The sequence below is a fragment of the Neisseria sp. HMSC075C10 genome, from assembly GCF_001815615.1.
Classification (GTDB): Bacteria; Pseudomonadota; Gammaproteobacteria; order Burkholderiales; family Neisseriaceae; genus Neisseria; species Neisseria subflava_A.
The window spans coordinates 1-41,157 of record NZ_KV821261.1 but is presented as its reverse complement, the minus strand read 5'-3'; the positions used below and the strand labels follow the sequence as shown (position 1 = coordinate 41,157).

Sequence of the window (41,157 nt, the reverse complement as noted above, 5' to 3'; positions counted from 1 at the left end):
GTTTTAACAGGGTTTTTATTTTATAAAAAAACTCCAACAACCTTTCTACACTATCCATACATACAAAAAATACAAAACAAAGGCCGTCTGAAATGCTCTTTCAGACGGCCTTTTGAGGTTTCTATATCTATATTCTTAGTCGGCGAACTGTTTTTTCATTCGTTCGCGTCGCTCTTGCGCTTCTACGGACAATGTCGCGGTCGGACGTGCCAGCAGGCGTTTGAGGCCGATGGGTTCGCCGGTATCGGCACAGAAACCGTAATCACCTTCGTCAATGCTGCGGATAGTCGCTTGCACTTTATTGAGAAGTTTACGCTCACGATCGCGGGTGCGCAGTTCTAAAGCGTATTCTTCTTCTTGAGTAGCTCGATCAGCAGGATCGGGAGCGGATTCGTGCTCTTGAAGATGGCCGGTAGTGGTGTTTGCATTTTCAATCAGCTCTTCTTGCATTTTAACCAGTAGTTCGCGGAAGAAGGCCAATTGGTCGCTGTTCATGTAGTCCTCTTCAGGACCATCCCAGTTTAAAATATCTTGTTCTGTCAGCTTTGCCATGGTGTCTGCTTTCGGTTTGTTGTTAATGATTTGGATGCTACGGGTTTGCTTTTATTGGGTTTTCTTGAATTTCCGTTTTGGAAATTGGGCGAATCATATCATGTTTTACCTATTCATTTGTTCTTTATATTTCGATTTGCACTTTTTTGCACTACCTTACACCTAAATGTATTAAAGCGCTTTTTAGGACGTTGTATTTTTGGTCGTTAATACCTGCTGCGCTTTCAGACGGCCTATTGAAGCAACCATAGGTTGGTTTGCTGGATAAGTTGGGGAAACCATCGGGCCAGCCACAACCATAATAAGAGTGCCAACAAACTGCCTGAAAAATCGTATCGCCCTACGCGCAAGAAGGAAAACGGTTTGAGCAATGGTTGTAGAATTCGTTCGATGGCATAAGTCAACGGCGAATAGCGGCCCTGTATGCTGGACACCATTCTAATAATCAGACCGATAAATAATGTATAGGCCGCGGCTTTCAGCATATGGAGTACGGCAAACCAAAAGTTTGCCAAAATCAGCTTATTGCTGATGGACAGCGCCGGCGAGATGAAAATAATGGCGGTACAGGCAAGGTAGTACACCAGAAAACCTGAAGGCAAACAGTACCAATCGGTTTTCTTACCGGATGGAAATGCTTTTTGCCAAGGTTTGGTCAGCCAGCCTGTTGCCTGTATGCTGAATTTGAGCAGGGGGTGTTCTGCTGCCAATCCTGCGTATCGGAGCAAAAAGCGCGTGATACACAGGATGGCAACAGCGTCTGCCAATAATAAGAGCAAGTCGCCGCGCATGTTCAGACGGCCTTATATTGTTGCGCCATTTCTTGCGAACGTTTGACGCAGGCTTCTACGCCCTGTTCGATGGCTTCGGCAACGTGACGGGCTTTGAAGGTTTCGATGGCTTCGTGTGTCGTGCCACCTTTGGAAGTTACGTTTTGCTGTAATTGTGCGAATGCTTCGCCGGTTTGTTCGGCCAAAGCCACTGCGCCTTTAAATGTAGCGAGGCTCAGTTCGCGTGCGTCTTGTTCATTAAAACCTTGTGCCAAAGCCGCATTTTGGAGCGCGCCCAACAAATAGAAAACATAGGCGGGGCCGCTGCCGCTGATGCCGGTAATATTGTGGAGTTGCTCTTCCTCGTTCAGCCAAACGGTTGTGCCGACAGAGCGCATGATGCCGTCTGCAGCTGTACGGTCTGCTTCTGAAACGCCTGCATCGGCAAACATACCGGATACGCCCAAGCCGATTTTGGCCGGCGTATTGGGCATGATGCGCACGATACGGCGTGTACCGCCCAGATAATGGCTGAGGGTATCGATGGACAAACCAGCTGCTACGGACAACACCAGCGCACCATTCAAACGGATGTTTTGACAGGCTGCCTGCATGTCTTGCGGTTTGACGGCGAGGATGAGGACGTCGTCCGCACTCAATTCGGGCAGGTTTTCAGAAGTGGCTACGCCCAATTCTTGCACCAGTTGCTCCCGTCTTTCGGCGCCGCGTTCGACAATGTGGACACGATAGCCGTCTTGTTTGACCAAACCGCCTGCAATGGCAGTCGCCATATTGCCGCCGCCTAAAAAGTAGATGTTCATAAATTTCCTTAATTTTTTAAATCAGATACATTTGCTGAGGTCGTCTGAAATACCGTTTCCATCATACCGACAAAATTTCAGACGACCTTTTTACCAACGGACGCTTTCAGGCAGTGATGTTCGGTATAAACCCTGTTTTTCCAAACAATCCAATCCTTCTTTTTTAAAAGTTTCCGCTAAAGGGCGTTTATCGCGGGTTTGCCAAGCTAGCCCGCAAGCTTCAAACTTTTTGATTTTCCTACTGAAATAATCATTAGCTGCGGTACGATAAGCATTATCGTCAATAGAATAATTCCCGTCCGCCAAACGCTTCCCGCGGAAACCCTCGATAGAAGGCGGCGGTTCGCCTTTAATTTCCCAAAAATCTATTGCTGCCGGCTTTTTGGGTTTGCACCAGCCCGATAAGGACTCACATTGATACCAGCCCATCAACCGACAACCCGTTAAGGTCAAACCAAGCAAAACGACCGAGATAATCTGTTTCATTGGCTGCCTTCTCCTTTTTGTTTTTGTTCCCGTCTGCCGAAAATCGCGCTGCCGATGCGGACATGGGTTGCGCCGCATTCTACCGCGATTGGCATATCTCCGGACATACCCATAGACAAAACATCTGCTTCGACGCCTGCCGCATTCAACTCAGCCAACAACCGCTGCATGGTGTGAAACTGACTGCGCAACTCATCGTCGCTGCTGTCGGCCTTGGCCACACACATCAATCCGCGTACTTTAATATTCGGCAACTTGGCCACTTCAAGGGCCAGCGCAACCGCTTCAGCGGGCGCCACGCCGTGTTTCGCCTCTTCCGCGGCAATGTTCACTTCAATACACACTTGCAACGGCGGCATTTCAGACGGCCTTTGTTCGCTCAAGCGCCGCGCCGTTTTCAGACGGCCTATCGTATGCACCCAATGTGCGCGTTCGGCCACAAATTTGGTTTTATTAGACTGCACATCGCCGATAACGTGCCAAACAATATCCGGCAAATCGACCAGCGTTTCCGTTTTTTCAAACCATTCCTGAATATAGTTCTCGCCAAAATCGCGCTGACCGGCCGCATACACTTCGCGGATATCGTCTGCCGGAAACGTCTTGCTGACCGCTACCAGCTTCACCGCATCCGCAGGCCGTCCTGCAGCCTTAGCCACCTGTTCAACCGCCCGGCATACGTCCTGATAGTTTTGTTGCAATACCGACATGGTTTTCTCCTTTAACCCGTTCATCACTCGGCATTTTGAAAATTTTACTTGGTCGAACGGATTTATCTATTTAAAATAAAGCGATTTTATTATTCTAAACCAAAACAAGGCCACATTATGCAGATTACCGACTTACTCGCGTTCGGCGTGAAAAACAAAGCCTCCGACCTCCATTTGAGTTCTGGCATTTCCCCCATGATACGCGTACACGGCGACATCCGCCGCATCAACCTGCCCGAGATGAGCTCGGAAGAAGTCGGTACCATGATTACCTCGGTCATGAACGACCACCAGCGCAAGCTCTATCAACAGGATTTTGAAGTCGATTTCTCATTTGAGCTGCCTAATGTTGCCCGTTTCCGCGTCAACGCCTTTATGACCGAACGCGGCCCGGCTGCCGTATTCCGTACCATTCCGAGCACCGTCCTGACGCTGGAAGAATTGCGTGCGCCGCGCATTTTCCAAAAAATTGCCGAAAATCCGCGCGGTTTGGTCTTGGTAACCGGCCCGACCGGTTCGGGTAAATCCACCACACTGGCGGCGATGGTCAACTACATCAACGAAACCCAACCGGCCCACATTCTGACCATCGAAGACCCGATTGAATTCGTCCACCAAAGCAAAAAGGCGCTCATCAACCAACGTGAGCTGCATCAGCACACCCACAGCTTCACCAACGCCCTGCGTTCCGCACTGCGCGAAGACCCAGACGTCATTTTGATCGGTGAGATGCGCGACCCTGAAACCATCTCCCTCGCCCTGACCGCCGCCGAAACCGGCCACTTGGTTTTCGGCACGCTGCACACGACCGGCGCCGCCAAAACCATCGACCGTATTGTCGACGTATTCCCAGCAGGCGAAAAAGAAATCGTGCGCTCCATGTTGTCCGAATCCTTGCGCGCCATCATTTCCCAAACCCTGCTGAAAACCCGCGACGGCAACGGCCGCGTCGCTGCACACGAAATCCTGATTTCCACACCGGCCGTGCGCAACCTCATCCGCGAAAACAAAATCGCCCAAATCAACGCCGCCCTCCAAACCGGTCAGGCCCACGGTATGCAAACCCTCGATCAAGCCCTGCAAACCCTTGTCCGCCAAGGCACCATCAGCCCAGAGCTGGCACGCAGCAAGGCGCAAAACATCGAAAACCTCTCTGTTTTCTAAATCATACTCAGGCCGTCTGAACCCCATCATCCCGTTTTCAGACGGCCTTTCAGCCTGACCGAATACCCGTTTTAAAGAGAATCATCATGAGCGATCTCGCCCCTCTGCACGACCTGTTAAGCGAAATGGTGCAAGCCTACTCACAAAAAAACCAAGCACCGCACATCCCCACCCCGGCCGAAATCGGCACGCATCTTCACCCCCTGCTCGACCGTATGTGTGAAGAGGCCGAAAAACGCAACGCATCCGACATCTTCATCAGCGCAGGCTTTCCCCCAGCCATCAAAGTCGGCGGCACCCTCACGCCCATGCCCCACAAAGCGCTGACCGGCGCGGACACCGCCGCCATCGCCGAATCCACCATGAACCCCGACCAGCTCGAAGCCTTCAACCGCGACTGGGAAATCAACTATTCCGTCCAATCGCGCAGCAACACGCGCTACCGCGTCAACGCCTACCACGAGCAAGGCCGCGTCGGCATGGTATTGCGCCGCGTCAGCCAAGACATTCCCGAAATGAAGACCCTCGGCTTACCCGAAAAGCTCCAAGAGCTTGCACTCGCACCACGCGGCCTGCTAATCCTCGCCGGCCCGACCGGTTCGGGTAAATCCACCACCATGGCCTCCATGCTCAACTACCGCAACCAAAAGCTGCCCGGCCATATCGTTACCATCGAAGACCCCATCGAGTTTATCTACAAACCTTGCCGCAGCATCTTCACCCAGCGCGAAATCGGCATCGATACCGACAACTGGAAAATCGCCGTTCAAAGCGCCATGCGTCAAGCGCCCGATGTCGTCTGTATCGGCGAAGTCCGCAGCGAAGAAAGCATGGAATACGCCCTCCAACTGGCTCAAACCGGCCATCTGTGCGTTTTCACCATCCATGCCAGCACGGCCTCCCAAACCATCGAGCGCATCATCAACTTCTATCCGGAAGACCGCCGCCAACAAGTTTTGATGGATTTGGCGTTAAACCTCGTCGGCATCATCGGCCAACGCCTCACCGTCAAGAAAAACCGCCAACGCACGGCCGTTACCGACCTCCTGCTCAACACGCCGGCCATGCAGGACTTGATTTTCAAAGGCGAATTGCTGGAAATCCGCGACCTGATGGCACGCTCCGGCAGCAACGGCATGCAGACGTTCGACCAAAACCTCTTCAACCTCTACGCACAGGGCCAAATCGAACTCAGCGAAGCCCTGCGCCAAGCGGTATCCGCCAACGATTTGCGCCTGCGCATTCAAATGCACGACGAGGGCAACAATACCGAACGCCTCTACGACCGCATCAGCGACCTCAACCTGATGACCTGATGACGCAGGCCAAACAAGGCCGTCTGAACAGATGTGGAAACGAAATCAAGTATTTTCCCGTATCCGTTCAGACGGCCTTATCCTATCTCAAGCATTCTGAAACCGACTGAAAATCCTGTTAAAATCCAATCATTCATCTCATAACAAATAAAACAACCCAATCATGAAAACTCCGCCGCTCAAACCTCTGATCATTGCCTCCCTACCCGTCTTCGCCAGCGTGTTCATCGCCGCCACCCTCGTTTGGCACTTCGACACGCCCAAGCTCGTCATGCCCTTCGTACTCGGCATTATTGCCGGCGGTTTAGTCGATTTGGACAACCGCCTCACAGGCCGTCTGAAAAACATCGTCATCACCGTTGCCCTGTTCACCCTCTCCTCGCTGCTTGCCCAAAGCACCATCGGCACAGGCGTTCCCTTCATCTTGGCCATGACCCTGATGACTTTCGGCTTCACCATCCTCGGCACCGTCGGCCTCAAATACCGCACCTTCGCTTTCGGTGCGCTCGCCGTCGCCACTTACACCACGCTGACCTACACACCCGAGACCTACTGGCTGACCAACCCCGTCATGATTCTGTTGGGCACTGTCCTATACAGCGTCAACACCCTGATCTTCCAAATTATCCTGCCCCACCGCCCCGTCCAAGAAACCGTCGCCAACGCCTACGACGCACTCAGCAACTACTTCGATGCCAAAGCCGACTTTTTCGATCCCGACGAAGCCGCATGGTTGGGCAACCGCCAAATCGACTTGGCCATGAGCAACACCGGCGTGATTACTGCCTTCAACCAATGCCGCGGCGCACTTTTCTACCGATTGCGCGGCCAACACCGCCATCCGCGTACCGCCAAAATGCTGCGCTACTATCTCTGCGCGCAAGACATGCACGAACGCATCAGCTCCGCCCACGTCGATTACAGTGAAATGGCCGAGCAGCTCAAAAATACCGACCTCATCTTCCGCATCCGCCGCCTACTCGAAATGCAAGGCCAGGCGTGCCGCAACGTTGCCTCCTCCCTGCGCAACAACAAACCCTACGCATACAGCAAACGCCTCGGCCGCGCCATGGAAGGCTGCCGCCAATCCCTCGGCCATTTTGCCGAGACCCATGCCGATAATGCCAACCTTCACAATATCCGCCGTCTGCTCGACAACCTCAGCAGCGTCGATTACCAACTGCGGCAATTGCAAAACGATGCGTCCCTTGCCGAAAACGACAACGCCGACACCCGCATCGCCGCCCTTGAAAACACCAAGTTCCGCAATATCGGCGAAACCGTCCTCAGCCAGCTCAATTTCGAATCCGGCGTCTTCCGCCATGCCACCCGCCTCTCCATCGTCGTGGCCGCGGCCTGCATCATTGTCGAAATCCTTCATCTCAACCTCGGCTACTGGATTCTGCTGACCGCCCTTTTCGTCTGCCAGCCCAACTACACCGCCACCAAAAGCCGCGTGTACCAACGTATCGCAGGCACGATTCTCGGCGTGATTGTCGGTTCGCTCGTTCCCTACTTCACCCCGTCTGTTGAAACCAAGCTTTGGATTGTCATCGCCAGCACCACCCTGTTTTTCATGACCCGAAGCTACAAATACAGCTTCTCCACCTTCTTCATCACCATCCAAGCCCTGACCAGCCTTTCACTTGCCGGTTTGGACGTGTACCACGCCATGCCCATCCGCATCATCGACACCATCGTCGGTTCCGTTATCGCATGGGCCGCCGCCACCTACCTCTGGCCCGATTGGCGTTACCTCACCCTCAGCCACACCGCCGCCCAGACCATCACTGCCAACGGCCGCTATCTTGACGCCATCCTCGACCAGCTGCAAAACGGCAGCCGCGACGATTTCGACTACCGCCTTACCCGCCGCCAAGCCCACGAAAGCACCGCCGCCCTCAGCAGCACCTTATCCGACATGAGCAGCAACCCGAAAAAATACCAAGACCGCCTGCAAGACGGTTTTACCCTGCTCAAAACCAGCTATGCACTGACCGGCCACATTTCCGCGCTCGGCGCATACCGCGACCAAGTCCGAATCGACGGCAACGACGGCTTTGCCCCCTATGCCAAGCTGACCCACCACATCGCCGAGTTGCTGACCCAAATGCCCCAAACCGACCCCGAGGCTTTTGAAACGGCCATGACCCAAATCCGTCAGGAATTTGCCGAGCTTGAACAAAACACACAAGCGCAGCAAGACCACATCCTCAAACACCAGCTCGACCTGATCATCCGCCAGCTTACCCCGTGCTATCAGGCATTGCACCGACAAGCCGACGTAGAGGCCGTCTGAAAAGAGCCGGACGCTTTCCAGCCTGTTTAGCAACAAGTCTGCCAATCATCAGCGTTGAATCCAGCTGAACCCTTTCTCCAATAAACACCTAAAAACAAAAGGCCGTCTGAAACCTGATTTCCAGATTTCAGACGGCCTTTATTTTTAACAATCGATATTAAAACCGATTACGCGCTGCGTTTTTCCAAGGCAGCAACGGCAGGCAACTCTTTGCCTTCCAAGAACTCAAGGAACGCGCCGCCGCCGGTAGAAATGTAGCTGATTTGATCGGTTACGCCGAATTTGGCAATCGCCGCCAAAGTGTCGCCGCCGCCGGCAATCGAGAACGCATCGCTTTGGGCAATCGCTTCGGCCAATACTTTGGTACCGCCGGCAAATTGGTCAAACTCAAATACGCCGACCGGGCCGTTCCATACGACCGTACCGGCAGCTTTGAGCAAATCGGCCAAAGCAGCGGCGGATTTCGGGCCGATGTCCAAAATCATGTCGTCTTCGGCAACATCGGCAATGTCTTTCACCACAGCTTCCACATCAGCGGCAAAGGCTTTAGCGACAACCACATCGGTCGGCAGCGGAACAGAGCCGCCTTTGGCCGCCATTTTCGCCATAATTTTTTTGGATTCTTCCACCAAATCGTGTTCGGCCAAAGATTTGCCGATGGCTTTGCCTTCTGCCAACAGGAAGGTATTGGCAATGCCGCCGCCGACGATGAGTTGGTCGACTTTATCGGCCAAAGATTCGAGGATGGTCAGTTTGGTAGACACTTTGCTGCCGGCAACGATGGCAACCATCGGATGAGCCGGTTGTTTCAGGGCTTTGCCCAAAGCGTCGAGTTCGCCCGCCATCAACACGCCGGCGCAGGCAACCGGTGCGGCTTGGGCGACGGCTTCAGTCGAAGCCTGGGCGCGGTGGGCGGTACCGAATGCGTCGTTGACGAACACGTCGCACAAAGAAGCGTAGGCTTTGCCCAGCTCCAAGTCGTTTTTCTTCTCGCCTTTGTTGATGCGCACGTTTTGCAGCATCACGACATCACCGGCGTTCAAAGTCGGTTTGTTTTCACGCCAGTCGTTCAATACTTTCACGTCTTTGCCCAACAGTTTGCCCAAATGCGCGGCAACAGGCGCTACATCGTCTTCAGGATGGAATTCGCCTTCGGTCGGACGGCCGAGGTGGGTCATCACGATCACAGACGCGCCGTTGTCCAAGCAGTATTTAATGGATGCGAGCGAAGCGCGAATACGGGTGTCGTCGCTGATGTTGCCGTCTTTGAACGGTACGTTCATATCGGCGCGGATCAGAACGGTTTTACCTTGAACATTTTGTTCGGTCAGTTTCAAAAATGCCATGATGATTCCTTTGTGATGGTTGGAAACGGGAATGTTTGGGATTATCCGCGAATGAGGCGCGACGGTAAAGATTGGCAATGGCCGCGCTTGATGTGAATCAGCAGATAAAGCTACAGGCCGTCTGAAACATTCGGCCAATCTTTCAGATTTTCCGCTATACTTTGGCGATTGATTTTCATTTTACGGATTAAACCATGTTACGCCGAATTGCTTTAATGCTTGCCTTCGTGCTGCCTGCCTCCTCATGGGCGCAGACGCTTTCTGAAACCCTGCCCAACGGTCTGAAAATCATCGTCAAAGAAGACCACCGCGCGCCTGTGGCCGTTTCGCAGATTTGGTACAAAATCGGCAGCGTGGATGAAAAACCGGGCAAAAGCGGCCTGAGCCACGCTTTGGAACACATGATGTTTAAAGGCACGAAAGACGTTCCCTCCGGCGAATTCAACCGCCGCGTATCCGAGCTGGGCGGACAAAACAATGCCTACACCAACCGAAATGAAACGGTGTATTACGAAAACGTCGCCGCCGCCAACCTGCCCGAGATTCTGAAGCTCGAAGCCGACCGCATGCACAACCTCAACTTCAGCGACAAAGAATTCCTCAACGAGATGAACGTCATCCGTGAAGAACGCCGCCAGCGCACGGAAGACACGGCCGACGGCAAAATGTGGGAACAAGCCTATCTTGCCGCCTTTACCCAACCGTCGATGCGCGCCTCCGTCATCGGCTACATGAAAGATTTGCACACCCTAAAAGCCGACGACCTGCGCGCGTGGTACAAACAATATTACGCGCCCAACAATGCCGTATTGGTCATTGTCGGCGATGTCGATGCCAAACAAACGCTTCAGACGGCCGCCAAACTCTTTGGCGATATTCCGGCCAAAGCCCAGCCGCCGCGCAACAAACTCCATACCGAACCCTATTTGCGCAAGCCTGTTACGGTCAAAGCCACTTCTCCGGTTACACACCAGCCGCTGATTGCCATCAACTTCCGTGTACCGAAACTCCAAAAACTCGATGACACGATGCCTTTCGCCCTCGACATCCTCTCCGATATTTTGGCAGGCAACGCATCCAGCCGTTTTGATAAAAACCTCGTGCGCGGCAAGCAAACCGCATTGAACGCAGGAACGCATTACGACATCATCAGCCGTGAAATGCCGCTGTTCAGCGTAATGGCCATGCCTGCCGAAGGCGTGAAAACCGATACTTTGATTGCCCAGCTGCGCCAAGAAATCAAAGACATTGCCGACCACGGCGTTTCCGAAGAAGAATTGCAGCGCGTCAAAACCCAGGCAGCAGTCAACGAAATCTACGCCAAAGACTCCATGTCTTCCCAAGCCTCCATGATGGGCCGCCTCGAAGCGCGCGGTTTCCAATATACCGACGAACAAGAAATCCACCGCCGCTTACAGGCAGTCAGCGCACAAGAAGTACAGGCTGCCGCCCGGATGTTGACCGACGAGCGCATGAGTACCGTCATCATCGAGCCGCAAAAAGCTGCCGCCGCGCCAAGCAAAAAAGCTGCCAAACGCCGATAAACATCAGGCCGTCTGAAAGCCCATACCCTTTCAGACGGCCTTAACAGAAAGCCACAACATGAAACCCACCCTGCTCGCCCTTGCCCTACTCCTGCCCTTAAGCGTCCAAGCCGCCACCGACATCCAACGCTGGCGCAACCGCGACGGCACCCAAATCCTCCTTGTCGAACGCCACGAAAACCCTATCATCGACCTTGAAGTCAGCTTCAAGGGCGCAGGCAGCGTCGCCAATCCGGACGGCAAAAGCCAAGTTGCCGAATTTACCGCCGCCCTCCTAACCGACGGCACCCAAGAGCTGGACGAAGAAGCCTTCAATGCCGAAGCCGACAACATCGGCGCACAAATCAGCAGCAACAGCAATGCCGAAAGCGCATCAGCAGGCTTCCGCAGCCTCAGCAAAGCCGACATCCGCGACAAAGCCGCCAACTTGCTCAACCACTCGCTGACCCGTCCGCGCTTTGACGAAGCCGTTTTCCGCCGCCGTCAAATCCAATCCATTACCGGCTTGCAACAACAAGAAACCACCCCCGATTACACCGCCACGCGCGAACTGACCAAGCTTATCTACCCGAACCACCCCTACGGCAGCGGCGCAAACGTAACCGTTGACAGCCTCAAACGCGTTAGTCTGGACGATATCCGCGCTTTCCACCGCACCCACTACGGCAAAGACAACGCCATCGTCGCCATCGTCGGCGACCTCAACCGCAAACAGGCAGAGCAACTGGTCGAGCGCGTCCTCAAAGACCTGCCGGCCAAAGCCACCGCAACCCACGCCATCCCGCCCGTTCCCAAACAAACCGCCCAACGCCGCGACATCCCCTTTGCCGGCACACAGGCACAAATCCTGCTCGGCACTTCCCTCTTCAAACGCCATGACCCCGACTATTACGCCCTCATTGCCGGCAACTACATCCTCGGCGGCGGCGGTTTCGACAGCCGCCTCATGAAAGTTTTGCGCGACCAACACGGTTACACCTACGGCGTATACAGCAGCCTCGCCCCGGCGACAGAAGAAGGCACGTTTACCGTTTCCTACTCCACCCAAAAGAAAAACACCAAAGCCTCACTGGCCGACACCCAAGCCGTCATCGAGCAGTTTATCGCCGAAGGCCCGACCGAAGCCGAGCTGAAACAGGCCAAAGCCAACATCGTCGGCGGCTTTCCCCTGCGCTACGACTCCAACGACAAACTGCTCAACTACCTGAGCCTGATCGGCCTCTACAACCTGCCCAACGACTACTTGGAAGTCTATCCCAAAGCCATCAACAGCCTAACCGTCGAACAAGTCCGCGACGCATGGAAACGCCGCGTCAAATTCAAAGACCTCAACACCGTCGTTGTCGGTGCAGAATAAAACGCTTTAAAACAACAGGCCGTCTGAAAGGTTTTTCAGACGGCCTGTTTTCATTCTGTCGGTTTGCTTACTTGTCATCAGAGGCCACTCTAATCAATAAAATATCGGTCACAATCAGCTGTTGTTGTACATTTATAATGAAAGCGAAGACATCATAAATAGCATTTCTATTACTGAAACCAACAAATAAAAAAGGCCGTCTGAAACCTTGAAACAGGTTTCAGACGGCCTTTTGTAACCGGTCAATTACTTATTCAACCGTTACCGATTTAGCCAAGTTGCGCGGTTTGTCCACGTCTGTACCGCGTGCGAGGGCGGCGTGGTAAGACAGGAGTTGCACGGGGATGGTGTGCACAATCGGCGAGAGTACGCCGACGTGGCGTGGGGCGCGGATAACGTGCACGCCTTCGGTAGCGTTGAAGTTGCTGTCGAGGTCGGCGAAGACAAACAGTTCGCCGCCGCGTGCGCCGACTTCCTGCATATTAGCTTTTACTTTGTCCAACAGGCTGTCGTTCGGGGCAATCACGACAACAGGCATGTTCTCATCCACCAAGGCCAACGGGCCGTGTTTCAACTCACCCGCAGGATACGCTTCGGCGTGGATATAGGTAATCTCTTTCAGCTTCAATGCGCCTTCAAGGGCGATTGGGAAGTGGATACCGCGGCCGAGGAAGAGTGCGCTGGTTTTCTTGGCAAATTTTTGCGCCCAAGCGGCGATTTGCGGCTCCAGATTGAGAGCGTGCTGAATGCTGCCCGGCAGTTGGCGCAGTTCTTCAACGTATTCACGCGCTTGTTCGTCAGAAACCAGGCCGCGCTGTTTGCCCAAGGTAACGGCCAGGCCGAACAGGACAACCAGTTGGGTCGTGAACGCTTTGGTAGAGGCAACGCCGATTTCTGCGCCGGCGCGTGTGTACAGTACCAACTCGCTTTCACGCGGCAGGGCGGATTCCATCACGTTACAAATAGACAGGCTGTGTTTGTGTCCCAAGGATTGCGCGTATTTCAGGGCTTCCATGGTATCCAAAGTTTCGCCGGATTGGGAAATGGTGATGACCAATTGTTTCGGATCGGCAATCACGTCGCGGTAGCGGTATTCGCTGGCAATTTCGACGTCGGTTGGCACTTTGGCAATGGATTCGAGCCAGTATTTGGCGGTCAGCGCGGCATAGTAGGACGTACCGCAGGCAAGGATTTTGATGCTGTGGATATCGTCGAACACGTCGCGGGCGTTGGCACCGAAATTTTCAGGTTCAAAACCGCCGTCCAAGAAGACTTCGGCAGTATCGGCGATGGCGCGGGGTTGTTCGTGGATTTCTTTTTGCATGAAGTGGCTGTATGGGCCCAACTCCAAAGAAGCCAAAGATAATTCGGACACTTTAATCGCGCGTTCGGTTTGCGCACCGGTTTTGTCGAGCAGTTTTTCGATACCGTTTGCGTTCAGCAGGGCGATGTCGCCGTCTTCCAAGTAAGCGATGCGGCGGGTAAAGGCGATCACGGCGGATACGTCGGAAGCGATGAAGGTTTCTTGGTCGCCCAAGGCCACCAACAGCGGGCAGCCCATGCGCGCAACAACCATTTGTTCGGGGTTGTCTTGTGCGATAACGGCAATGGCGTATGCGCCGTGGAAACGGGCAGTCGCAGCTTGGACGGCTTCAAACAGTTTGCCGCCGTTTTGTGTGTATTCGTGGTTGACGCTGTGGGCGATGACTTCGGTATCGGTTTGCGATTCGAAGGTGTAACCCAACGCTTGCAGGCGTTCGCGTTCGGCTTCAAAGTTTTCGATGATGCCGTTGTGGACAACCGCGATCATGCCGCCGGAAATATGGGGGTGGGCGTTAGGCTCGGTTACACCGCCGTGGGTTGCCCAACGGGTATGGCCGATGCCGATATGGCCGAACACGCCTTTTTCGCGCGCGGCGTCCTCCATCAGCTGCACACGGCCGACGCGGCGGACGCGTTTGATTTTGCCGTCCATGTTGACGGCGATACCCGACGAATCGTAGCCTCGGTATTCAAGGCGTTTGAGACCGTCGGTCAGAAAATCGACTACATTGTGATTGGCGCGAATAGCACCTACGATACCGCACATATAAGTTCCTTAGTATCAAAAGTTTGAGAAAATGACTGCTGCTCCGGCTCCCGAAAGCGGCAGTCGGAAAACGCCGTTTTATATTCATTGAAACGGCAAATCTGGGTTTCAGACGGCCTGTTGTTTCTCAAGGCCGTCTGAAAACAAATAAAAGACCGGCCTTACTTCTTATCGCCTTTTTCCGGACGCACCCAGCCTTCGATGACGGTTTGGCGAGAACGGGCGAGAACAAGTTTGCCGTCTTCGCAATTGCGGGTAATCGCGCTGCCCGCGCCTGTCGTCACTTTGTTGCCGAGGGTAACGGGGGCAACCAGTACGCAGTTTGAACCGATGCGCACTTCGTCGCCGATGACGGTTTTGTGTTTGTTCACGCCGTCGTAGTTGGCAATAATCGTGCCGGCGCCGAAGTTGGTTTTGCTGCCGATCTCGGCATCACCGATGTAGGTGAGGTGGTTGGCTTTGGTGCCGTTGCCGATGGTGGCGTTTTTGACTTCGACGAAGTTGCCGATGTGTACGTCGTCGGCCAGTTTGGCTTGCGGACGCAGGCGGGCGTATGGGCCGATTTGGTTGTTTTCACCGACTTCGCAACCTTCAAAATGGGAGAATGGGGCGATTTTGGTGTTGGCACCGATTTTGGCGTTTTTGATCACGCAGTTGGCACCGATTTCGACGTTGTCGCCGAGTTCGACTTCGCCTTCGATGACGACGTTGACGTCAATCACGACATCTTGTCCGTGTTTCAGACGGCCTCGTAAATCGAAACGTGCCGGATCGCGCAGGGTTACGCCTGCTTTGAGCAATTCTTGCGCCTGTTCGGTTTGGAAAATACGCTCGAGTTCGGCCAGTTGGAGTTTGTTGTTCACGCCGGCGGCCAGATGGGAGGCGCGGACTTGGACGGGATGAACTTTGATGCCGTCGGCAACGGCTTTGGCGATGAGGTCGGTCAGATAGTATTCGCCTTGGGCATTGTTGCTGGAAAGGCTGTTCAACCAAGCTTCGAGTTTGGCGTTGGGCAGAACCAAAATGCCGGTATTGATTTCTTTCACGGCCTTTTGGACGGCATCGGCGTCTTTTTCTTCGACAATGGCGGTTACGCTGCCGTTGCTGTCGCGGATGATGCGGCCCAAACCTGTCGGGTCGTTAGGCACGTCGGTCAACAAGCCGACTTCGTCGCCTGCGGCTTCGAGCAGGGTTTCGAGGGTGGCTGCGTCAATCAGGGGGACGTCGCCGTACAACACCAGCGTGCGGCCTTCGGCAGACAGGTGCGGCAGGGCGGTTTTGACGGCGTGGCCGGTACCGAGCTGTTCGGTTTGTTCAACCCAAACGACATCGCGTTTGACGGTGTCCAAGACTTGCTCTTTGCCGTGGCCGATGACGACGCAGATGTTTTGGGGATTCAGGGAGGCGGCGGTGTCGATAACGCGCTCAACCATGGGAAGGCCGCCGATGCGGTGCAGCACTTTGGGCATTTTGGAGTACATGCGCGTGCCTTTGCCGGCGGCGAGGATAACGATATTTAAAGCTGTCTGAGCCATGATACGGTTTCCGTTGTGGTTGTTTGAGGCCGTCTGAAAAGTGTGGCAACAAGTGTTGGTTGTTTTTCACTCCGTTTCAGACGGCCTTGGGGATATTGTTATTCGGTTGCTGGCTGTTGGTTGGCAAATTGCGGTTTTTGCCAGTGCTGGCCGGGTTCGCCGTGTTCAGCATGATCCGCTTGATTGGATTGGACGGCGCGGCGCTCAGGGCGGAACTGGTTGTAATTCATGTTTTTAGAATAAGTACCGTCCTGATAAACGATAGGTGTGCCGGTAGCATATTTTTGTCGTACGGCGGTACGGCCGGATTCGTTGGTGTAGGTTTCCCAAGAGCAACCGGCCAAAACGGCAGCGGCGGTCAGAATTAAAGCGAGTTTACGCATGATGTTGTCCTTGTTTTAAGTGTTGGAAATACTGTGTATTGTACTGGTTTTTTAAAAATTTCATGGCAGGTTTTGTGCAAAATCAAGCAAGCCCTGCATATCTTTTGCTATGCCGTCGGCAAATGGCAACGGATGGGCTTTTTCGCCGTACCAAACGGTCTTCATGCCCAAGGCTTTGGCTTGGTGCAGATTGTCGGCGCTGTCGTCCACCATGATGCACTGTTCGGGTTTGACGCCCAACAGGCGGCAGACGTTGAGATAGGCTTGCGGATTGGGTTTGTAGAACAGGCCGAAGTCGTCCGTGCCGAACAAGCCGTCAAAATGTGCTTCCAAGCCCAACGCTTCAACCAATGCGCGGACATAAAACGAAGGCCCGTTGGAAAATACGGCTTTTCGCCCTTTCAGACGGCCTAAAACGTCATCAGTTCCATCCATACCCTCCACCTTTGCCAAAATTTGCTTAAGTGGATGACTTTCACGCAAAAATTCATCGATATCGACTTCGGGGTGATGGATTTGCAAACCGGCAAGCGTCGCGCCGTATCGGTGCCAATAATCTTGGCGCAGGTGGGAGGCAGCTTCTTCGGAAAGTTTCAGACGGCCTGCCATGTATTCGGTCATGGCGCGGTTGATGATGTAGAAAATGCCGGCTTCGGCATTGTGCAAAGTATTGTCGAGGTCAAACAGCCAAACGGGGGAATGATTCATATCGTGCCTTGATATGCAGATTTTGTTATGATATTTCGTATTTTACCCGTACAAAGGAAAGAGAATGAAACTGAAATTGTCCACCCTCGCCCTGTTGCTGGCTTCGGCAAATCTGTACGCCCAAACCGAAGTGCGTCTGGCCGTGCACAAATCCTTCAGCCTGCCCCAATCCGTCATCGCGCAATTTGAAAAAGCCAACGATGCCAAAGTGTCCGTCATCAAGGCAGGCAGCGGCAACGAAATGCTCAACAAGCTGATTTTGAGCAAAGCCAACCCGATTGCCGATGCGGTTTACGGTTTGGATAACGCCAACATCGGCAAAGCCAAAGCCGCCGGCATCCTCGCCGCCAACCAACCCAAATCCGCACCCGTAACCGCCTCCCTGCCCGATGCGCTGGCTGTCGATTACGCCTATGTCGCCATCAACTACGACAAAAAATGGTTTGAACAGAAAAAACTGCCCCTGCCACAAACCCTGCAAGACCTGACCAAACCGGAATATAAAAACCTTCTGGTAACCCCGTCTCCCGCCACATCCTCGCCCGGCCTCTCCTTCCTCTTGGCCAACATCGGCGGCATGGGTGAAGAAGGCGCGTTCAAATGGTGGGCGCAAATGCGCCAAAACGGCGTGAAAGTTGCCAAAGGCTGGAGCGAAGCCTACTACACCGACTTCACCCAAAACGGCGGCGCCTATCCCCTCGTGGTCAGCTATGCCACCAGCCCTGCGGCCGAAGTCCACTACTCCAAAGGCAAATACAGCACCCCGCCCACCGGCAACCTCTTCCTCAAAGGCGGCACATTCCGCCAAGTTGAAGGCGCGGCCGTTTTGAAAGGCGCAAAACAACCCGAGCTGGCGGCCAAACTGGTGAGCTGGCTGCAAAGCGGCGAAGTGCAAAAAGCCCTGCCTGCCGAAATGTGGGTCTATCCGGCAGTCAAAAACACACCGCTGCCCAAAGTATTCGAGTTTGCCCAAACCCCGAAACACAGCGATTCCCCAAACCGTGCCGACATCAACACCAAACAAAAACAATGGGTGAGCCGTTGGAGCAAAACTGTTTTACGTTAAACCGAAAAACTTAAAAACACATCAAGGCCGTCTGAAAAAACAAATCATTAGTTTTTCAGACGGCCTTGTTTTACAATAACCTTTTAAACAACTTCACACGCACACACAATTATGAATTTCGATCTTCAAGTCCTCTCTTCGTTCTCCGGCTGGGAGCAACTCGCCCAAACCGGCATGTCTTTCGGTACCAACCTGCTGGCCGCCTTAGCCATCTTCTTTATCGGCCGCTGGATCGCTACACGCTTGGTAACACTGATGAAAGCTGCGCTGACACGCGCCAAAGTCGATAAAACACTGGTCAGCTTCCTCGGCAACGTCGCCAACATCGGCCTGCTGATCCTCATCATTATCGCCGCACTGGGCAAACTCGGTATCCCGACCACTTCCGTGACCGCCTTGATCGGTGGCGCAGGCTTGGCCGTGGCTTTGTCTTTGAAAGACCAACTGTCCAACTTCGCCGCCGGCGCGCTGATTATCCTGTTCCGCCCATTTAAAGTCGGCGACTTTATCCGTGTCAACGGTTTTGAAGGTATCGTCCGCGAAATCAAAATGGTGCAGACCTCTTTGAGTACGCCGGACAACGAAGAAGTCGTCCTGCCCAACAGCGTGGTCATGACCAACAGCATCACCAACCGCTCCTCCCTGCCCCTGTGCCGCGCCCAAGTCGTTGTCGGCGTCGACTACGCCTGCGACTTGAAAGCCGCCAAAGCCGCCGTATTGAGAGCGGCAACCGAGCATCCATTGTGTGTTCAAACCGAAGAACGACCTGCCGTCGTATACATTACCAACCTTGGCGACAGCGCCATCGAAATTACCCTTTGGGCGTGGACGCAAGAAGAAAATCTCGGCCCGTTCCGATTCGCCCTGAACGAGCAAGTGGTTGAAAACCTGCGTGCCGCCAACATCAACATCCCGTTCCCACAATGTGATGTCCACCTCATTCAGCCGAAAGCCTGATTTCAGCTTTCAGGCCGTCTGAAACCCGGCGGGTCAAACGCCCGCCCCATTCCACCCTTTTCCATAAGGAGCCGCCATGTCCCATCTGCAAACCATCGCCGAACACCTGACCAGCCGCCGCCAAACCGTTACCTGCGCCGAGTCCTGCACCGGCGGCCTGCTTGCAGGTGCGCTGACTTCCATTCCCGGCAGCTCGCAGTGGTTTCACCAAAGCTTCGTCACATACAGCAACCAAGCCAAACAAGACCGCCTCGGCGTCATGCCCGACACCTTGCTGAAACACGGCGCGGTCAGCCGCGAGACCGTCTATGAAATGGCTCGCGGCGCAAAAGCCGTCGCGCAGGCAGATTACGCCTTGAGTATTTCAGGCATCGCCGGCCCTGGCGGCGGCAGCGCGGCCAAACCGGTCGGCACAGTCTGGTTCGGCCTGGCCACGCCCGAAGACTCGTTTGAGCAAACCGCGCTATTCACAGGCGACCGCGAAGCAGTAAGGGCGCAAGCCGTCGAATACGCATTGGCTTTCTTGGCGAAACATTTAGTTTGATAGAAAAACTCAGGCCGTCTGAAATCTGGAAATCAGTTTTCAGACGGCCTTTTATTATCTATTCAAACCATCGGCGGATTTATACGCCCAAAAGCTCTTTGCCGAGGAAGCTGCCTTTTTCGACACCCGGCAGGACGAAGAAATAGCCGCCGCCAAACGGGCTGATGTATTCCTCCAGCGGCTCGCCGTTGAGCAGGTTTTGCACGAAGATGAAGCCGTCGGCAAGGTTGGCCTGATAGCAGATAAAAATCAGGCCGACATCGAGCTGGCCGTTGGCGGCGAGGCCGCGCGAGTAGTTGAAGGCGCGGCGGTAGAGCAGGTGTTTTTTCATAAACTCCGGATCGCGCGGATTGGCAAGGCGCATATGGCTGTCTTTGGGCGTGATTTTGCCGTCTGGGTCTTTGGCGAAATCGGCGGTGTCGCCCTCTTTTTTACCGTCCATGGGCGCGCCGCTGTATTTGCGCCGGCCGAAAATATCGGTTTGTTCCTGCATCGGGGTACGGTCCCAAAACTCGACAAAGTGGCGGATGAGGCGGACGGCCTGATAGCTGCCGTTTTTCGCCCATGCCGGTTCGTCCAAGCTGTTGGCGGCAACGCCCGTCCACAGGACTTGATCGGCGACTTTGGGATCTTCGACTTTGGGATTGCCTGAGCCGTCGCGGAAACCTAAAAGGTTGCGTGCGGCAATGGCGCCGGGTTCGGCTTTAGGGAGCCAACCGTCTATGCTCCAACGGATCACGGCAAACTGGGCGGTGTTTTTGATGATGTCGCGCAGGGCGGCTTGGCAGGTTTCGGGGGAGAATGCGCAAATTTGCAGGCTGAGGTCGCCGTCGCACCAAGATTTTTGGAGTTTGTCGTTAGGAAAGTCGCGCATTTCCTGCAGGTGTTTCGGCTTTTTGTCTTTGAGGCCGAAGCGGTCGTCAAAGAGGCTGCTGCCGACGCCGACGGTAACCGTCAGCCCATCGGGGCGGAATTGTTTGCCGAGGATACCGCTGCCCGCAGGCGGGAGCTTGTCATCGCCGTCTTGGTATTCGCCGCCTTGGGTGAGGAATTCGATGCGGGCGGTCAGGGCACGGAACAGGTTTTCAAGTTGTTTGGCATCTTTGGCGGTAACGTCAAAGGCACACATGATGCCGAAGAGCTGGTGTGGCGTGACGATGCCTGCCTGATGCTCGCCATAACACGGATAGGCCAGCTCGGAATGTTGGTTGTTTTGGGTTTCAGCGGCGGCTTCGCCTTGTTTTTTACCGGCAAAATAACCGGCAACGCCGATGGCGCCGGCGGCAAGGGCAGTTTTGAAAAGGGTTCGTTTTTCGGGTTGTGCCGGTTGTTTGTTTTGGCTCATGGTCTGCTCCTTGGCAGGGAACGGAAAGATTGCAATCGTGTGAAGTAAGGTTGGTTTTCAAGCATATTTGTGTGGGCGACAATAAGATTCAGACGGCCTTTCAATATCCAAAGGCCGTCTGAAAACGCGTCATCTTATTTCAAACCCAAAATGCCGCGCAGTTTGGCCAAGTCTTCTGCCAAGGCATTAATCGGCGCCTGCAGGGCTTTGCGGTCTTCTTCGCTCAGTTTGTCGTACAGCTCGAAGCCGTCTTGTTTTTTGTATTTCGCCAAAATGTCTTCAACCTGTTTGAAGTTGGCATCGGTTTTTTCCAACAGCGCTTTGTCTTTGGCTTCAATCAGCGGACGGAACAAATCAACGATTTTTTTGGAGCCTTCCACATTGGCTTGGAAGTCGCTCAAGTCGGTATGGCTGTAACGGTCTTCTTCGCCGCTGATTTTGCTGCCGGCCACTTCTTCAATCAGTTCGGACGCGCCGCCGACCACCTTACCCGGAGGAAACGCCAATGCGTCGATTTCTTTTTGCAGTGCTTCGACATCGGTCATCAGTTTGGCTGCAATTTCCTTCACGCCGGATACGTCTTTTTCTACCCAAAGGGCGTGTTCGATACGGTGGAAGCCGGTAAATCCGGCATCTTTCGCACCGTCTTTGAAGTCGTCTTCACGCGCATCGATGACGGGGTCGAGTTCGCTGAAAAGCTCGGCAATCGGTTCGATACGTTCGTAATGGACGCGGGTGGCGGCAAACAGGGATTTGGCCTTTTCAATGTCGCCGGCTTTAACGGCTTCGGTAAAGGTTTTGGTTTTCGCCACCAGCTCTTTAACCTCGCCTTGAACGTAAGCTTTATAGTCGGCGAGCGGTTGGGACAGTTTTTCCAAATCCGCTTCGTTGGCAGTATCTTTGAAGCCGCTGTCGGTAACAATCAGCTTACCGCGCGGATTGGTCAACAGGCCGCAAGTCATTTCATATTCGCCCGGCAGCAGGGTAACGGTCATTTTGTCGGATAAACCCGGGGCGATGTTTTCACGCTCGTCCACCACCATCACGCCTTTCAGGATTTCCCATTCCAGCTTGCGGCCGCTGTCGTTTTTAATATTGAACACGACTTGGCCGCTGGGGACGGTCAATTCCATTGGTTCACAAGCAGTATCGTTCACGCCGATATTGACCGAACCGTCGGCATTGGCGGCAGCGGATGCGCCTGAAGCGGCAGGCGCGGCTTTTTCGGCTTCAGGCGGCTGACACGCGGTCAAACCCAGAGCCAACATTACGGACAAAGCAGTCAGATTGAATTTTTTCATTTTCATTCCTTTTTATTTAGTTAACGTTTTTGCTGGCGCACTGCCGCGCAAAAACCAAATCATGACGGGAACCAGATACAGCAGCCAAATCAGGACTTCGCCTTCGGTTGGGTGGTCGGTATAGCCGAAGAAACCGCCGAGCAGCACGCCTAAAGGGCTGTCTTCATGCAAATATTTCGATGTGTCGAAAGCAATATCCTGCATCACATTCCATACGCCGGCCTCATGCAGCGCGCGAAACGAACCAGCCAGCAGACCGGCCGCCACTACAATCAAAAACGCGCCCGTCCAACGGAAAAACTTCGCCAAGTTCAGGCGCATACCGCCCTGATAAATCAGCGTACCGATGACAACCGCCACCAACAGCCCCAACACCGCGCCTATCGGCATAGACCATGTCGGGCTTTGCTGGAACACGGCCAGCAGGAAAAACACGCTCTCCAACCCTTCACGCGCCACAGCCAAAAACGCCATGCCGACCAAGGCCCAACCCTGGCCGCTGCCGCGGTTCAAGGCCGACTGAACAGAATCCTGAAGATGCTGTTTCATCGAACGTGCGGCCTTTTTCATCCACAAAATCATGTACGTCAGCATGGCCACGGCCACCAGGCCGATGACGCCGACCACCAATTCCTGTTCTTTTTGCGGAATCTCGCCAGTAGCGGAATGAATGCCGTAACCAATACCCAAACACATGGCCGCAGCCAAAAACACGCCCAGCCAAACCTTCGGCATCAGCTCGCTGTGTCCCGACTGTTTTAAAAAACTGGCAACAATGCCGACGATCAGGGCGGCTTCAATGCCCTCGCGCAGCATAATCAAAAAAGCAATCAGCATAAAAAACTCTAAAGTGAAACGTTCATTTGTTAACGCATTTATAACGCTTTACGCTTAATAACGCAAATTATTTTTATTTTTTAATAACCCCATATTTATTAAGATTTTTTAAAATAAAATAACGGACGTAATCAATAAAAACTAAAAGGCCGTCTGAATAAGGCCGTCTGAATTTTATTTTTTCAGACGGCCTTAATTTATCTAAGCAATTGTAAATAAATAATAAAAAAGTTCCATAGTATAAATTTCCCTATCAGTGATATTTTCAGAATTTATCAAATTTAAAAGGTTGATTTACAACAAAAATTAAAACCGCCTTATCTTTTATAGTTGGCATATTGCTGGTGCAATCAGCAATCCATGACATAACAAATGCATAACAAAGGAACCTCCTATGCCACGTTTGAAACTCTACCAAATCGTTCTGGCTTTGGCCGTTTCTGCCGCGTTGACCGCCTGCGGTGAGAAAACTGCACAAACTACTGAAACTCCTCAAGCTGCTTCTGCCGCGAGCGCTGCCGATGCCTCCGCAAGCACCGCCGCCGTTTCAGCCCCTCAAAATTCTGCCGATGTTTCTGACGAAGACAAAGCCCTGTTGGAACGCGCGCAAGCTACGTTCAAACCTTTGCCTGACGCAGCAGAAATGCAAAAAGTCCGTCCGTTTACCGAAGAACAGGTCAAACTCGGCCAACAACTTTGGTACGAAAACCGCCTGTCCAAAGGCAACACCGTCAGCTGTAACTCTTGCCACAACTTGGCAACTGCCGGCGTAGACAACATGCCGACCAGCGCGGGTCATAAAAGCCAATTCGGCGGCCGTAACTCCCCAACCGCTCTGAATGCCGCCTTGTTGGGCAGCTAATTCTGGGACGGCCGTGCAGCCGATGTGGAAGAACAAGCCGGCGGTCCATTGCTCAACCCTGTTGAAATGGCCAATGCGACCGAAGCCGATGCCGCCGCAAAAATCGCCGGTATTCCTGAATACCAAGAAAAATTCAAAGCCGCATTCCCTGAAGACGGCGCGGTTTCCTTCAAAAACATCACCACCGCATTGGGCGCGTTTGAACGTACCCTGCTGACCCCGACCCGTTGGGACGACTACCTGAAAGGCAACGTATCTGCCCTGAGCGAACAAGAACGCAAAGGCGTACGCGCATTTATGGACAACGGCTGTATCGCTTGTCACAGCGGCGTCAACTTGGGCGGTACCATGTTCCAAAAATTCGGTTTGGTAGATGGTCCTTACTGGAAACACATCGACGATCCTAAACACGACAAAGGCCGTGCGGACGTAACCAAAAAAGCCGAAGATGAATTCTTCTTCCGTGTTCCCGGCTTGAGAAACGTTGAACGCACCTACCCATACTTCCACAACGGCAGCGTTTGGGAATTGGATAAAGCCGTCAACATCATGGCAAAAGCTCAATTGGGTAAAACTCTGGCTCCGGAAGAAACTGAAAACATCGTTGCCTTCTTGAAAGCCCTCTCCGGCAATGTTCCTGAATCTGCCCGAACCATGCCTGAGCTGCCTGTATCCACCGATGTCAAATCCCGACCTGACAACAAATAAGGTTTAGCGCAAAACAAAGGCCGTCTGAAAATCCGTTTCAGACGGCCTTTTTGTTGCCAGCCATATGGGCGCCTTTGTTTCACGATTCCACACAATATGGTAATCTTGAGCCGATTTTCACCATACATCCGAAAGGAACATCATGAGCCTGATTATTGAAGACTTGCAAGAAGGCCACGGCAAAGAAGCCGTCAAAGGCAAAGAAATCACCGTACATTACACCGGCTGGTTGGAAGACGGTACCAAATTCGACTCCAGCCTCGACCGCCGTCAACCGCTGACCATCACTCTGGGCGTCGGCCAAGTAATTAAAGGTTGGGACGAAGGCTTCGGCGGCATGAAAGAAGGCGGCAAACGCAAGCTGACCATTCCTTCCGAAATGGGCTACGGCGCACACGGTGCCGGCGGCGTGATTCCTCCGCACGCGACTTTGATTTTTGAAGTCGAGCTGCTGAAAGTGTACGAATAAGCATTTGACGCTTCCAAAGGCCGAGGCCGTCTGAAACCCGAAGTTTGGTTTTTCAGACGGCCTGTTTTTATCAAGATTCGGTATAATGCCCTCTTTTACAAGTAAACCATTTCCCAAGGAACCCCCATGCTTTTACCCGAACAAGTCAAAACCCTGATTGAAGGCGTTACCCCTTGCGAACACGTCGAAGTCGAAGGCGACGGCCATCACTTCTTCGCCGTAATCGTTTCCTCCTCATTTGAAGGCAAAGCCCGCCTCGCCCGCCACCGCCTGATTAAAGACGGCCTCAAGCCGCAACTCGAAAGCAACGAATTGCACGCGCTGTCTATTTCCGTTGCCGCCACTCCGGCCGAATGGGCGGCCAAACAGGCTTAATTTGAAATCAAACAAAAGGCCGTCTGAAAACTTTTCAGACGGCCTTTTTCATACATGTCAAACAGCGCAGGCAATCAATACAAACGCCAAACCGCATTCGACAACACGCAATCGCGGTGTCAACCCTACCGGCACAACCGCCAAACTAGCCCTGCCGTTTCGGGAAAAACTGCACCACATTCTCCCCTTGCGGCAACACCAATTTCTTCACGGCATGGCCGTACACGGTTTCAAGCGTGATGTTCAGACGGCCTTCGTTGGCAAAAATCTTATCCACACATTCCTTGGCCGCTTGCGGATTGCTGAACTTCAACGCATTCCACAATCCCAAGGTTTCCATGTCCTGCCAAAACGTCGCAGCTTTTTTATAGCCCAACTCAAGCTTGGCCGTGTCGGTTACCGGATCGTAAAAGCCGTTGTCGGCGAGCATATCGCCCAAGTCGTGCATATCAATCAGCGTGGGCGCTTCGCATTCGATGCCTTCATGGTTCAGACGGCCTGTCAGTTCGGTCAGGCTGTCGCGGCCAAAGTGCGTGAAAAACAATAATCCGTCGGTTTTCAAAGCAGCGGCCCAGTTTTTCAATACCGGCAAAATATCGTCGGCGCGGCTGAGGCTGAGGTTGGCCCACAACATATCAGCGGATGCTTCGGGCAACGGCGCGGTCAGGGCTTGGCAATGCTGCGGGATGGTTTTGCCGGTCAGCTTCTGCCAAAAACCGCCTTTACGCGCGGCGGCGGCGGTTTTCAAAAAATTGGCATTCGGATCGTATTCTTCAAACACGGCGTCGGGATAACGCGCGACCAGCAGGCTGCGGCTGATGTCGGCATCGGCACCAATCAGCATGATGCGTTTGGGTGCATTGCGGACCAGCTGCAGGCGCTCGTCGGTGTCTTGGGCGAGATGGCGGTGAATTTGCCAGCGTTTGTCTTGTTCGGTCATGGTGGGTCGTGTCAGCGGGCTTTGCCCGGCAATGTTTTTATGGTTTAAGTCTGTTTCAGACGGCCTTTTCGACAAAATTGCGGTAAATTTCGGCAAATTCGTCGGCATGGCTTAAAAAGGGCGCGTGTGCGGCTTTGTCGATAAGGACCAGCTCGCTGTCGCTCAAATGGCGGTGTAAATATTCGCCCATGCGCGGCGGCGTGATGGCATCTTTCTGTCCAAACACCAGCAGTGACGGCGTTTGAATAAGCGGCAACAGCGGACGCGCGTCGGCATGGTTGACCGCTTCAAGCGCGGCCTGTAAGGCGGAAGGCGTGCCGCAGCGCGCCAAATCAGGTAACACCCGGTTTAAGATTTCGCCCGAATGCGGCGTGTGCAGCAGTTGCAGTTGTAGAAACTGTTTAATATGTTTGGCATAATCCAGCTGAAATGCGCCGACCATCTTGCCCAAGGCAGGTTGTGCCAAGCCTTCTGGATAATCCGTGTCGGCAGTCAATCGGGCAAAACTTGCCGTCAGGCATAGCGATTGGATTTTGTCGGGATAAAGCGCGGTCAAATACAGGGCAACCAATCCACCCAGCGACCAGCCAAGAATGTGTGCCGGCGTGTCGATTTGTCCGGCAAAGGTTTCGGCAACGGCGGCAATATCAAACGGTTCGGTAAAAGGCGCATCGCCGTGTCCGGGCAAATCAAGCGCGCGGACGTCCCAACCGGCAGGCAGGCGCGGTATCAAATCGTCGAATACATGGCGGTTCGCCGCCCAACCGTGTATCAGATAAACTTTTTTGGCGGAGTGTGGCATGAATGTTCTTTCTTGGTGGCGCAGTTTGAAACAGCTCAATGCGCGACGTTGCGTATTATGCCACGATTCCGTTTCAGACGGCCTTTGCCGAGGCTGCGCAAACGATTTGACGGAATATTTTATCGACGCGGCACAAAGCTGCCCTTTGTGTTTCCGCCATGTCGCAGGCGGGGCAGTGTGCGGCAGTTGTCAGAAAAAGCCGCCCGCATTTGATAGAATGTGGGCCTCGCTGTATTACGAACCACCCGTCAGCAGCATGATACGCGAGCTGAAACACTTGGCCGATTTGGGCATGAGCCGGCCGTTGGCGGATTTGATGGGCCAAAACGCACCGGACTGGCTAACGACGGAACACTTCGATTTCGTCCTGCCCATGCCTTTGAGCAAAGAGCGGCGGCTCAAGCGCGGATTCAACCAAAGCGAGGTGTTGACGGATATTTTGGCAAAACGCTACGGCTGGACGCTGCTGCCGCGCCACGCGGTTTTCAGACGGCACGGCGAGCCGCAAAGTACGCTGAAAAGCGACGAACGTCGGCGAAATATCAAGAATGCATTTAAAATCAAAACTGAATTGCCGAAGGCGTGTAATATTCTGTTAATTGATGATGTCTTTACCACCGGTTCGACTTTAAACGAATTGGCGAAAACGCTGAAAAAATCAGGCGCAGGTAAGATTTTTTGCTGGAGTTTGGCGCGTCCGCCAATGAAAAAATAGCTTAAAGTTTTTGACACCCATGGAACATTTCGGCATTATGCCACTCTATAAGTGATTGATTTATATGTTTACCATAGTTTTGTACCAACCCGAAATCCCGCCCAATACGGGCAATATCATCCGCCTGTGCGCCAATACCGGTGCCGATTTGCACTTGGTCAAGCCGCTTGGGTTTCCGCTGGATTCGTCCAAAATGAAACGCGCGGGCTTGGATTATCACGAGTTTGCCAAACTGACGGTACATGAAAATTTCGATGATTGCCTCAAGGCCCTTGAAGGCCGTCGCATTTTCGCGCTGACCACCAAAGGTTCTACCCGACCCGACGAAGTTTCCTTCCGCGAAGGCGACGTGTTGCTGTTTGGTCCCGAAACGCGCGGCCTGCCTGCCGAAGTTCTCGACAGCCTGCCTGCCGGACAAAAAATCCGCCTGCCGATGATGCCCGACAGCAGGAGCATGAATCTTTCCAATACCGTCGCCGTTATTCTGTTTGAAGCATGGCGACAAAACGGTTTCGCAGGCGGCGTATAACAGGCCGTCTGAAACCGCTGCGTTATCAACTCAAGAACGGAACCCGTTTTGACTTTTACCAAAAAAACCCTCCTTTCCTTAGCCGCCGCCACCATCGGCGTCCTTTCCATCAATGCCGCCGTCGCCGACAGCGTGGTCCGAGTCGAAAAACTGCATCCTTCTGCCAACCGCAGTTACAAAGTTGCCGGCAAACGCTACACGCCGCTGACCAAAGTTTCCTCTTTCAGCCAAACCGGCAAAGCCTCATGGTACGGTAGCCAATTCCACGGCCGTAAAACTTCCAGCGGCGAGCGTTACAATATGAACGCCCTCTCCGCCGCCCACAAAACCCTCCCTATTCCCAGCTACGCACGTGTGACCAATATGCAAACCGGCAAAAGTGTCATCGTCCGTGTCAACGACCGCGGCCCTTTCCACGGCAACCGCGTCATCGATGTTTCCAAAGCCGCCGCCCAACAATTGGGTTTCATCAACCAAGGCACAGCCAACGTCAAAGTTGAACAAATCATCCCCGGCCAAACCGCCGCTCAAACCATTGTTTCCCCAAACAACAAAGAATTTTTTGTTGATTTGAAATCCTTCGGTACCCAACGCGAAGCACAGGCTTATCTGAACCAAGCCGCACAAAGCCTGCCGTCAGACAGCAAAGTCATGCTGGAAAAACGCAACTACGAATACGTTGTCAAAATGGGTCCGTTCAGCAGCCAAGAACGTGCCGCCGAAGCAGGCGAACGCGCCCGTCATCTGAACCTAGCATCCGCCATCTGATTTCGTCCGCGTTACCGCTGAAGTTTGATACAATACAAGGCCGTCTGAAACCCGATTGCAAGGTTTCAGACGGCCTTTTTTAATCACAGGGGAATACCATGATCAGCAGGCTCACAGGCAAATTGATTGAGAAAAATCCGCCGCAGGTCGTTATCGACGTCAACGGCGTGGGTTATGAAGCCGACGTTTCCATGCAGACTTTCTACAACCTGCCCCCCGTTGGCGAAACCGTCCATCTTTACACCCAGCTTGTTGTCCGCGAAGACGCACATTTGCTGTTTGGATTCGCCTCAACCGAGGAACGCGCCACCTTCCGCCAACTGGTCAAAGTCAGCGGCATTGGTGCCAAAACCGCATTGGGCATTTTGTCGGCCATGAATGCCGACGAGCTGGCGCAAGCCGTCGCCGAAGAAGACGTCAAACGTCTCTCTTCCGCCCCCGGCATCGGCAAAAAAACCGCCGAACGCATGGTGTTGGAACTGCGCGGCAAACTCGTATCCCATACCGTTTCAGACGGCCTGTTTGCCCCTGATACCGTTGCCGACGAAAGCCAAGACATCATCAACACCCTGCTTGCCCTCGGCTACAACGAACGCGAAGCCAAAGCTGCCACCAAAGGCATTCCCAAGGGCACGGAAGTCGGCGAAGGCGTGCGCCTGGCCTTAAAAAACCTGCTCAAATAAGGCCGTCTGAAACATGAAAACCGCCGTCCTGAGTGCCGCCTTGCTTCTAAGCGCATGCGTCTATACCGAGACTCCGTACGGGCGCACCGCCGTCTTAGACCTGCCCGTCCACTCGCAAACCACCGTCAACAAAACCGTGACCATCAACGCCCCGCCCGGGACGACCGTCATCTATCAAGACAGCGAACCCGTCCGCAATTACCCGGCCTATCCCGTTTATCCCCGCCGGGTTTATCGTTATCGATAAACAATGCTGACCGTTTGAAACCATAGGTTCAGACGGCCTGTTGAGAGACCAACCATGAAATACATCCTTCCCCTGCTTTTACTCCTGAGCGCCTGCACGCCGGACACCAAGACCACGGATGCCGCATCCGCCCCCAAAACACACGGCTTCGCACACCGCCTGACCGAAGGCGAAAAACTACTGACCCAAGCCCTCATCAAACAAGACCTCGCCGCCTACTTCAAACACGAAACCGGCGGCGCATTTGCCGAACAAGCCCCCTTATTCTCAGCCCAGCAACTTGCCGAACAGAAAAACATCCCTAAAAACGATGCCATCGGCGTTTACGGCAAAATCATCAAAACCCAAGGCCGCACCGCCTGGCTGCAAACCGACAAGCAAACCCTCAAACTCGATTTGGCCGAACCGCTGCAAGAAGCTCAAGGCGAAGTTACCCTTGTCTGCCAACATGAAAACACTGCATTCCAAGACTGCCAAACAGAAGCAAACTTCGCCCGACGCTTTACCGAACAAATCTTCTCGGCGGTCGAGTCCGGACGCGTATCCGCCCAAACAGACGCACCGGCCGAAGAAATCATGGCCGGCCGCCTCATCCCGTTTTTGAGTGCCGCCAGCGACTTTACCGGCAACTTCAAAGCCTGCGCCACCACCATGACTGAATACTGCACCAGCCGCCTGGCACGCGAAATGCCCGAATCCGCAGTCCGCAAAAAAGCACAGGAATTGGGTTTGACCGAAATAGCATTTAAAAAGAAAAAATAAATATTTAGGCCGTCTGAACCCTATGGCGGCTGTGTTATAATCCGCACCTCATACAGGTCGGACAGACAGTCGCCGCGTATCGCGTAAGGCATACGGGGAGGAAAGTCCGGGCTCCACAGAGCAGAATGCCGGCTAACGGCCGGGCGCGGCAACGCGACGGAAAGTGGAACAGAAAGCAATACCGCCGATGATTGCCTTCGGGCAAAACAGGTAAGGGTGAAAAGGTGCGGTAAGAGCGCACCGTGCATTTGGTAACAAAGCGCAGCAGGCTAAACCCCATTCGGAGCAAGACCAAACAGAACGCGATGACGCTGCTCGCCGAGCGCTCGGGTAGGTTGCTTGAGCACACCAGCAATGATGTGCCTAGAGGAATGACTGTCCGCGACAGAACCCGGCTTACCGTCCGAGCTGTATGTCCCCATACCGCGGCAGGTTTTTAAAACCTGCCGCATTTTTATAGAAATAAAAAGGCCGTCTGAAACCTGAATCTTGGTTTCAGACGGCCTTTTTTAAACCGCTGTTTATGGACGGTATTCCGGTTTCATGCCGTTGGGCAGGAGCTGCCATACATAGCCGGTGGTTTTCATTTTACCGGCCACTTCGCCTGCTTCGTCGCCATAGCCCCAGAAATAATCCACACGGACTGCGCCTTTAATCGCGCTGCCGGTATCTTGCGCCATAATTAAGCGGTTGAGGGCTTTTTTGGTGATCGGATGGGCAGTGGCGACAAATAATGGTGCGCCAAGCGTGATGTAGTGACGGTCGATGGCACCGGCGTATTCGCCCATCAACGGCGTACCCAATGCGCCCACCGGGCCTGAATCACTGCTGCCGGTCAGCTCGCGGAAGAAGACGTAGCTTGGGTTTTGTCCCAAAACTTCGGCAAGACGGCCGGGGTTTTGCTTCATATAGGCCTTGATGCCCTGCATGCTGGTCTGACCCAGCGGCAGATAGCCTTTGTCCGCCATATAGCGGCCGATGGAAACATACGGATGTTCGTTTTTATCGGCAAATCCGACGCGGATGTATTTGCCGGACGGTGTTTTCAGACGGCCTGAACCTTGAATGTGCATAAAGAAAAGTTCGACCGGATCATCTGCATAACCCAAAATCGGCGCTTTGCCGTTAAGCGCGCCGCCGTTGATTTGGCTGCGGGTGTGGTAAGGAACAAAACGGCTGCCTTCAAAACGGCCTTTCAGCGCAGTGCTGCGTGCTGTAATCGGGAATCTGGACAAGTCGGCCGTGTATGTGCCGCTGTTGTCGATGACGCCGCTGTTTGGGCCGGTTTGGCGGATGCGGACGGTGGCTTTGCTGCCCCTCAAGTTTGCAGCCAGCGGAACGGAAACAAAATCGTTCGGAATGCCGTAAATCGGGAAACGGGATTGGCTTGTGGCTTTGTCGTCGCCGTGCAGGACCGGTTCGTAATAGCCGGTAATGGTGCCGGCAGGATTGCCGCCGTTATCGACGCGCCATGCGGTGAAATAGCGTTCAAAGAAGTGTTTGGCTTGGAAATGGTGCACCGGTGTTTGCATGGCTTGGATACAAACGTCCTGCCAGCCTTGGCGGTTTTTAAGTTTTTCACAGCCTAAACGGAAAGACTGCAGGCTTTTGGTAAAGTGTTGGAGATCCCAGTGCGGCAATTCGTTGTAGGAAACTACGGTATAGTTTGCTCCTCCCCCACTCACTGTCGTACCGATGGGATCGGGCGTACCGGTGGGGCGGTCAGGGCCTTTGATAACGCTGGTGTCGGTTTCGGGGAGGTTTTTAATGCTTTTGCTCGGACAGGCGGCAAGAATGGCTGCGGCAATACTGACGAGCGTGATGCGGTACAGATGTTTTTTCATGGAATCAATAGCGTGTCGAAAGGCCGTCTGAAAGCTATTTTTCAGACGGCCTATATTGGAAAGTGCTGATTTTAACACAAAAAAGCCATTTATCGGCGCGGCGGCAATTTGACGACAACCGTATCGGCCAGCATATCGTAGAGCGTGCGGCGGTCGCGTTTGACGGAGAAGAGCATGATGAAGTTAATGAAGGCTATAAGCAGAGAAATCAGGTTTCCACCCGTGTCACTTATTGCCAACGATACAATAGTTACCACAACACCAACAGCAAGCGCCCAGACAACTTCGCGGATTAAAACCGTTCCTTCAAAGCCCGGATTGCTTCCGTCATTTTTTAACACCCGGATGCCCATAATTTTTTTACCTAAAGACTGACCGTCCCGGCTCATGTAATACAGTTGGACAATACCAAAAACCAAATAAACAGCCAAAGAAATAAAAAATGTTATGGCAAAATATTCAGGGGTATTAAAAAGAGAAGATTCCGAAACTAATTTTTTGCTTTCATCTAAAGTGAAAACTACCATCACAATGAATGGTACCCATATCAAAAAAGTAAACAGATTATTCAACAAATATGCCGCAACCCTCGCCCCCGGCGAAGCAATATGGACATCTACTATTTCTGTTTTAGGCAAATCCGACAAATTGATTTCGCTCATTTAATCTTCCTCTGTGCTATTTAATGAGATGCAATTTCATTGCCATCTTAACCTATTTTTCCATCATTCTAAAAAATTTCGATAAAAACCTTTACATTTTCCGCAGACGGCGTTAAAACGTTTGTTTTCCCCTTTTTTATAGTGGGTTAACAAAAGTCTGAACAAAACGGCAGGCGATGCCGTTCCGATTTTTGTTAATGCACTATAAACTTATCCGGATTTTCTTTGTAAGGAGTAACACATGAAAGTAGGTTTTGTCGGCTGGCGCGGTATGGTCGGCTCTGTTTTGATGCAGCGTATGAAAGAAGAAAACGACTTCGCCCACATTCCCGAAGCATTTTTCTTTACCACTTCCAACGTCGGCGGCGATGCCCCTGATTTCGGTCAGGCAGCCAAAACATTGTTGGATGCCAACGATGTTGCCGAATTGGCAAAAATGGACATCATCGTTACTTGTCAGGGTGGCGATTACACCAAATCCGTCTTCCAACCCCTGCGCGACAGCGGCTGGAACGGCTACTGGGTTGACGCGGCTTCTTCCCTGCGCATGAAAGACGACGCGATTATCGTCCTCGACCCTGTCAACCGCAACGTCATCGACAACGGCCTCAAAAACGGCGTGAAAAACTACATCGGCGGCAACTGTACCGTTTCCCTGATGTTGATGGCTTTGGGCGGTTTGTTCCAAAACGATTTGGTCGAATGGGCAACCAGCATGACCTATCAAGCCGCTTCCGGCGCGGGTGCGAAAAACATGCGCGAACTCATCAACGGCATGGGCGCGATTCACGCCAAAGTGGCAGACGAGCTTGCCGATCCTTCCAGCGCGATTCTCGACATCGACCGCAAAGTGTCCGATTTCCTGCGCAGCGAAGACTATCCGAAAGCCAACTTCGGCGTACCGCTCGCCGGCAGCCTGATTCCGTGGATTGACGTGGACTTGGGCAACGGCCAGTCCAAAGAAGAATGGAAGGGCGGCGTAGAAACCAACAAAATCCTCGGCCGCAGCGACAATCCGACCGTAATCGACGGCTTGTGCGTACGCATCGGCTCTATGCGCTGCCACAGCCAAGCCCTCACCCTGAAGCTGAAAAAAGACCTGCCTGTTTCTGAAATCGAAGCCATTTTGGCAGGCGCAAACGACTGGGTGAAAGTTATCCCCAACGAAAAAGAAGCCAGCATTCACGAGCTGACTCCTGCCAAAGTTACCGGCACGCTGTCTGTTCCTGTCGGCCGTATCCGCAAACTGGAGATGGGCGGCGAATACATCAGCGCGTTCACTGTCGGCGACCAACTCTTGTGGGGCGCTGCCGAACCGTTGCGCCGCGTATTGCGCATTATCTTGGGCAGCCTGTAATTTAGGTTGGCATGAAAAAAGCAACGGTTTGAGCCGTTGCTTTTTTTGTCACAATAAGGCCGTCTGAAATGTTCAGACGGCCTTATTTCCTATTCTTTCTTACCGGCCAAACCGATTTCTTTGGTAGAGTCGCCAACTTTGATTTGCGCCTTACCGGCAATTTCTTCAGCCTGCGGGCCGAAGAGTTTCAAATCATAACGGCCGTTTTCGACACCACTCAAACTGGTTTTACCGCTGATGGCGGCTTTGCCATTGTTATTGGCAATACCTGCGGCAAGCAGATCGACATTATTGTGGGAAGCCATGCTGCTGATTTTGCCGTAACCTTGTTTTTTATCGAAATCAACGGTGTATTTCAGACGGCCGCTGCGGTCATCGCCGTTAAACGCAATGCCCGAATACTGATAGCTGCCTTGTTTGGGCAAATTGCGGTAAGCGGTTTCATCGCCTTGGACTTCGCCGACGGTGAATGTGTATATATCGAGGTTTTGCAGCTTGCCTGCGTCATCGGCTTTTTGTTTGGCGTAACGCGCGGCAACAGTGGAATAATTTTGTTTATACACTTGGAAGTCGCCGGTTTCCAAAGTGATGACTTGGCCGTTTACCTTGATTTTTTGGGCGTAGTCGTAAGAGGATACTTTATCGGTTTTCAAAAAGCCGGTATCGAGTTTGTCGCCTTTTTGCAGGGTTTGCGGTTTACCGTTGGCCGTCAGCTCCAACGTACCGTTTTCAGGGACGGATTCGTTCAATTCAACGGACAACACGCCTTTCGGATGCGGATTGAGCGGCTCGGTAACGGCATTCGACAAGCCACTTGTTGCGCCGCCGCAGGCAGCCAACATCAAAGACAGGGAAGCAGTCAAAGCAGAAATGCGGAGGGTTCTCATCATTTTTTCCTTTCCTTTTTTATTTGATATGATATTTATCATATACCTAAAAAAATGAACAATAAATGATTTTTGTCAAAATTAAGTATTTTGAATATTGATTTTATAAATATTGAAACATTTTTAGAATATCGGGCATTCAGTCCTTCCCTCCTCCCTTCCGCTATAATCATTTTATTTTGCAAACGGATTTCATCATGCCGAAAATCACCCTTATCGCCGCCTACGCCGCCCGCCGCTGTATCGGCATCAACAACACCATGCCTTGGCATTTGCCCGAGGATTTTGCCTTTTTCAAATCCTACACCACCGGCAAACCCGTCATTATGGGCCGCAAAACATGGGAATCGCTGCCACGCAAGCCACTTCCCGGCCGTCAAAATATCGTCATCTCCCGCCAAGATTATCAGGCTGAGGGCGCGCAAACGGCGGCTTCTTTGGAAGATGCGCTGGCTTTGTGTCAGGGGGTTGAAGAAGTCATCATCATGGGCGGCGCGCAAATTTATGCACAAGTCCTGCCGATTGCCACGGATTTGCGTTTGACCGAAGTCGGTTTGGATGTGGACGGCGATGCGTTTTTTCCTGAGTTTTCCACAGAAACATGGCAAGAAGTCTCTCGGGAAAACCATGTTTCCGCCAAAGGCATCGAATACGCGTTTGTGCATTATGTGAAGGCATAATCCGACAATGCAAAGGCCGTCTGAAACCCTGTTTTTCAGGTTTCAGACGGCCTTTTATTTCGTTTGTTTACGGCATTCCGTTTAAGCCGTTTTGTTTTTCAAAGGCAGCTTGATATGCGGTTTGGCCGGTTTGGGCGCTTCTTTCAGTCCAAGTTCGATTTGCTGCTCTTCGCTCAACAAATTGCTCCAGTCGCCTTTTTTATACCAGTCGCGGCCGTCCAACTCGATGGGGTGTTGGATTCGTTCGCAACCGTTGCCGCATTGCAAATCGTCTTCTTTGCAGTATTTGTCGCAACCCCAGCAGATACGCTCGGGATTTTTCGGGAAAATGGGAAATTTCTTGGCCATGATGTTCTTCTTTTGTTTGTGTGCGGTACGGGCAGAATTATAAGTGATTTGAATGGGGCTGGCGGCGGGTTTATCGTGTTTTACGCTGATTTTTTAAGATGTGTTAACCTTTCAGACGGCCTATACTGTAAAAATAATCCCTATGCCGTACAACAAGAGGACCAAATATGAACATATGCCGTCTGAAGCCTGAGTTTGTCGAGCCTTTAGCCCTCGCGCTGTTTGAGGAATGGCACGATTTTGCGCCGTGGTCGTCTCTGGACAAAATCCGTGCGTATTACGCGCAGTGCATCAATGGGGATAACTTGCCGCTGGCGTTTGCGGCTGTGGATAACGAAGGGCAGCTGATAGGTTCGGCGGCATTGAAGCGGTTTGATATGGCGTGTTTTCCCGAACACGAATATTGGCTGGGCGATGTGTTCGTTTTGCCGCAGTTTCGCGGTTTGGGCGTGGGCAGGCAGCTGGTTTCGTTTTGCCTGGATAAAGCACGCGAACTGGGTTTGCCGCATCTGTTTCTCTATACGCCGGATGTGCAGGCCGTGTATGAAAAGTTCGGCTGGAAAGAAATCACCCAGACTTGGCACAACGGGGAAACCGTATCCGTCATGAAATTGGATTTATAGCTTGAAAAGAATAAAGGGCCGTCTGAACATTTGGTTTCAGACGGCCTTTGCCTTTGAATTATCCACAACTACCCTATCCGCTTAAACGGCGGCAGACAGGCCAATAATTGCTGGCCGTAGCGTTGCGTTTTGACGCGGTTGTCGAGGATGGTCACGCGGCCGTAATCCTGTTCGGTACGGATAAGGCGGCCGACAGCCTGGATCAATTTGATGCTGGCTTCAGGCACCGTGATTTCGATAAAGGGATTGCCGCCGCGTTGTTCAATCCAGCGGTTTTGGGTTTTCTCGATGGGGTTGTCCGGCATCGCAAACGGCAGCTTGGCAATGATGACTTGCACGCAGGCCGTACCGGGCAGGTCGAGGCCTTCGGCAAAACTGTCGAGGCCGAAAATAATGCTGGCTTTACCTTCGGCAATAGCTTGATGGTGCCTTTGTAAAAGAACAGCCTTGGGCAACTCGCCCTGCACAAGCAGAAGCGGTAAGTATTCGTCAGGCAGTCGTAAGGCGACATCCTGCATTTGCTTGCGCGAGGAAAACAACACCAGCGTACCGATGGCTTCAACCGGCGAAACCAGCTTCGGCAACCACTCGACAATGGCAGCCGTGTGCGCATCAGGGTCTTTGGGGCTGGCTTGAACCGGCGGAATATACAGCTCGCCTTGCGTATCGAAATTAAACGGGCTTTCCAAAGCAAGCGTGGTGGTTTCGGGCAGCCACAGCAGACCAGTTTGGCGCAAAATCAGGTTGAAGCTGCCGAGCGATTGCAGGGTGGCCGAAGTCAACACCGCACCTGCCGCGCGCCGCCACAGGCTGTTGGCAAGGTGGGATGCGCTGCTGATGGGGCTGGCGTTGAAAATGTAGTCGTTTTTGTCGTCGGCACGGCGGGTTATCCATTTCGCCAACGGCTCTTCGCCTTCAATGGGAACGGTGGAAAGCAAATCCCAAACCGCGCTGATTTGTTCGATACGGGCGATAAAAAGGCCGAACTCGCTGGTCAGGCGGTCGATGAGCGCGCCGTCCTGCTCTTTTTCGCGGCGTGCGGCGGAAAGCGCATCGTTCAGGCCGACAACGTGTTTGAGCAGGCTGCGTGCAGCAATGGCCGTATTGGAAACTGTGGTTTCCAAGCCTTCGGGGATTTTGCCGTCTTCCCACAGCCAAGTCGGTTCGTTGTGTTTCCGCCTGTCGTTTTCAGACGACCCCAGTCTTAAAGACGGCTCTTCCGCCAAGTGAAACTGCCATTCATGCAGGCTGTCGAGCAAGGATGTGGCAGCTTCGTCGGCGAGGTTGGCAAGTTCGGCTTTATCGGTCAGTGCGGCAATTTTGCCGGTAAGCTGCGGCAGTTTTTCCAGCGTCCAAACGGCAATATTCCATGAATGTTCGGCGGCAAAACGGCTGAGGGCTTTTTTGGGCAGGTGGTGCGCTTCGTCTATGCAATAGAAACTGTTTTCGGGCGCAGGCAGAATCACGCCGCCGCCCATACTGATGTCGGCAAGCAGAAGATCGTGGTTGGCAACGACGACATCGACGGTTTCCAAAACATCGCGCGCCAGATAAAACGGGCATTCCGGACGATTAGGACAGGCGGATTTCAGGCAGCCGTGGCGGTCGTTGGTGACTTTGAGCCAAATCGCGTCATCGATTTTTTCCGGCCAAGTGTCGCGGTCGCCATTAAAGCGGCGGGCGGAAAATTCATCGGCAATATCACGCAGCAGATTTAATTCTTCCGGCTTGGGTTTACTGTCCCACAACACTTCCGGTGCTTCAAAACCAAGCAGGTTTTGCTGAGCGTTGTTTTGCGTCAGTTGATAGAGTTTGTAGGGGCAAAGATAACGGCCGCGTCCTTTGGCAAGCGCAAAGGTCAGCTCCAAACCGCTTTTTTCGACCAGAAACGGCAAATCTCGGTCAACCAACTGCTCCTGCAAGGCCACCGTCGCACTGCTGACAATCAGCCGTTTGCCGCGCGTTTGCGCCATGATGCCGCCGGCCAAAAGGTAGGCCAACGATTTACCCACACCGGTCGGCCCTTCGATCACGGCAATGCTCTCGCCCTCGCGTTTGGGCGCTTCTTCGCCTTCTTCACGCGTCAACGTCCGCGAAAAAGCGTTGGCAATTGCCGCAATCATTTCCCGCTGCGAAGCGCGCGGACGGAAACCGGGCAGGTTTTTGCCGATGTTTTGGTAATGGTCGCGGATGGCGTTTTTTTCTAAATCGGTGAGCATTGAGGCCGTCTGAATGGGTTTGCAAGAATAGCGTATTTTAGCATTTTTACCTTCATGAAGCCTTCGTAAAGTCTTACTCTATTTTAGGGTTTGGCATTTTGATGGCGATGGACGAACCGCAAAGGCATAATCAGTTTTAATCAAGCAAAAGGCCGTCTGAAACTTTAGCCGCACTGATGCAGAGGCACCCACAATTTTTGCTTGTCGGATTTGTTTTTCTCGTAGCGGTTCCACGCTTTTTCGTGAAAATAAAAGACGACGGTATTAACGATGGGTTCGACCAAAGCCACCGCGCTGGAAACGCCGATACTGCCGGTCAAAATATAGGCGACACTAAATGCGACGCTGAAATGCAAAATAGCAAATGTAATGGTTTTAATCATGCTGTTTTCCTGATACATTGATGTTTTAATCACTACATAATAATTATTATCAACTAACGCGTATATTTTAAATCCCTTATCCTGATTTAGATTTTATAAATCGATATTTTATTTTTGATAGGAATTTTATGAACCAGCTCCATATTGTCGTCCTCGACCGCGATACCCTCGTCAACCGCCCGTTTGATTTTGATTTTCCACATACATTGAGCAGCTACGGCACAACCGAAGCGCACGAAACGCTGGAGCGCATCCGTGGTGCGGACATTGTGATTACCAACAAAGTCGTGATTTCCGCCCAAGCATTTGCCGAAAATCCACAACTCAAGCTGGTTGCCGTTACCGCAACAGGCGTCAATAATGTGGACGTTGAGGCTGCCAAACAAAACGGCACGGCAGTGTGCAATATCCGCGCTTACGGCAATGAATCCGTGGCGGAACACGCGTTTATGATGATGATTACCCTGATGCGCAACCTGCCTGCCTATCAGCGCGATGTTGCGGCAGGCTTATGGGAAAACTCGCCGTTTTTCTGCCACCTCGGCGCACCGATGCGCGATTTGAACGGTAAAACGCTGGCTATTTTCGGTCGCGGCAATATCGGTAAAACACTGGCAACTTATGCTCAGGCTTTCAAAATGAATGTCGTGTTCGCCGAACATAAAAATGCCCAAAGCGTCCGCGACGGCTATGTTTCCTTTGACGAAGCCATCCGTTCTGCCGATGTCGTATCGCTTAATTGCCCACTCACGCCGCAAACGGCCAACATGATAGGCGAAGCCGAATTGCAGCAAATGAAACCCGGCGCCATTCTCATCAACTGCGGACGCGGCGGCTTGGTTGATGAAGCCGCTTTGGTTGCAGCCTTGAAATACGGCCAAATCGGCGGTGCAGGTTTTGACGTGTTGACACAAGAGCCACCGCGCGACGGCAATCCTCTGCTGAAAGCCCGACTGCCCAACCTTATCGTCACGCCACACATTGCATGGGCAAGCCAAGAGGCCGCCAACCGCCTGTTTGACATCCTTTTGGACAACATCAACCGCTTTGTGGCCGGTAATCCGCAAAATCTGGTTTAATCTATGGAAAACCTGTTGATAAGGTTGTGAACAATTTTAAAGGCCGTCTGAAATATTCAGACGGCCTGAGACCTTTGCAAAATTC

41 protein-coding genes, 1 other RNA gene and 1 pseudogene are annotated in these 41,157 nt (G+C 52.9%); 22 read left to right on the top strand and 21 right to left on the bottom strand.

All coding sequences use genetic code 11. From position 1 onward, the window contains the following. Positions 1-135 precede the first annotated feature (135 nt). From dksA to HMPREF3047_RS05545, 5 genes are all read right to left on the bottom strand, one after another. Positions 136-552: an RNA polymerase-binding protein DksA gene (gene dksA / locus HMPREF3047_RS05565; protein ID WP_049344904.1), complete on the bottom strand. Its 417-nt coding sequence runs from the start codon at positions 550-552 to the stop codon at positions 136-138. Between the two features lie 233 nt (positions 553-785). Next, positions 786-1,343 (bottom strand): YggT family protein, encoded by a 558-nt coding sequence (locus HMPREF3047_RS05560; RefSeq protein ID WP_070584544.1) that lies wholly within the window; start codon positions 1,341-1,343, stop codon positions 786-788. A 2-nt stretch (positions 1,344-1,345) separates the two neighbouring features. Next, positions 1,346-2,143 (bottom strand): pyrroline-5-carboxylate reductase, encoded by a 798-nt coding sequence (proC, locus tag HMPREF3047_RS05555; protein ID WP_070584542.1) that lies wholly within the window; start codon positions 2,141-2,143, stop codon positions 1,346-1,348. A 90-nt stretch (positions 2,144-2,233) separates the two neighbouring features. Then, complete coding sequence (locus HMPREF3047_RS05550; RefSeq protein ID WP_070584541.1) at positions 2,234-2,629, bottom strand: RNA-binding protein; 396 nt, start codon at positions 2,627-2,629, stop codon at positions 2,234-2,236. Then, on the bottom strand, positions 2,626-3,339 hold the full coding sequence (locus HMPREF3047_RS05545; RefSeq protein WP_070712499.1) for a YggS family pyridoxal phosphate-dependent enzyme: 714 nt from the start codon (positions 3,337-3,339) through the stop codon (positions 2,626-2,628). The genes HMPREF3047_RS05550 and HMPREF3047_RS05545 overlap by 4 nt, the downstream gene beginning before the upstream one ends. A 117-nt stretch (positions 3,340-3,456) precedes the next feature. On the opposite strand from HMPREF3047_RS05545, the gene HMPREF3047_RS05540 reads away from it, so the two are divergent. The 3 genes from HMPREF3047_RS05540 to yccS all read left to right on the top strand — a co-directional run bounded on the left by HMPREF3047_RS05540 (position 3,457) and on the right by yccS (position 8,118). After that, the gene (locus tag HMPREF3047_RS05540) at positions 3,457-4,503 is read left to right on the top strand and encodes a type IV pilus twitching motility protein PilT (protein ID WP_004519239.1); all 1,047 of its coding nucleotides are present in this window, start codon (positions 3,457-3,459) and stop codon (positions 4,501-4,503) included. A gap of 86 nt (positions 4,504-4,589) precedes the next feature. Continuing rightward, positions 4,590-5,819, top strand: a complete 1,230-nt coding sequence (locus tag HMPREF3047_RS05535; protein WP_049322964.1) for a PilT/PilU family type 4a pilus ATPase — start codon at positions 4,590-4,592, stop codon at positions 5,817-5,819. Positions 5,820-5,982: 163 nt separating this feature from the next. Then, the gene (gene yccS / locus HMPREF3047_RS05530; RefSeq protein ID WP_070712497.1) at positions 5,983-8,118 is read left to right on the top strand and encodes a YccS family putative transporter; all 2,136 of its coding nucleotides are present in this window, start codon (positions 5,983-5,985) and stop codon (positions 8,116-8,118) included. A 167-nt stretch (positions 8,119-8,285) separates the two neighbouring features. On the opposite strand, the gene HMPREF3047_RS05525 is transcribed toward yccS, so the two are convergent. Continuing rightward, on the bottom strand, positions 8,286-9,464 hold the full coding sequence (locus tag HMPREF3047_RS05525; RefSeq protein ID WP_070712493.1) for a phosphoglycerate kinase: 1,179 nt from the start codon (positions 9,462-9,464) through the stop codon (positions 8,286-8,288). Between the two features lie 194 nt (positions 9,465-9,658). Between HMPREF3047_RS05525 and HMPREF3047_RS05520 the strand changes: the two genes are divergently transcribed. Next, positions 9,659-11,008, top strand: a complete 1,350-nt coding sequence (locus HMPREF3047_RS05520; RefSeq protein ID WP_070712492.1) for a M16 family metallopeptidase — start codon at positions 9,659-9,661, stop codon at positions 11,006-11,008. A 58-nt stretch (positions 11,009-11,066) separates the two neighbouring features. Beyond that, positions 11,067-12,365: a M16 family metallopeptidase gene (locus HMPREF3047_RS05515; RefSeq protein WP_070712490.1), complete on the top strand. Its 1,299-nt coding sequence runs from the start codon at positions 11,067-11,069 to the stop codon at positions 12,363-12,365. Positions 12,366-12,615: 250 nt separating this feature from the next. Here the strand turns inward: HMPREF3047_RS05515 and glmS are convergent, their stop codons facing one another. From glmS to HMPREF3047_RS05495, 4 genes are all read right to left on the bottom strand, one after another. Then, positions 12,616-14,454 carry a glutamine--fructose-6-phosphate transaminase (isomerizing) gene (gene glmS / locus HMPREF3047_RS05510; RefSeq protein ID WP_070712487.1) on the bottom strand — a complete coding sequence of 613 codons (1,839 nt, stop codon included), beginning with the start codon at positions 14,452-14,454 and terminating at the stop codon, positions 12,616-12,618. Positions 14,455-14,615: 161 nt separating this feature from the next. Further along, on the bottom strand, positions 14,616-15,989 hold the full coding sequence (gene glmU, locus HMPREF3047_RS05505; protein ID WP_049344914.1) for a bifunctional UDP-N-acetylglucosamine diphosphorylase/glucosamine-1-phosphate N-acetyltransferase GlmU: 1,374 nt from the start codon (positions 15,987-15,989) through the stop codon (positions 14,616-14,618). A 98-nt stretch (positions 15,990-16,087) separates the two neighbouring features. Then, positions 16,088-16,372: a membrane lipoprotein lipid attachment site-containing protein gene (locus HMPREF3047_RS05500; protein ID WP_070584528.1), complete on the bottom strand. Its 285-nt coding sequence runs from the start codon at positions 16,370-16,372 to the stop codon at positions 16,088-16,090. 60 nt (positions 16,373-16,432) lie between these two features. Then, positions 16,433-17,080, bottom strand: a complete 648-nt coding sequence (locus HMPREF3047_RS05495; protein WP_070712485.1) for a pyrimidine 5'-nucleotidase — start codon at positions 17,078-17,080, stop codon at positions 16,433-16,435. A 64-nt stretch (positions 17,081-17,144) separates the two neighbouring features. On the opposite strand from HMPREF3047_RS05495, the gene HMPREF3047_RS05490 reads away from it, so the two are divergent. The 3 genes from HMPREF3047_RS05490 (at position 17,145) to HMPREF3047_RS05480 (ending at position 19,647) form a co-directional block, all read left to right on the top strand. Further along, on the top strand, positions 17,145-18,146 hold the full coding sequence (locus HMPREF3047_RS05490; protein ID WP_070712482.1) for a thiamine ABC transporter substrate-binding protein: 1,002 nt from the start codon (positions 17,145-17,147) through the stop codon (positions 18,144-18,146). Between the two features lie 111 nt (positions 18,147-18,257). Further along, positions 18,258-19,103, top strand: a complete 846-nt coding sequence (locus tag HMPREF3047_RS05485) for a mechanosensitive ion channel family protein (protein ID WP_070712476.1) — start codon at positions 18,258-18,260, stop codon at positions 19,101-19,103. 76 nt (positions 19,104-19,179) lie between these two features. Then, positions 19,180-19,647 (top strand): CinA family protein, encoded by a 468-nt coding sequence (locus HMPREF3047_RS05480; RefSeq protein ID WP_070695222.1) that lies wholly within the window; start codon positions 19,180-19,182, stop codon positions 19,645-19,647. A gap of 79 nt (positions 19,648-19,726) precedes the next feature. On the opposite strand, the gene efeB is transcribed toward HMPREF3047_RS05480, so the two are convergent. From efeB to efeU, 3 genes are all read right to left on the bottom strand, one after another. Next, positions 19,727-20,992, bottom strand: coding sequence for an iron uptake transporter deferrochelatase/peroxidase subunit (gene efeB, locus HMPREF3047_RS05475; protein WP_070631554.1), 1,266 nt, complete (start codon positions 20,990-20,992; stop codon positions 19,727-19,729). Positions 20,993-21,126: 134 nt separating this feature from the next. Further along, positions 21,127-22,293, bottom strand: coding sequence for an iron uptake system protein EfeO (gene efeO, locus HMPREF3047_RS05470; protein ID WP_049333129.1), 1,167 nt, complete (start codon positions 22,291-22,293; stop codon positions 21,127-21,129). A 12-nt stretch (positions 22,294-22,305) separates the two neighbouring features. After that, positions 22,306-23,130 carry an iron uptake transporter permease EfeU gene (gene efeU, locus HMPREF3047_RS05465; RefSeq protein ID WP_070712474.1) on the bottom strand — a complete coding sequence of 275 codons (825 nt, stop codon included), beginning with the start codon at positions 23,128-23,130 and terminating at the stop codon, positions 22,306-22,308. A gap of 394 nt (positions 23,131-23,524) precedes the next feature. On the opposite strand from efeU, the pseudogene HMPREF3047_RS05460 reads away from it, so the two are divergent. From HMPREF3047_RS05460 to HMPREF3047_RS05450, 3 genes and pseudogenes are all read left to right on the top strand, one after another. After that, positions 23,525-24,700, top strand: a pseudogene (locus HMPREF3047_RS05460) (cytochrome-c peroxidase). 139 nt (positions 24,701-24,839) lie between these two features. Continuing rightward, entirely contained in the window at positions 24,840-25,169 is a 330-nt protein-coding gene (locus HMPREF3047_RS05455) for an FKBP-type peptidyl-prolyl cis-trans isomerase (RefSeq protein ID WP_094192864.1), read from the top strand. 126 nt (positions 25,170-25,295) lie between these two features. Next, positions 25,296-25,544 (top strand): BolA family protein, encoded by a 249-nt coding sequence (locus tag HMPREF3047_RS05450; protein ID WP_003686612.1) that lies wholly within the window; start codon positions 25,296-25,298, stop codon positions 25,542-25,544. A 145-nt stretch (positions 25,545-25,689) separates the two neighbouring features. Here the strand turns inward: HMPREF3047_RS05450 and HMPREF3047_RS05445 are convergent, their stop codons facing one another. Further along, entirely contained in the window at positions 25,690-26,484 is a 795-nt protein-coding gene (locus HMPREF3047_RS05445) for a class I SAM-dependent methyltransferase (RefSeq protein ID WP_070646283.1), read from the bottom strand. A 55-nt stretch (positions 26,485-26,539) separates the two neighbouring features. After that, a complete protein-coding gene (gene bioH, locus HMPREF3047_RS05440) occupies positions 26,540-27,286 on the bottom strand; it encodes a pimeloyl-ACP methyl ester esterase BioH (RefSeq protein ID WP_070712472.1) in 747 nt (248 codons plus the stop codon). Here bioH and HMPREF3047_RS05435 point away from each other — a divergent pair. The 7 genes from HMPREF3047_RS05435 to rnpB all read left to right on the top strand — a co-directional run bounded on the left by HMPREF3047_RS05435 (position 27,285) and on the right by rnpB (position 31,405). Further along, the gene (locus HMPREF3047_RS05435) at positions 27,285-28,001 is read left to right on the top strand and encodes a ComF family protein (protein ID WP_070712467.1); all 717 of its coding nucleotides are present in this window, start codon (positions 27,285-27,287) and stop codon (positions 27,999-28,001) included. The two genes, bioH and HMPREF3047_RS05435, sit on opposite strands and share 2 nt — an antisense overlap. Positions 28,002-28,065: 64 nt before the next feature. Further along, positions 28,066-28,530, top strand: coding sequence for a tRNA (uridine(34)/cytosine(34)/5-carboxymethylaminomethyluridine(34)-2'-O)-methyltransferase TrmL (trmL, locus tag HMPREF3047_RS05430; protein WP_070461542.1), 465 nt, complete (start codon positions 28,066-28,068; stop codon positions 28,528-28,530). A 48-nt stretch (positions 28,531-28,578) separates the two neighbouring features. Next, entirely contained in the window at positions 28,579-29,298 is a 720-nt protein-coding gene (locus tag HMPREF3047_RS05425) for a septal ring lytic transglycosylase RlpA family protein (protein WP_070712465.1), read from the top strand. Positions 29,299-29,396: 98 nt separating this feature from the next. Then, on the top strand, positions 29,397-29,981 hold the full coding sequence (ruvA, locus tag HMPREF3047_RS05420) for a Holliday junction branch migration protein RuvA (protein WP_070712463.1): 585 nt from the start codon (positions 29,397-29,399) through the stop codon (positions 29,979-29,981). Between the two features lie 13 nt (positions 29,982-29,994). Then, positions 29,995-30,228, top strand: a complete 234-nt coding sequence (locus HMPREF3047_RS05415) for a methionine-binding protein (protein WP_070712458.1) — start codon at positions 29,995-29,997, stop codon at positions 30,226-30,228. A gap of 54 nt (positions 30,229-30,282) precedes the next feature. Next, positions 30,283-30,990 carry a hypothetical protein gene (locus tag HMPREF3047_RS05410; protein WP_070712456.1) on the top strand — a complete coding sequence of 236 codons (708 nt, stop codon included), beginning with the start codon at positions 30,283-30,285 and terminating at the stop codon, positions 30,988-30,990. Positions 30,991-31,043: 53 nt separating this feature from the next. Beyond that, positions 31,044-31,405: RNase P RNA component class A (gene rnpB / locus HMPREF3047_RS05405), an RNA gene on the top strand. A gap of 106 nt (positions 31,406-31,511) precedes the next feature. On the opposite strand, the gene HMPREF3047_RS05400 is transcribed toward rnpB, so the two are convergent. Further along, positions 31,512-32,834, bottom strand: coding sequence for a murein transglycosylase A (locus HMPREF3047_RS05400; RefSeq protein ID WP_004519206.1), 1,323 nt, complete (start codon positions 32,832-32,834; stop codon positions 31,512-31,514). 89 nt (positions 32,835-32,923) lie between these two features. Then, the gene (locus HMPREF3047_RS05395) at positions 32,924-33,496 is read right to left on the bottom strand and encodes an RDD family protein (protein WP_070712454.1); all 573 of its coding nucleotides are present in this window, start codon (positions 33,494-33,496) and stop codon (positions 32,924-32,926) included. Positions 33,497-33,737: 241 nt separating this feature from the next. Here HMPREF3047_RS05395 and asd point away from each other — a divergent pair, with 241 nt between their 5' ends. Beyond that, positions 33,738-34,853 (top strand): aspartate-semialdehyde dehydrogenase, encoded by a 1,116-nt coding sequence (gene asd / locus HMPREF3047_RS05390; protein WP_004519204.1) that lies wholly within the window; start codon positions 33,738-33,740, stop codon positions 34,851-34,853. A gap of 89 nt (positions 34,854-34,942) precedes the next feature. Here the strand turns inward: asd and HMPREF3047_RS05385 are convergent, their stop codons facing one another. Next, positions 34,943-35,740 (bottom strand): factor H-binding protein, encoded by a 798-nt coding sequence (locus HMPREF3047_RS05385; RefSeq protein WP_070712451.1) that lies wholly within the window; start codon positions 35,738-35,740, stop codon positions 34,943-34,945. A gap of 197 nt (positions 35,741-35,937) precedes the next feature. Between HMPREF3047_RS05385 and HMPREF3047_RS05380 the strand changes: the two genes are divergently transcribed. Beyond that, the gene (locus tag HMPREF3047_RS05380) at positions 35,938-36,420 is read left to right on the top strand and encodes a dihydrofolate reductase (protein ID WP_070712450.1); all 483 of its coding nucleotides are present in this window, start codon (positions 35,938-35,940) and stop codon (positions 36,418-36,420) included. 81 nt (positions 36,421-36,501) lie between these two features. On the opposite strand, the gene HMPREF3047_RS05375 is transcribed toward HMPREF3047_RS05380, so the two are convergent. After that, positions 36,502-36,768, bottom strand: coding sequence for a DUF3079 domain-containing protein (locus HMPREF3047_RS05375; RefSeq protein WP_003686685.1), 267 nt, complete (start codon positions 36,766-36,768; stop codon positions 36,502-36,504). A gap of 167 nt (positions 36,769-36,935) precedes the next feature. Here HMPREF3047_RS05375 and HMPREF3047_RS05370 point away from each other — a divergent pair, with 167 nt between their 5' ends. Beyond that, entirely contained in the window at positions 36,936-37,391 is a 456-nt protein-coding gene (locus HMPREF3047_RS05370) for a GNAT family N-acetyltransferase (protein WP_070712449.1), read from the top strand. A 68-nt stretch (positions 37,392-37,459) separates the two neighbouring features. Here the strand turns inward: HMPREF3047_RS05370 and dinG are convergent, their stop codons facing one another. Together dinG and HMPREF3047_RS05360 are read right to left on the bottom strand one after the other, a co-directional pair. Then, complete coding sequence (gene dinG / locus HMPREF3047_RS05365) at positions 37,460-39,610, bottom strand: ATP-dependent DNA helicase DinG (protein ID WP_070712446.1); 2,151 nt, start codon at positions 39,608-39,610, stop codon at positions 37,460-37,462. 164 nt (positions 39,611-39,774) lie between these two features. Next, a complete protein-coding gene (locus tag HMPREF3047_RS05360; protein WP_003686746.1) occupies positions 39,775-39,993 on the bottom strand; it encodes a DUF2061 domain-containing protein in 219 nt (72 codons plus the stop codon). 128 nt (positions 39,994-40,121) lie between these two features. Between HMPREF3047_RS05360 and HMPREF3047_RS05355 the strand changes: the two genes are divergently transcribed. Continuing rightward, positions 40,122-41,072 (top strand): D-2-hydroxyacid dehydrogenase, encoded by a 951-nt coding sequence (locus HMPREF3047_RS05355; RefSeq protein ID WP_070712444.1) that lies wholly within the window; start codon positions 40,122-40,124, stop codon positions 41,070-41,072. Positions 41,073-41,157 lie beyond the last annotated feature (85 nt).

Bases quoted from the DNA above. Each gene is read 5' to 3' on its own strand.
- HMPREF3047_RS05375 (WP_003686685.1), bottom strand. From the start codon at position 36,768: ATGGCCAAGAAATTTCCCATTTTCCCGAAAAATCCCGAGCGTATCTGC.
- proC (WP_070584542.1), bottom strand. From the start codon at position 2,143: ATGAACATCTACTTTTTAGGCGGCGGCAATATGGCGACTGCCATTGCA.
- HMPREF3047_RS05515 (WP_070712490.1), top strand. From the start codon at position 11,067: ATGAAACCCACCCTGCTCGCCCTTGCCCTACTCCTGCCCTTAAGCGTC.
- efeU (WP_070712474.1), bottom strand. From the start codon at position 23,130: ATGCTGATTGCTTTTTTGATTATGCTGCGCGAGGGCATTGAAGCCGCC.
- yccS (WP_070712497.1), top strand. From the start codon at position 5,983: ATGAAAACTCCGCCGCTCAAACCTCTGATCATTGCCTCCCTACCCGTC.
- HMPREF3047_RS05395 (WP_070712454.1), bottom strand. From the start codon at position 33,496: ATGAGCGAAATCAATTTGTCGGATTTGCCTAAAACAGAAATAGTAGAT.
- HMPREF3047_RS05385 (WP_070712451.1), bottom strand. From the start codon at position 35,740: ATGAGAACCCTCCGCATTTCTGCTTTGACTGCTTCCCTGTCTTTGATG.
- HMPREF3047_RS05485 (WP_070712476.1), top strand. From the start codon at position 18,258: ATGAATTTCGATCTTCAAGTCCTCTCTTCGTTCTCCGGCTGGGAGCAA.
- HMPREF3047_RS05520 (WP_070712492.1), top strand. From the start codon at position 9,659: ATGTTACGCCGAATTGCTTTAATGCTTGCCTTCGTGCTGCCTGCCTCC.
- glmU (WP_049344914.1), bottom strand. From the start codon at position 15,989: ATGGCTCAGACAGCTTTAAATATCGTTATCCTCGCCGCCGGCAAAGGC.
- HMPREF3047_RS05490 (WP_070712482.1), top strand. From the start codon at position 17,145: ATGAAACTGAAATTGTCCACCCTCGCCCTGTTGCTGGCTTCGGCAAAT.
- HMPREF3047_RS05370 (WP_070712449.1), top strand. From the start codon at position 36,936: ATGAACATATGCCGTCTGAAGCCTGAGTTTGTCGAGCCTTTAGCCCTC.
- asd (WP_004519204.1), top strand. From the start codon at position 33,738: ATGAAAGTAGGTTTTGTCGGCTGGCGCGGTATGGTCGGCTCTGTTTTG.
- HMPREF3047_RS05540 (WP_004519239.1), top strand. From the start codon at position 3,457: ATGCAGATTACCGACTTACTCGCGTTCGGCGTGAAAAACAAAGCCTCC.
- ruvA (WP_070712463.1), top strand. From the start codon at position 29,397: ATGATCAGCAGGCTCACAGGCAAATTGATTGAGAAAAATCCGCCGCAG.
- HMPREF3047_RS05400 (WP_004519206.1), bottom strand. From the start codon at position 32,834: ATGAAAAAACATCTGTACCGCATCACGCTCGTCAGTATTGCCGCAGCC.
- HMPREF3047_RS05355 (WP_070712444.1), top strand. From the start codon at position 40,122: ATGAACCAGCTCCATATTGTCGTCCTCGACCGCGATACCCTCGTCAAC.
- HMPREF3047_RS05495 (WP_070712485.1), bottom strand. From the start codon at position 17,080: ATGAATCATTCCCCCGTTTGGCTGTTTGACCTCGACAATACTTTGCAC.
- HMPREF3047_RS05415 (WP_070712458.1), top strand. From the start codon at position 29,995: ATGAAAACCGCCGTCCTGAGTGCCGCCTTGCTTCTAAGCGCATGCGTC.
- bioH (WP_070712472.1), bottom strand. From the start codon at position 27,286: ATGCCACACTCCGCCAAAAAAGTTTATCTGATACACGGTTGGGCGGCG.
- HMPREF3047_RS05450 (WP_003686612.1), top strand. From the start codon at position 25,296: ATGCTTTTACCCGAACAAGTCAAAACCCTGATTGAAGGCGTTACCCCT.
- HMPREF3047_RS05535 (WP_049322964.1), top strand. From the start codon at position 4,590: ATGAGCGATCTCGCCCCTCTGCACGACCTGTTAAGCGAAATGGTGCAA.
- HMPREF3047_RS05525 (WP_070712493.1), bottom strand. From the start codon at position 9,464: ATGGCATTTTTGAAACTGACCGAACAAAATGTTCAAGGTAAAACCGTT.
- HMPREF3047_RS05360 (WP_003686746.1), bottom strand. From the start codon at position 39,993: ATGATTAAAACCATTACATTTGCTATTTTGCATTTCAGCGTCGCATTT.
- dinG (WP_070712446.1), bottom strand. From the start codon at position 39,610: ATGCTCACCGATTTAGAAAAAAACGCCATCCGCGACCATTACCAAAAC.
- dksA (WP_049344904.1), bottom strand. From the start codon at position 552: ATGGCAAAGCTGACAGAACAAGATATTTTAAACTGGGATGGTCCTGAA.
- HMPREF3047_RS05560 (WP_070584544.1), bottom strand. From the start codon at position 1,343: ATGCGCGGCGACTTGCTCTTATTATTGGCAGACGCTGTTGCCATCCTG.
- efeB (WP_070631554.1), bottom strand. From the start codon at position 20,992: ATGAGCCAAAACAAACAACCGGCACAACCCGAAAAACGAACCCTTTTC.
- efeO (WP_049333129.1), bottom strand. From the start codon at position 22,293: ATGAAAAAATTCAATCTGACTGCTTTGTCCGTAATGTTGGCTCTGGGT.
- HMPREF3047_RS05545 (WP_070712499.1), bottom strand. From the start codon at position 3,339: ATGTCGGTATTGCAACAAAACTATCAGGACGTATGCCGGGCGGTTGAA.
- HMPREF3047_RS05500 (WP_070584528.1), bottom strand. From the start codon at position 16,372: ATGCGTAAACTCGCTTTAATTCTGACCGCCGCTGCCGTTTTGGCCGGT.
- HMPREF3047_RS05410 (WP_070712456.1), top strand. From the start codon at position 30,283: ATGAAATACATCCTTCCCCTGCTTTTACTCCTGAGCGCCTGCACGCCG.
- HMPREF3047_RS05445 (WP_070646283.1), bottom strand. From the start codon at position 26,484: ATGACCGAACAAGACAAACGCTGGCAAATTCACCGCCATCTCGCCCAA.
- HMPREF3047_RS05435 (WP_070712467.1), top strand. From the start codon at position 27,285: ATGAATGTTCTTTCTTGGTGGCGCAGTTTGAAACAGCTCAATGCGCGA.
- trmL (WP_070461542.1), top strand. From the start codon at position 28,066: ATGTTTACCATAGTTTTGTACCAACCCGAAATCCCGCCCAATACGGGC.
- HMPREF3047_RS05550 (WP_070584541.1), bottom strand. From the start codon at position 2,629: ATGAAACAGATTATCTCGGTCGTTTTGCTTGGTTTGACCTTAACGGGT.
- HMPREF3047_RS05380 (WP_070712450.1), top strand. From the start codon at position 35,938: ATGCCGAAAATCACCCTTATCGCCGCCTACGCCGCCCGCCGCTGTATC.
- HMPREF3047_RS05480 (WP_070695222.1), top strand. From the start codon at position 19,180: ATGTCCCATCTGCAAACCATCGCCGAACACCTGACCAGCCGCCGCCAA.
- glmS (WP_070712487.1), bottom strand. From the start codon at position 14,454: ATGTGCGGTATCGTAGGTGCTATTCGCGCCAATCACAATGTAGTCGAT.